56 protein-coding genes and 2 tRNA genes (2 of these 58 only partly in view) are annotated in these 54,882 nt (G+C 70.3%); 24 read left to right on the top strand and 34 right to left on the bottom strand.

The window, feature by feature from the left end:
- The 3 genes from LRX76_RS05715 to LRX76_RS05725 form a co-directional block, all read left to right on the top strand.
- On the top strand, positions 1-176 hold the 3' portion of the coding sequence (locus tag LRX76_RS05715; protein WP_231802978.1) for an MFS transporter. The gene continues 1,714 nt to the left of window position 1, outside the view; 176 of the gene's 1,890 nt are visible here — the last part of the coding sequence; the start codon falls outside the window, past its left edge; the stop codon is at positions 174-176.
- A gap of 223 nt (positions 177-399) precedes the next feature.
- Positions 400-756, top strand: coding sequence for a CD225/dispanin family protein (locus tag LRX76_RS05720; RefSeq protein WP_231802980.1), 357 nt, complete (start codon positions 400-402; stop codon positions 754-756).
- Positions 757-758: 2 nt separating this feature from the next.
- Complete coding sequence (locus LRX76_RS05725; protein ID WP_231802982.1) at positions 759-1,184, top strand: DUF2752 domain-containing protein; 426 nt, start codon at positions 759-761, stop codon at positions 1,182-1,184.
- A 259-nt stretch (positions 1,185-1,443) separates the two neighbouring features.
- Here LRX76_RS05725 and ampE read toward each other — a convergent pair whose 3' ends face one another.
- From ampE to LRX76_RS05750, 5 genes are all read right to left on the bottom strand, one after another.
- Positions 1,444-2,337, bottom strand: a complete 894-nt coding sequence (gene ampE, locus LRX76_RS05730; protein ID WP_231802984.1) for a regulatory signaling modulator protein AmpE — start codon at positions 2,335-2,337, stop codon at positions 1,444-1,446.
- 113 nt (positions 2,338-2,450) lie between these two features.
- The gene (gene nudC, locus LRX76_RS05735; RefSeq protein WP_231802986.1) at positions 2,451-3,347 is read right to left on the bottom strand and encodes an NAD(+) diphosphatase; all 897 of its coding nucleotides are present in this window, start codon (positions 3,345-3,347) and stop codon (positions 2,451-2,453) included.
- A gap of 175 nt (positions 3,348-3,522) precedes the next feature.
- The gene (gene erpA / locus LRX76_RS05740) at positions 3,523-3,906 is read right to left on the bottom strand and encodes an iron-sulfur cluster insertion protein ErpA (RefSeq protein WP_231802988.1); all 384 of its coding nucleotides are present in this window, start codon (positions 3,904-3,906) and stop codon (positions 3,523-3,525) included.
- Positions 3,907-3,937: 31 nt separating this feature from the next.
- Positions 3,938-4,372 (bottom strand): polymer-forming cytoskeletal protein, encoded by a 435-nt coding sequence (locus LRX76_RS05745; RefSeq protein WP_231802990.1) that lies wholly within the window; start codon positions 4,370-4,372, stop codon positions 3,938-3,940.
- Between the two features lie 11 nt (positions 4,373-4,383).
- Positions 4,384-5,118, bottom strand: coding sequence for a DUF6776 family protein (locus LRX76_RS05750; RefSeq protein ID WP_231802992.1), 735 nt, complete (start codon positions 5,116-5,118; stop codon positions 4,384-4,386).
- Between the two features lie 374 nt (positions 5,119-5,492).
- Here LRX76_RS05750 and LRX76_RS05755 point away from each other — a divergent pair, with 374 nt between their 5' ends.
- From LRX76_RS05755 to LRX76_RS05765, 3 genes are read left to right on the top strand one after another with little or no spacing between them, the layout of a single operon-like run.
- Positions 5,493-6,113: a DUF4126 domain-containing protein gene (locus LRX76_RS05755; protein WP_231802994.1), complete on the top strand. Its 621-nt coding sequence runs from the start codon at positions 5,493-5,495 to the stop codon at positions 6,111-6,113.
- A 48-nt stretch (positions 6,114-6,161) separates the two neighbouring features.
- Complete coding sequence (locus LRX76_RS05760) at positions 6,162-8,030, top strand: EAL domain-containing protein (protein WP_231802996.1); 1,869 nt, start codon at positions 6,162-6,164, stop codon at positions 8,028-8,030.
- A complete protein-coding gene (locus LRX76_RS05765; RefSeq protein ID WP_331716752.1) occupies positions 8,030-10,489 on the top strand; it encodes an ATP-binding protein in 2,460 nt (819 codons plus the stop codon). Before LRX76_RS05760 ends, LRX76_RS05765 begins: the two co-directional genes overlap by 1 nt.
- A gap of 1 nt (position 10,490) precedes the next feature.
- Here the strand turns inward: LRX76_RS05765 and bfr are convergent, their stop codons facing one another.
- The 3 genes from bfr to LRX76_RS05780 form a co-directional block, all read right to left on the bottom strand.
- Positions 10,491-10,961, bottom strand: coding sequence for a bacterioferritin (bfr, locus tag LRX76_RS05770; RefSeq protein ID WP_231802998.1), 471 nt, complete (start codon positions 10,959-10,961; stop codon positions 10,491-10,493).
- Positions 10,962-11,080: 119 nt separating this feature from the next.
- A complete protein-coding gene (locus tag LRX76_RS05775) occupies positions 11,081-11,290 on the bottom strand; it encodes a (2Fe-2S)-binding protein (protein ID WP_231803363.1) in 210 nt (69 codons plus the stop codon).
- Positions 11,291-11,365: 75 nt separating this feature from the next.
- Entirely contained in the window at positions 11,366-11,980 is a 615-nt protein-coding gene (locus tag LRX76_RS05780) for an RNA pyrophosphohydrolase (RefSeq protein WP_231803000.1), read from the bottom strand.
- A 119-nt stretch (positions 11,981-12,099) separates the two neighbouring features.
- Between LRX76_RS05780 and LRX76_RS05785 the strand changes: the two genes are divergently transcribed.
- Together LRX76_RS05785 and LRX76_RS05790 are read left to right on the top strand one after the other, a co-directional pair.
- Positions 12,100-12,176, top strand: a tRNA-Met gene (locus tag LRX76_RS05785).
- 48 nt (positions 12,177-12,224) lie between these two features.
- Positions 12,225-12,299 (top strand) — tRNA-Gln (locus LRX76_RS05790).
- Positions 12,300-12,570: 271 nt separating this feature from the next.
- Here the strand turns inward: LRX76_RS05790 and rpsI are convergent.
- Both rpsI and rplM read right to left on the bottom strand, forming a co-directional pair.
- A complete protein-coding gene (gene rpsI, locus LRX76_RS05795; RefSeq protein WP_231803001.1) occupies positions 12,571-12,963 on the bottom strand; it encodes a 30S ribosomal protein S9 in 393 nt (130 codons plus the stop codon).
- A gap of 3 nt (positions 12,964-12,966) precedes the next feature.
- On the bottom strand, positions 12,967-13,395 hold the full coding sequence (gene rplM / locus LRX76_RS05800) for a 50S ribosomal protein L13 (RefSeq protein ID WP_231803003.1): 429 nt from the start codon (positions 13,393-13,395) through the stop codon (positions 12,967-12,969).
- A 217-nt stretch (positions 13,396-13,612) separates the two neighbouring features.
- On the opposite strand from rplM, the gene coq7 reads away from it, so the two are divergent.
- Positions 13,613-14,257, top strand: a complete 645-nt coding sequence (coq7, locus tag LRX76_RS05805; protein ID WP_231803005.1) for a 2-polyprenyl-3-methyl-6-methoxy-1,4-benzoquinone monooxygenase — start codon at positions 13,613-13,615, stop codon at positions 14,255-14,257.
- A gap of 165 nt (positions 14,258-14,422) precedes the next feature.
- Here coq7 and sugE read toward each other — a convergent pair whose 3' ends face one another.
- Together sugE and speD are read right to left on the bottom strand one after the other, a co-directional pair.
- Positions 14,423-14,740, bottom strand: a complete 318-nt coding sequence (gene sugE / locus LRX76_RS05810) for a quaternary ammonium compound efflux SMR transporter SugE (protein ID WP_231803007.1) — start codon at positions 14,738-14,740, stop codon at positions 14,423-14,425.
- 143 nt (positions 14,741-14,883) lie between these two features.
- Positions 14,884-15,678, bottom strand: a complete 795-nt coding sequence (gene speD, locus LRX76_RS05815; protein ID WP_231803009.1) for an adenosylmethionine decarboxylase — start codon at positions 15,676-15,678, stop codon at positions 14,884-14,886.
- A 136-nt stretch (positions 15,679-15,814) separates the two neighbouring features.
- Here speD and crp point away from each other — a divergent pair, with 136 nt between their 5' ends.
- Positions 15,815-16,504 (top strand): cAMP-activated global transcriptional regulator CRP, encoded by a 690-nt coding sequence (gene crp / locus LRX76_RS05820; protein WP_231803011.1) that lies wholly within the window; start codon positions 15,815-15,817, stop codon positions 16,502-16,504.
- A 136-nt stretch (positions 16,505-16,640) separates the two neighbouring features.
- Here crp and LRX76_RS05825 read toward each other — a convergent pair whose 3' ends face one another.
- From LRX76_RS05825 to LRX76_RS05880, 12 genes are all read right to left on the bottom strand, one after another.
- Positions 16,641-17,393, bottom strand: a complete 753-nt coding sequence (locus LRX76_RS05825; protein ID WP_231803013.1) for a haloacid dehalogenase-like hydrolase — start codon at positions 17,391-17,393, stop codon at positions 16,641-16,643.
- Entirely contained in the window at positions 17,390-18,184 is a 795-nt protein-coding gene (gene trpC / locus LRX76_RS05830; protein WP_231803015.1) for an indole-3-glycerol phosphate synthase TrpC, read from the bottom strand. Before trpC ends, LRX76_RS05825 begins: the two co-directional genes overlap by 4 nt.
- 216 nt (positions 18,185-18,400) lie before the next feature.
- Entirely contained in the window at positions 18,401-19,426 is a 1,026-nt protein-coding gene (trpD, locus tag LRX76_RS05835) for an anthranilate phosphoribosyltransferase (RefSeq protein WP_231803017.1), read from the bottom strand.
- A gap of 17 nt (positions 19,427-19,443) precedes the next feature.
- Entirely contained in the window at positions 19,444-19,938 is a 495-nt protein-coding gene (locus tag LRX76_RS05840) for a DUF1543 domain-containing protein (RefSeq protein WP_231803019.1), read from the bottom strand.
- A gap of 1 nt (position 19,939) precedes the next feature.
- Positions 19,940-20,518: an aminodeoxychorismate/anthranilate synthase component II gene (locus LRX76_RS05845; RefSeq protein ID WP_231803021.1), complete on the bottom strand. Its 579-nt coding sequence runs from the start codon at positions 20,516-20,518 to the stop codon at positions 19,940-19,942.
- Position 20,519: 1 nt separating this feature from the next.
- Positions 20,520-21,641, bottom strand: coding sequence for an aminotransferase class I/II-fold pyridoxal phosphate-dependent enzyme (locus LRX76_RS05850; RefSeq protein WP_231803365.1), 1,122 nt, complete (start codon positions 21,639-21,641; stop codon positions 20,520-20,522).
- Positions 21,642-21,658: 17 nt separating this feature from the next.
- A complete protein-coding gene (trpE, locus tag LRX76_RS05855) occupies positions 21,659-23,149 on the bottom strand; it encodes an anthranilate synthase component I (RefSeq protein WP_231803023.1) in 1,491 nt (496 codons plus the stop codon).
- 314 nt (positions 23,150-23,463) lie between these two features.
- The gene (yegS, locus tag LRX76_RS05860; protein WP_231803025.1) at positions 23,464-24,393 is read right to left on the bottom strand and encodes a lipid kinase YegS; all 930 of its coding nucleotides are present in this window, start codon (positions 24,391-24,393) and stop codon (positions 23,464-23,466) included.
- A 217-nt stretch (positions 24,394-24,610) separates the two neighbouring features.
- Positions 24,611-25,762: a lactonase family protein gene (locus LRX76_RS05865; protein WP_231803029.1), complete on the bottom strand. Its 1,152-nt coding sequence runs from the start codon at positions 25,760-25,762 to the stop codon at positions 24,611-24,613.
- Positions 25,763-26,056: 294 nt separating this feature from the next.
- On the bottom strand, positions 26,057-26,542 hold the full coding sequence (locus LRX76_RS05870; protein WP_231803032.1) for a GNAT family N-acetyltransferase: 486 nt from the start codon (positions 26,540-26,542) through the stop codon (positions 26,057-26,059).
- Positions 26,539-27,222 (bottom strand): ribulose-phosphate 3-epimerase, encoded by a 684-nt coding sequence (rpe, locus tag LRX76_RS05875; protein WP_231803034.1) that lies wholly within the window; start codon positions 27,220-27,222, stop codon positions 26,539-26,541. Before rpe ends, LRX76_RS05870 begins: the two co-directional genes overlap by 4 nt.
- Before the next feature lie 22 nt (positions 27,223-27,244).
- Entirely contained in the window at positions 27,245-27,574 is a 330-nt protein-coding gene (locus LRX76_RS05880) for a DnaJ domain-containing protein (RefSeq protein WP_231803036.1), read from the bottom strand.
- A 207-nt stretch (positions 27,575-27,781) separates the two neighbouring features.
- On the opposite strand from LRX76_RS05880, the gene LRX76_RS05885 reads away from it, so the two are divergent.
- Complete coding sequence (locus LRX76_RS05885) at positions 27,782-28,708, top strand: phosphoribosylaminoimidazolesuccinocarboxamide synthase (RefSeq protein WP_231803038.1); 927 nt, start codon at positions 27,782-27,784, stop codon at positions 28,706-28,708.
- Between the two features lie 190 nt (positions 28,709-28,898).
- Positions 28,899-29,381, top strand: a complete 483-nt coding sequence (locus tag LRX76_RS05890) for an Mpo1-like protein (protein ID WP_231803040.1) — start codon at positions 28,899-28,901, stop codon at positions 29,379-29,381.
- An 84-nt stretch (positions 29,382-29,465) separates the two neighbouring features.
- Here LRX76_RS05890 and LRX76_RS05895 read toward each other — a convergent pair whose 3' ends face one another.
- The gene (locus tag LRX76_RS05895) at positions 29,466-30,092 is read right to left on the bottom strand and encodes a cytochrome b (protein WP_231803042.1); all 627 of its coding nucleotides are present in this window, start codon (positions 30,090-30,092) and stop codon (positions 29,466-29,468) included.
- 71 nt (positions 30,093-30,163) lie between these two features.
- Positions 30,164-31,078 (bottom strand): SDR family oxidoreductase, encoded by a 915-nt coding sequence (locus LRX76_RS05900; protein ID WP_231803044.1) that lies wholly within the window; start codon positions 31,076-31,078, stop codon positions 30,164-30,166.
- Positions 31,079-31,276: 198 nt separating this feature from the next.
- Here LRX76_RS05900 and LRX76_RS05905 point away from each other — a divergent pair, with 198 nt between their 5' ends.
- The 10 genes from LRX76_RS05905 (at position 31,277) to LRX76_RS05950 (ending at position 41,981) form a co-directional block, all read left to right on the top strand.
- Positions 31,277-34,102, top strand: coding sequence for a monovalent cation/H+ antiporter subunit A (locus tag LRX76_RS05905; RefSeq protein ID WP_231803046.1), 2,826 nt, complete (start codon positions 31,277-31,279; stop codon positions 34,100-34,102).
- A gap of 267 nt (positions 34,103-34,369) precedes the next feature.
- Positions 34,370-34,744: a Na+/H+ antiporter subunit C gene (locus LRX76_RS05910; RefSeq protein WP_231803048.1), complete on the top strand. Its 375-nt coding sequence runs from the start codon at positions 34,370-34,372 to the stop codon at positions 34,742-34,744.
- A complete protein-coding gene (locus tag LRX76_RS05915) occupies positions 34,741-36,285 on the top strand; it encodes a monovalent cation/H+ antiporter subunit D (RefSeq protein WP_231803050.1) in 1,545 nt (514 codons plus the stop codon). The genes LRX76_RS05910 and LRX76_RS05915 overlap by 4 nt, the downstream gene beginning before the upstream one ends.
- Positions 36,282-36,791 carry a Na+/H+ antiporter subunit E gene (locus tag LRX76_RS05920; RefSeq protein ID WP_231803052.1) on the top strand — a complete coding sequence of 170 codons (510 nt, stop codon included), beginning with the start codon at positions 36,282-36,284 and terminating at the stop codon, positions 36,789-36,791. The genes LRX76_RS05915 and LRX76_RS05920 overlap by 4 nt, the downstream gene beginning before the upstream one ends.
- A gap of 13 nt (positions 36,792-36,804) precedes the next feature.
- Positions 36,805-37,089, top strand: coding sequence for a K+/H+ antiporter subunit F (locus LRX76_RS05925; RefSeq protein ID WP_231803054.1), 285 nt, complete (start codon positions 36,805-36,807; stop codon positions 37,087-37,089).
- The gene (locus tag LRX76_RS05930; protein ID WP_231803056.1) at positions 37,086-37,487 is read left to right on the top strand and encodes a Na+/H+ antiporter subunit G; all 402 of its coding nucleotides are present in this window, start codon (positions 37,086-37,088) and stop codon (positions 37,485-37,487) included. Before LRX76_RS05925 ends, LRX76_RS05930 begins: the two co-directional genes overlap by 4 nt.
- Positions 37,488-37,654: 167 nt before the next feature.
- Complete coding sequence (locus LRX76_RS05935) at positions 37,655-38,044, top strand: BlaI/MecI/CopY family transcriptional regulator (RefSeq protein WP_231803058.1); 390 nt, start codon at positions 37,655-37,657, stop codon at positions 38,042-38,044.
- Positions 38,041-39,534: a M23/M56 family metallopeptidase gene (locus LRX76_RS05940; RefSeq protein WP_231803060.1), complete on the top strand. Its 1,494-nt coding sequence runs from the start codon at positions 38,041-38,043 to the stop codon at positions 39,532-39,534. Before LRX76_RS05935 ends, LRX76_RS05940 begins: the two co-directional genes overlap by 4 nt.
- Positions 39,535-39,752: 218 nt before the next feature.
- The gene (locus LRX76_RS05945) at positions 39,753-40,634 is read left to right on the top strand and encodes an alpha/beta hydrolase-fold protein (RefSeq protein ID WP_231803367.1); all 882 of its coding nucleotides are present in this window, start codon (positions 39,753-39,755) and stop codon (positions 40,632-40,634) included.
- 9 nt (positions 40,635-40,643) lie between these two features.
- Positions 40,644-41,981 (top strand): M1 family aminopeptidase, encoded by a 1,338-nt coding sequence (locus LRX76_RS05950; protein ID WP_231803062.1) that lies wholly within the window; start codon positions 40,644-40,646, stop codon positions 41,979-41,981.
- A 235-nt stretch (positions 41,982-42,216) separates the two neighbouring features.
- Here the strand turns inward: LRX76_RS05950 and LRX76_RS05955 are convergent, their stop codons facing one another.
- The 5 genes from LRX76_RS05955 to hppD form a co-directional block, all read right to left on the bottom strand.
- Positions 42,217-43,167: a calcium/sodium antiporter gene (locus tag LRX76_RS05955; protein ID WP_231803064.1), complete on the bottom strand. Its 951-nt coding sequence runs from the start codon at positions 43,165-43,167 to the stop codon at positions 42,217-42,219.
- 51 nt (positions 43,168-43,218) lie between these two features.
- Complete coding sequence (locus LRX76_RS05960) at positions 43,219-43,830, bottom strand: lectin (protein ID WP_231803066.1); 612 nt, start codon at positions 43,828-43,830, stop codon at positions 43,219-43,221.
- Between the two features lie 162 nt (positions 43,831-43,992).
- Positions 43,993-45,306 carry a homogentisate 1,2-dioxygenase gene (gene hmgA / locus LRX76_RS05965; protein ID WP_231803068.1) on the bottom strand — a complete coding sequence of 438 codons (1,314 nt, stop codon included), beginning with the start codon at positions 45,304-45,306 and terminating at the stop codon, positions 43,993-43,995.
- 13 nt (positions 45,307-45,319) lie between these two features.
- Positions 45,320-45,712: a DUF559 domain-containing protein gene (locus LRX76_RS05970; protein WP_231803070.1), complete on the bottom strand. Its 393-nt coding sequence runs from the start codon at positions 45,710-45,712 to the stop codon at positions 45,320-45,322.
- A gap of 58 nt (positions 45,713-45,770) precedes the next feature.
- Positions 45,771-46,886: a 4-hydroxyphenylpyruvate dioxygenase gene (hppD, locus tag LRX76_RS05975; RefSeq protein WP_231803072.1), complete on the bottom strand. Its 1,116-nt coding sequence runs from the start codon at positions 46,884-46,886 to the stop codon at positions 45,771-45,773.
- A gap of 133 nt (positions 46,887-47,019) precedes the next feature.
- On the opposite strand from hppD, the gene LRX76_RS05980 reads away from it, so the two are divergent.
- On the top strand, positions 47,020-47,508 hold the full coding sequence (locus LRX76_RS05980; protein WP_231803074.1) for a MarR family winged helix-turn-helix transcriptional regulator: 489 nt from the start codon (positions 47,020-47,022) through the stop codon (positions 47,506-47,508).
- A 695-nt stretch (positions 47,509-48,203) separates the two neighbouring features.
- Here the strand turns inward: LRX76_RS05980 and LRX76_RS05985 are convergent.
- From LRX76_RS05985 to LRX76_RS05995, 3 genes are all read right to left on the bottom strand, one after another.
- The gene (locus LRX76_RS05985; protein ID WP_231803076.1) at positions 48,204-48,809 is read right to left on the bottom strand and encodes a thioredoxin family protein; all 606 of its coding nucleotides are present in this window, start codon (positions 48,807-48,809) and stop codon (positions 48,204-48,206) included.
- Positions 48,809-50,341, bottom strand: coding sequence for a peptide MFS transporter (locus tag LRX76_RS05990; protein ID WP_231803078.1), 1,533 nt, complete (start codon positions 50,339-50,341; stop codon positions 48,809-48,811). The genes LRX76_RS05985 and LRX76_RS05990 overlap by 1 nt, the downstream gene beginning before the upstream one ends.
- Positions 50,342-50,481: 140 nt before the next feature.
- Positions 50,482-51,354, bottom strand: a complete 873-nt coding sequence (locus LRX76_RS05995; protein ID WP_231803080.1) for a tryptophan 2,3-dioxygenase family protein — start codon at positions 51,352-51,354, stop codon at positions 50,482-50,484.
- A gap of 165 nt (positions 51,355-51,519) precedes the next feature.
- Here LRX76_RS05995 and LRX76_RS06000 point away from each other — a divergent pair, with 165 nt between their 5' ends.
- Positions 51,520-54,882, top strand: partial view of a lamin tail domain-containing protein gene (locus tag LRX76_RS06000; RefSeq protein WP_231803082.1) — the 5' portion only. The gene runs 228 nt beyond the window's last position; only the first 3,363 of its 3,591 coding nucleotides appear in the window; its start codon is at positions 51,520-51,522; its stop codon lies off the right edge, out of view.

The raw sequence follows: 54,882 nt of genomic DNA on the forward strand, positions 1-54,882 counted from the left end.
GCGGCATGTGGTCGAGCATGTGGAGCCGGCGCGACTCGCGGCTGCACCGCATGCGCGTGCCGCGGCGCTTCCGCGCCCGCGTCGAGGTGGTCGCCGGGGCGCCGCTGGACGGGGCCTGCGCCAGCGCCGCCGCGCTGGAGCAGCAGGTCGCCGCGCTGCGCGGCGACGATGCCTGATCGCGGCGACGGCCGCTGATACCAAGCGGGTTTTGCGCCGCCTCCCCGCCGCGGCTACGATGGGCGCCGGATCTCCGCCATGGAGATCCGCCCCGGCGCCGGGGAACGCAAGGGACAGGGAAACCAGAGGCTGCGACGCCGGACGTCGCGCCGCAGCCATGTCCGCATGCGCTCGTCCTCGGCACGCCGATGGACCACCCACCCGTTCCTCCATGGAGATGTCATGAGCGCAGTTCCTCCCGTCCCCCCGGTGAATCCGCCGCCGGTATCGCAGAACGTCCCGCAGCCGGTACCGAACTACCTGGCCTGGGCGATCATTTCCACCGTCCTCGGGTTCTGCCTGTGCTGCCCGGCCCTGATCACCGGCATCGTCGCCATCGTGTTCTCGACCAAGGTCAACACCCTGCTCAACCAGGGCGACCTGGAAGGCGCCCGCCGCGCCTCCAACACCACCAAGACCTGGTGCTGGGTCACTACCGCGCTGGCCATCGTCGGCCTGATCATCAACATCGTGATGCTGGCCACGGGCGGGATGCAGGCCTACCTGGAGTCCATCCAGCAGCTGCAGCAAGTCGGCTGAACATGCGCGCCGGGACGCTGCGACCGCGGACGTACTGGCCCTGGATCGCACTGGCGGCCACGCCCGTGGCCGCCGTCGGGGCCGGGCTGCTGTACCGGTTCGATCCCAGCCAGCCCGGCTCGCCGTTCATGCCCTGCATGTTCCATGCCGCAACCGGCCTGTACTGTCCCGGTTGCGGCATGACCCGCGCGCTCCACGCCCTGCTCCATGGCGACCTCGCGCAGGCATTCGCGTTCAATCCCGCCGCCATGCTCGGCCTGGCGCTCGTTCCCGGCCTGCTGGCGTGGAAGGCCGGCTGGCGGGCACGCTGGTTCGCGCCGGTGGCCGCCGCGGTGGCCGAACCCAGGTTCTGGCTGTGGGCGTTGCCGGGCTACTGGGTGGCGCGCAACCTGCCGTGGTTTCCCTTCACCCTGCTCGCGCCGGGCTGATCCCCACCGTCGCAACCAGGTCGTCCAGCAGCGGGATAAAACGTGGCCCGGCACGCCCGAAGGCCGCACCCGGGATGACGATCGCGGCAAGCCGTCCCTGTCGCGGGTGCGCTTCGCTTACCCGGGCTCTACTGCCCGACATCCTTGCCGTCCGTCCGCACCGGTTTAGTTCTTCTCGGGAGGGGCACAGGCCCCCAGGCTCTCCAGCGCGGCCGCGTCGGGACTCGCGCCCCGGACCGGGCGCCGGCGATCCCTTGCGCTACCCGACCCAGCCGGCGATCACGAACAGCGCCAGCACCGCCAGCCACAGCAGCAGCATGCGCCAGGCCAGGCTCATCATGTCGCGCAGTTCGGGCAGGCTGCGGTACACCGGCACCAGGCCGGCGGCGGCCTCCTCGGCGGCCTCGTCGCCGAGCTCGGCATTGACGCTGGCCCGCGCCACCGCGCCGAGGAAGGCGTGGTCGGTGGTCCAGCGGTTGCCGCCCGCCTCGCGCCAGATCCGGAACACCGCGTCGAAATTGCCGGCCAGCGCCATCGACAGCGCCAGCAGCCGCGCCACCGGCCATTCCAGCGCCGCCAGCAGCCAGCGCACGCCGCTGCGATTGTCCAGCGGCAACAGCGCCGCGGCCTGGCCGCGCGCCAGCAGCACGACCAGCCGGTAGCCCAGCGCGCCGCACGGCCCCAGCAGCAGGAACCAGAACAGCACCGCGAACCAGCGCCGCAGCGCCCCCACCGCGACCGCTTCCACCAGCGAGGCGGCATCGCTTGCCGGCGGCACGTCGCCATGAGCCAGCCGCGAGACGGCCTGCGCGCGCGCGGCGGGATCCTCGGCATCGAGGACCGCCTCCACGTCCACGTCCAGGTCGCGCGGGCCCCAGCTGTAGAGCAGCAGCAGCACTGCGAACAGCAGCGCCGCGAACCCCAGCCACGGGCCCCGCAGCAGCCACTGCACCAGCGCCACCGCCAGCAACGGCGGCACCAGCACCAGTGCCGCACCGTAGCGCCCGCGCCAGAAGCCCGGCCCCTGGGCGCGCCCGTCCACCCAGCGCACCAGGTCCTCGAACCAACCGAAGCGGCGCAGCGACGCCACCGCGCCCGGGGCGACATGGCCGATCACCAGCACGGCGATCACGGCAAGCAAGGTGGTGAACATGGAAGCCTCCTGGGAAGGACCCGGGTGCCCGGATTTCGTCCGGCCCGACACCCGATTCTAGCCGAGCATGCACCGCCGGGACCGGCGCGGGCGGGCGTCGTCGCGCCGATCGCTCAGGCGGCGCCGTGCCGGTGCCAGTGCTCGATCAGCGAACGCGCGATCGACAACGGCGGCGGCAGGTGGAAACCGGCTTGCCCGTCCTCGCGCAGGGCGGCGGCCACGTCCTCGCGGCCGAACCAGCGCGCGTCCTCCAGCTCGCCGTCCACCTGCGGTGGATCGGGGAGGGCCACGGCGCTGAAGCCCAGCATCAGCGCACCGGGGAACGGCCACGGCTGCGCCGCCAGGTAGCGGCATGCGGTCACGCGCACCCGCGTCTCCTCGAAGACCTCGCGCACCACGGTCTGCTCCAGCGCCTCGCCGGGTTCGACGAAGCCGGCGATCACCGAGTAGCGCCGCGGCGCCCAGCCCGGCTGCCGGCCCAGCAGCAGCCGCTCGCCGTCGCCGACGGCGGCGATGACCGCCGGATCGACCCGCGGATAGTGCTCGTTGCCGCAGCCGCCGCAATGGCCGACGAAGCCGGCGCGGCGGAACTCGATCGTGCCGCCGCAGATGCCGCAGTAGCGCGTGCGCGCATGCCAGTACGACATGCCGCGCGCATAGGCGAACAGGCTCGCCAGCGGCGCCGGCCATTCGCTGGCCGAGCGCCGCAGGTCCATCCGCTGCGGCGCCCGCACCGGCACCGAGGCGGCATCGACGCAGAACCAGGCGCGGCCCTCCTGCAGCCCGAGGAAGATGGCCGCGCCCGGGCCGCCGCCCAGCTGCGCGCCGGTCAGCGGCAGCAGGCCGCCGCCGGCATCGGCCAGGGCGTTGCCGTCGGCATCGAGCACCAGCACGCCGGCCCCGGGCCACAGCCGGGCCAGCGCATCGGCGTCGTCGCGCAGGGCATCGGCACGGTCCAGCGGGTTGGCGGCGAACGCGAACCCGGAAAGTTCGGAAACGGGGTGATTCATCCCTCTAGCCTGAGCCCAACCCCGCCCGCGCCGCAAGCTCGCAACCTCCTGTAGGAACGACTTCAGTCGCGATGAGGCTTGCCCGGTAGACCCCCATCGCGACTGAAGTCGCTCCTACGGGGTCGCTGTGCCGCGGCGATCGATTGGCAGGCCCTTCCGCACGCCGCGGCGCGCCCTACACGCTGAAACTGCTGCCGCAGCCGCAGGTGGTCTTGGCATTGGGATTGCGGATGACGAACTGCGCGCCGGTCAGGCCCTCGCTGTAGTCCACCTCGGCGCCCATCAGGTACTGCAGGCTCAGCGGATCCACCAGCAGGGTCACGCCGCCGGTATCCACCGCCAGGTCGTCCTCGGCCCGGTTCTCGTCGAACTCGAAGCCGTACTGGAAACCGGAACAGCCGCCGCCCTGGATGTACACGCGCAGGGCCAGCGCGGCGTTGCCCTCTTCCTGGATCAGCTCGCGCACCTTGGCGGCGGCGGCCTGGGTGAAGTTCAGCGGCCGCTCCAGCGACTGGTAGTCGGGCACGACGGCGGTGGGCAGGGAGACGAGCGTACTCATGTGCCCAGCATGGGGTCGCCGCGGCGCCGAATCAAGCGCCGACGGCCGCCTCCTGCGTCGCCTCCACGTCCTCGGCAGTCCCGGGCGAGGGCAGCGCCGCACGCGTGCCCTGGTGGATCAGGCGTCCGGTGAGCTGGGCGCCGGCGCTCATCTCCACCACCTGGTAGTACACGTTGCCCTGCACCCGCGCATTGGGCGCCAGCTCGACCCGCTCGCCGGCATGCACGTCGCCGTCCAGGCGGCCGTCGATCACCACCACCGGCACCCGCACCTCGCCCTCGATGCTGCCCTGCTCGGACAGCGTCAGCGTCGCCGCCGCGCCATCCTCGGCCACCACCTTGCCGACGATGCGCCCTTCCACGTACAGGCCGCCGCTGAACACCAGGTCGCCCTGGAGCACCACCTGCGCCCCGATCAGGGTGTCGACCACGGTCTGCCCGCCGCGGCCCGATTTGCTGCCGAACATAGCTGTTCCCCTTATTCCCCTCTGCTGCCGTTGCCGGCCAGTTTCCACTCGAACGTCTGATTCACCGGCGTCCCCCCGGCAAGAGAGACTCGCACACGTTGCGGGGTGAAATCCTTGGGCAGGATCACGCTGCCGTCCAATTGCTGGAAATAGCGGAACGAATAGGCCTGCCCCGGCACTCCCGTGCGCTGGTGCAGCTCGTCCCAGCTCACCGTCGTCAGCCGCCCGGCATGCACCCCTTCCACGGTGAAGCGCATCTGCCCCTCGCTGACCGCGCCGCGGTTGAGGTTCTGGGTCAGCACCACGGAGTAGTGCCAGGTGCCGCCGGCCTCGGGCGAGAACTCGGCCGAATGCACGTTCAGGCCCTTGCGCTGGCCGGTGGCCCCCACCAGCCGCTCGTAGAAGGCCACGTCGGCGCGCAGGCTGGCGATCTCCTCCTCGCGCTCGGCCAGCGAGGCCTGCACCTCGCTGTTGGCGGCGCGGCTGATCCGGTCCGACAGCGCCAGGTTCACCTGCTGCTGCTTGAGTTCGGCCACCTGCTGCTGCAGCCCGGCCACCTGGCCCTGCGCCTGCGCCAGTTGCTGCTGGGTGGCGGCCAGGCGCGGCGCGGCCAGGCGGCTGGCGCCGATCCACGTCGCCAGCAGCGACAGCAGCCAGGCGCCGGCAAGGGCCCAGGGCAGCCAGCGGCCGCCGCGGCGCAGGTTCTGCGGCACGATCCGGTAGCGCGAAGGAGGCGGCGTGTTCATGGTCGGGTACTGGGGCAGTGCAAGGGGCTCTCCTGTCGAACCGGCACGAGGTCTGGACGCGGCTTTGCGCGATCCGGCCGGCGGCGAGCGTCAGCAGACCAGCCCCATCTCCCGCCGGGAAAGGGGGCTGGAGGGTACGGGCGAAGCCTCGTCGTCGATTCCACTACACGAGGCCTCGCCCGTACCCTCATCCGCCCCTGGGGGCACCGTCTCCCGAAGGGAGAAGGAAACTGACGCTCGCCGCCGATCGGGTCGCGCACTGCCCGGCCGCGGTCGCTCCGGGCAGCGCGATAGTATGCCAAGCCACCGCTGGCGCCCGCCCGCGCCATCGCCGATAGTGATGCGGTTCACCCTGCGCATCGGAAGCTCGCCTCATGAACGAAGCCCATCTTTTCGTGATCGGCATCCTGCTGGCCTGGCTGGCCGGGATCCGCGTGTACCTGACGGTGTTCGGGGTGGGCCTGGCCGGGCTGCTGGGTTGGGTGGACCTGCCGCCGGCGCTGCAGCCCACCGAGTCGTGGTGGGTGCTGGGCACCTCCGGCGCGCTGGCCGTGGCCGAGTTCTTCGCCGACAAGATCCCCGGCGTGGACTCGGCCTGGGACCTGCTGCAGACGCTGGCGCGGGTCCCGGCCGGCGCGTTCCTGGCCGCGGCCACGCTCTCGCCCGACGGCGATCTCGGCACCGGGGCACTGGCGGCCGGTGCCGGCGTGGCGCTGACCAGCCACGTGCTCAAGGCCGGCTCGCGCGCCCTGCTCAACACCTCGCCGGAGCCGGCCAGCAACTGGATCGCCTCCACCGCCGAGGACACCGTGGTGATCTCCGCACTGGCGCTGGCACTGGCGCATCCGTGGCTGGCGCTGGCGGTGGTGATAGGCGCCAGCGTGATCGGCGCGGTGCTGGTGTGGTGGGTGTGGCGCGTGCTGTGGCGCGGCATGAAACGACTGCTGGCACCGGGCCCGCGCCACGAGCCGCCGGCGCCATCCGTGCCGCGCTGAAGCGCGCCCTGCTTGCGCGCATAATGTCCCCGCTACTGGGGATCGACGATGACCGCTGCCAACCTGGCCTCCGGCCCTGTGCGCGACGACGGCGCACCACGTATTCGCAACCCGCAGACGGAAACGCCGCCCCCGGGCTATTGGCGCCGCTGGAGCGGCACCGAAGCGCCCGCCACGGCCGGCCTTGCGGCGATGCCGAGCCAGCCAGCCGGCACGATCGCGGCCGGCGACGGCGACGCCACCGGAACGGGCCCCACCGCCGCGCCGGCACCGGCCGACGATTCCCCCTACCGCGTGCTGATCGTCGAGGACGACCGCTCGCAGGCCCTGTTCGCGCAGAGCGTGCTGCACGGCGCCGGCATGCAGGCGATGGTGCTGACCCGGGCCGACGGCGTGCTGCCGGCCATCGCCGCATATCGCCCCGACCTGGTGCTGATGGACCTGCACCTGCCGGAGACCGACGGCATGCGCCTGACCGCGATGATCCGGCAGAACCGGCAGTGGCAGCGGCTGCCGATCGTGTTCCTCACGGGCGACCGGGACCCCGAGCGCCAGTACGAGGTGCTCGACAGCGGCGCCGACGACTTCCTGGTCAAGCCGATCCGCCCGCGCCACCTGATCGCCGCGGTGGCCAACCGCATCCGCCGCAGCCGCCAGCAGGACCAGCCGCCGCCCGGCCCCGGGGCATTGCCGCGCGCCCCGGAGCCCCCCGGCCTGGCCAGCCGCGGCCACCTCGACCGCCAGCTCGACGCGGCGCTGGCCGCCGGGGCCGCCGGCGGGCTGTTCTTCATCGAGATCGCCGGCGCCCTCGGCCTGCGCGAGCGCTACGGCTACGCCGCCTTCGAGCGGCTGATGCTGCAGGCCGGCCTGCGCCTGTCCGAAGCGGCCGGCGACGACCTGCTGGCGCGACTGGGCGACAACAGCTTCCTGCTGCTGTCCCGCGGCGCGGAGGCCGACCTGGCCGCGCGCGCGCGCGAACTGGCCCGGCGACTCTCCGCGCAGCCGTGCCTGGCGCGCGACGACGAGCCGGTCCATCTGCGCAGCACGATCGGCCATGCGCCGCTGGACGCCGGCTTCGGCGATGCCGGCAGCGCCCTGGAGGCGGTCGAACGCGCCGCACTGCAGGCGCGGCTGCAGCGCGACGGCGTCCACGGCTTCAGCGCCGCCGAGGCCGAGGCCGACACCCTGGCGATGGTCGAAGGCCAGCTGGAGCCGGCCTACCAGCCGATCGTCGCCGTCGCCGGCAGCGACTGCGCGCAGTACCAGGTGCTGCTGCGCCTGCGCCGCGCCGACGGCACGCTGCTGTCGGCCGGCCAGGTGGTGCCGGCCGCCGAGGCCGCCGGGCGCATCGCCGACCTCGACCAGCAGGTGCTCGAGCACGCGCTGGAGCTGCTGGACCGCTACCGCCACGCCACCCCGCCGCTGCGCCTGTTCGTCTCGCAGTCGCCGCGCACGCTGGCGCGGCAGCCGTTCGCCGACTGGCTGCTGGCCAACCTGGAGCGCCGCCGCCTCGCCGGCGCGGCGCTGGTCATCGACCTGCGCCTGGACGATGCGCTGATCCACACCCTCGCTGTGCAGCGCTTCTGCGAGCAGCTGGCGCCGGCCGGCGTGCAGTTCTGCCTGAGCCGGTTCGAGCCCGGCCCCGAGGCCGAAGCCCTGCCCGGCCTGCTGCCGCTGCGCTACCTGCGCGTGGCCGGCCGCTTCGCCGCCAGCCATGGCGACGAGGCTCTGCGCGAGGAACTGCGCGCGCTGATCGACGGCGCCCACCGCGCCGGCCTGCAGGTGATCGGCCAGCAGATCGAGGACGCGCAGGCCGCCGCGGCGATGTGGGGGGGCGGCGTCGATTTCATCCAGGGCAACCTGGTGCAGTCGGTGAGCCGGGACCTCGATTTCGACTTCAAGAACGCGATCGTCTAGTGGCGCGACGGCATTCCAATGCCGCTCATGCGCGCGGCCAGCGGCCTGCAACGCAAGGCGATGTTGGTCGCGAGCACGTGCAGGCCCGGCATTCGAGCGCCGGCGGCACCGGCCCGGCCACGCGCCGCATCGGCCATGCCGCCCCCTGGATCGCCGCCGTCGCGGCACTGGCCGCGATGGCGGCGCTGGCCCCGCTCCTGGCCTCGCAGCCGGGCGCCGGCATCGCGCTCGCCTGCGCGGGCCTGGCCCTGGTCGCAAGCGTGGTCGCCGCGCGCAGCGCCGGCCGCGACCGTGGCGAGCTTGCATCGCTGCACGCCCGTGCCGACGGCCTGCTGGCCGAGCGCGAGCGCCTGCAGCAGGCGCTGCGGCAGCACGACGAACTGGAGCGGCAGCTGCTGCAGGCCAAGCAGGTGGCCGAGGCGGCAGCGATGGCCAAGGGTGAGTTCCTGGCCACGATGAGCCACGAGATCCGCACCCCGCTCAACGGCATCGTGCCGATGCTGGAACTGGTCTCGCGCGGCACCCTGGGCGCGGACCAGCGCGAGATGATGCGCATGGCCAGCGACAGCTCGCTGCAGCTGCTGCGCATCGTCGACGACATCCTCGACTATTCAAAGCTCGAGGCCGACAAGGTCGAGCTGGAGATCACCAGCTTCAACCTGCGCGAACTGCTCGAAGGCATGCTGCAGCTGATGCGCCGCAGCGCCCAGGAAAAGGGCCTGCGCCTGGCCCTGGAGATCGATCCGGCGGTGCGGCTGGCGGTGCGCGGCGATCCGGTACGGCTGCGGCAGGTGCTGGGCAACCTGATCTCCAACGCGATCAAGTTCACCGCGCAGGGCGCCGTCGAGGTGAAGGTGCGGCGGCTGGGCGGGAACGGCAACAGCCACCAGCTGCGCTTCGAGGTCAGCGACACCGGCATCGGCATCGACGAGCCGCAGCAGGCGCGCCTGTTCCAGGCCTTCACCCAGGCCGACGCGTCCACCACCCGCCTGTACGGCGGCACCGGGCTGGGGCTGGCGATCTGCAAGCGCATCGTCGACCTGATGCACGGCCGCATCGGCCTGCAGTCGCGTCCCGGCCACGGCGCCACGTTCTGGATCGAGATCCCGCTGTTCAAGGTCGCCGGCGACCTGCAGGCGGCCGCGGCGGACGCCCCGCGCCACGTCCTGCTGGTCTGCGCCGACACGCAGCTGCGCCAGCGCCTGGAGCTGCTGGCCCGGCACTGGCCGGTCGAACTGGAAGCGGTCGCCGGCCACCACGAGGCGCTGACGCGGCTGCGCGCGGCCAACGGCGCGGACGCCGATCGCCCCTTCGACGCCATCGTCGCCTACCTCGACGAGTTGCACGCCAACGCGGCGGCACTGCAGCGGGTACTGGCCAAGACCCCGGCCTACCGGCACATCCAGCTGATCTGGCTGCACGGCACGGTCGACCTTCCCGCCGAACTGCTCGGCGGCGGCGTCGAGCTACTGCCCAGGCACGCCGACAGCGCCCTGCGGCAGCTGCTGCTGCCCGCCGCGCCGGCCGCGGCCGAAGCGACCGGTCCGGATGCCGGCGAGATGCCCGAGCCGGCCCCCGCCCGCCAACCGCATCGCCTGCTGCTGGTGGAGGACAACCCGGTCAACCTGGCCGTGGCCACGCGCCTGCTGGACTCGCTCGGCTACGACGCCGACAGCGCCGGCGACGGCGAACAGGCGCTGGCCCGCATGGCCGGGCACGACTACGACCTGGTGCTGATGGACTGCCGGATGCCGGTACTGGACGGCTACGCCGCCAGCCGCAGGTGGCGCGAGCGCGAGGCCGCCGAAGCCGGACGCCGGCGCCTGCCGATCGTGGCGATGACCGCCAACGCCATGGCCGAGGACCGCGGCCGCTGCCTGCAGGCCGGCATGGACGACTACCTGTCCAAGCCGCTCTCGCGCCGGCGCCTGCACGACTGCCTGCAACGCTGGCTGGACCACGCCGAGGCCGCAACGCAGGCACCGCGAGCCCCGCAGGCGGCAACGACAACGGTGCCGGCCGCACTGGCGCCTCCGCCAGCGGTGCCGCCGCCTGCCGACGGACACGGCGGCCTTTCCGCGCCGTCCCACCTGCCCGTGCTCGACGGCGAGGTGCTGGACGAACTGCGCCGGTTCGCCGGCGACGACGTGCAGGCGATCCTCGGCCTGTTCCTGAGCGATGCGCCGCTGCTCATGGGCGAGCTGCAGCAGGGCGCCGCCAGCGGCGACATGGCGCGCATGGCCGATGCGGCGCATACGCTCAAGTCGTCCAGCGCCAACGTCGGCGCATCGTCGCTGTCGGCCGTGGCCGCGCGCATCGAGGCCGGCGCGCGCGACGGCTCGCTGCGGTTGCCGGCCGTGGCCGTGGCCCTGGTCATCGCCGAGTTCGCCCGCACCCGGGTGGCGCTGGCGGGCTACCGCGCGCAGTTGCGCAGCGGCGAGGACGCGCTGGCGCAGTGAATCAGTCTTCCAGCTTCGTGAGCAGGTAGTTCGGCTCGCCGATGCGCTCGATCAGGTCCAGCTGGGTCTCCAGCCAGTCGATGTGTTCCTCTTCCGAATCGAGGATGGACACCAGCAGCTGGCGGCTGACGTAGTCGTTGACCGAGTCCGCGTAGGCCACCGCCTCGCGCAGCAGCGCCACGCCCTCGTGCTCCAGCGCCAGGTCGCAGCGCAGCATCTCGCGCGGGTTCTCGCCGATGCGCAGCTTGCCCAGCGCCTGGAAGTTAGGCAGCCCCTCGAGGAACAGGATACGGTCGGCCAGCCGGTCCGCATGCTTCATCTCCTCGATCGATTCCTTGTACTCGTGCTCGGCCAGCTCCTTCAGCCCCCAGTTCTTGAGCATCTTGGCGTGCAGGAAGTACTGGTTGATGGAGGTCAGCTCGTTGTAGAGCGCCCGGTTGAGGTATTCGATGACCTTGGTGTCGCCCTTCATCGCCGTGTTTCCGGTGGGGTGAAAGGCGCAAATCTAGCCGTTCCCGGCCCAGCGTGAAGGAACGCGAATCGTATGCATCGAAGTCCGCCGCGGGCGCGGCCGGCATCGCGGGCCCGGCGTCAGGCGGCGGTGGCCAGGCCCAGCACCGGCAGCGGCAGTTCGCGCGTGGCCCGCGCCCGCTCCAGCAACCCCGCCGCCATGTCCAGGCACGAGCCGCAGTTGGAGCCGCAGCCGGTGCGCATCGTCAGCTCGGCAACGCTCTGGCAGCCGTTCATGGCGGCATCTTCGATGTGCTGGTCGGTGACCCCGTTGCAGATGCAGACGTACAAGGCGATATGGCGGGTATCGGCCCGAATCGGGCCGGACGCCATTCAATCTCAACTGAGAATGGTTGTCAAACTCAGTCAATCGCTGCCGTTGCGGAAGGAGCGACCGCCCGGGTGCCGCCGCGGGCGCTTGCGCGGTCGGTCGTGGCCGGCCCCGCCGTTGCCCGGCAGCCACGCCTGCTGCGCCGGCAGCGGCATCGCCTGGATCCCGGCCCCGGCGATGCTGCGCGCCAGCGGCGCCAGGTGGCGCAGGGCCCTGGCATAGACGCCGCGCTTGAACACCACCACGTGCTCCACCGGGTACCAGAAATCGACCCAGCGCCAGTGATCGAACTCCGGCGTATCGGTCCGGTCCAGCTGGACATGCGACTCGTCGCCCACCAGCCGCAGCAGGAACCAGACCTGCTTCTGGCCGATGCAGACCTGGCGCTCGTTGCGGCGGATGGCGCGGCTCGGCAGGCGATAGCGCAGCCAGCCCGGCGTGGCGCCGAGCACTTCGACGTGCTCGGGCAGCAGCCCGGTCTCTTCCTGCAGCTCGCGGTACATGGCCTCGACCGGGGTTTCGTCGGTATTCATGCCGCCCTGCGGGAACTGCCAACCGTCCCGGCGCACACGGCGCGCCCAGAACACTTGGCCGTCCGGTCGCATCAGCACGATGCCTACATTCGGTCGGTAGCCGTCCGGATCGATCACGATGCGGACTCCTGAAAATTCTACTGGCACCGACTCTGCCATGGCCTGGCCTGGGTCACAAGCTCCGCAGAAAATCGTTGACAGGGCAAGCCGAGATCGTGAGAATTGGCGGTTCCCTAGGCTATGTAGCTCAGCCGGTTAGAGCACAGCACTCATAATGCTGGGGTCGGTGGTTCGAGTCCACCCATAGCCACCATGGCGTTTCGCACGAACTCCATGCGATAATTGCAGTCCGCTACAGCATTGCCCCGTCGCCAAGTGGTAAGGCACCTGACTCTGACTCAGGCATTCGGTGGTTCGAATCCATCCGGGGCAGCCAAACACAAAGAAAAGGCCCGATCGAAAGATCGGGCCTTTTCTTTGTGGCTTGTGTTCGTCGCTGTGGGCAATGCCGCTCTTTCTCCCTGTAGGAGCGACTTCAGTCGCGATGGGGCTCTACCGGCAAGGCCCTCGCGACTGAAGTCGCTCCTACAGGAATACTCCAGAAGCCACATCGCGCGTCCGGAACGACGAGAGCCCGGCCAAGGCCGGGCTCTCGTGTTTCCAGTCCATCCGGGCGATGCCTCGCCCGGGACCAGGACGCCGATGGATCAGCGCTTGGAGAACTGGGTCGCGCGGCGGGCCTTGTGCAGGCCGACCTTCTTGCGCTCGACCTCGCGGGCGTCGCGGGTCATGAAGCCGGCCTTGCGCAGCTCGGTCTTCAGCGTCTCGTCGTACTCGACCAGGGCGCGGGCGATGCCCAGGCGGATCGCACCGGCCTGGCCGGTGGTGCCGCCGCCGGCGGCGGTGACCTTGATGTCGAAGCTCTCGGTGTTGTTGGTCAGCTCCAGCGGCTGGCGCACGATCATGCGCGCGGTCTCACGGCCGAAGAACTCGTCCAGCGGACGGTCGTTGACGGTGATGCTGCCGGTGCCCTTGCGCAGGAACACGCGGGCGGTGGAGGACTTGCGACGGCCGGTGCCGTAGTTTTGTGTGATGGCCATGATTTAGATATCCAGGACTTGCGGCTGCTGGGCGGCGTGCGGGTGCTCGGCACCCTTGTAGACCTTGAGCTTGCGGTACATGGCGCGGCCCAGCGGGCCCTTCGGCAGCATGCCCTTGACCGCGATCTCGATGACGCGCTCCGGGTGGCGCTCCAGCGCCTGGGCCAGGGACTCGGTCTTGAGGTTGCCGATGTAGCCGGTGAAGCGGTGGTACTTCTTGTCGGCCAGCTTGTTGCCGGTCACCGCGATCTTCTCGGCGTTGATGACCACCAGGTAATCACCGGTGTCGACGTGGGGGGTGTAGACCGGCTTGTGCTTGCCGCGCAGGCGGCGGGCCAGTTCGCTGGAGAGGCGGCCGAGCGTCTTGCCGGCGGCGTCGACGAGGTACCAGTCGCGCTGGACGGTCTCGGACTTGGCAGTAAAGGTAGTCATCTTATGGCTCTGGATGGTCGGGCGGATTCCGCAGGACACCCTGGCGGAACTTTGCCACGCGTTGTGAAATGAAACAAAGAAGCGGGATTGTAACGGCCTGGCGCGGCGGTTGCAAACCGCCCCCTGACCAGGGGCGCCTGGCCCCGGCCCGCCCGGCTTGGCAGCGCGGCGGCGGCGCGACAGAATCCGGGCACCGACGATGACTTGCGAACCCGCCATGGCCCTGCCGCGACAGAACACCCCGCTCGACCAGCTGCTGGTCGAGGCCCAGCGCGCGCTGGACACGGTATTCGGCAACCCGCCGGCCGAGCGCGCCTACCCGGCCGACGGCACGCCCGAGGTGGAACTGGAGGCGGGCGAGCGCCGCCACGCCGCCGGGCTGATGCGCATCAACCATGTCGGCGAGGTCTGCGCGCAAGGACTGTACTTCGGCCAGGCATCGGTGGCGCGCGACCCCGGCACCCGGCGGCACCTGCTGGAGGCGGCCCAGGAGGAAACCGACCACCTGGCCTGGTGCGCCGAGCGCCTGCGCGAGCTGGACAGCCGGCCCAGCCTGTTCAACCCGCTCTGGTATGCCGGCAGCTATGCGCTGGGCACCCTGGCCGGGCTGCGCGGCGACGGCTGGAACCTGGGCTTCGTGGTGGAGACCGAGCGCCAGGTGGAAGCGCACCTGGACGAGCACCTGCAGACCCTGCCCGCCGCCGACCTGCGCAGCCGCCGGATCCTGACCGTCATGAAGGCCGACGAGGCGCGGCACGCGAACCACGCCGAGCAGGCCGGCGCACGCATCCTGCCGCCGCCGATCCCGTCGGCGATGGCACTGGCCTCGAAGCTGATGAAGACGATCGCCTACCGGCTCTGAGCGATCCCCGGCACTTCGTAGGAGCGATTTCGTAGGAGCGACTTCGGTCGCGATGGGGCTTTGCAAGTAAGGCCCGTCGGGACCGAAGCACCTCCACAGGGCCGGCCGGTACATCGGGAAAGCCCCATCGCGACCGAAGCCGCCCCTACGGAAAGCAGCGGCGCGTCAGGCCGAGACCAGCTTCAGGCCGATCACGCCGGCGACGATCAGGCCGATGCACAGCAGCCGCGCCGGCGAGGCGCTGTCGCCGAACAGCACGATGCCGGCCAGCGCCACGCCCAGCGCGCCGATGCCGGTCCAGATCGCGTAGCCGGTGCCCACCGGGATGGCCTTGAGCGCCTGCGTCAGCAGCCACAGGCTGACACCGGCCAGCGCCACCGTGAGCACGCTCGGCCACAGCCGGGTGAAGCCTTCGCTGTACTTGAGCCCCAGCGCGAAGCCGATCTCGAACAGGCCGGCGAGCAACAGAAATATCCAGTGCATGGCACTCCTCCTCATTGGCGGATGAAAAAAAGACGGCCCGGTGTCTGCACACCGGGCCGCCGTCGGCTTTCGTCCACGGCTTGCGCCGCGTGGCGGGCCGTCCCGCCTCTGTCTGTCATGCCGTCCGCGCGGACGGCCAGCCTCTACTCGGAGAGGTTGCGCCCGTGGAACAGCTCCTCGATCTCGCGCTTGAGCAGCGCCTCGATCTTCATGCGTTCCTTGAAGGACAGGTTCTTGGCCTTCTCCTCGAACAGGTACTGGTCCAGGTCGAAGTCCTTCAGGTGCATCTTCGTGTGGAAGATGTTCTCCTGGTAGACGTTGACGTCGAACATCTCGTAGCGCGACTTGATGTTCTTGGCCAGGAAGTTCTGGATCGAGTTGATCTTGTGGTCGATGAAGTGCTTCTTGCCCTTCACGTCGCGGGTGAAGCCGCGCACGCGGTAGTCCATGATCACGATGTCCGACTCGAGACTCTCGATCAGGTAGTTCAGCGCCTTCAGCGGCGAGATCACGCCGCAGGTGGCCACGTCGATGTCCGCGCGGAAGGTGGCGATGCCCTCCTGCGGATGGGTCTCCGGATAGGTATGGACGGTGATGTGGCTCTTGTCCATGTGCGCGACCACGGCGTCGGAGATCAGCTCCTTGCCGGCCTGCTTCTTGTCGATCACCGGTTCCTCGGAGATCAGGATCGTCACCGACGCGCCCTGCGGGTCGTAGTCCTGGCGCGCGATGTTGAGGATGTTGGCGCCGATGATCTCGGCCACATCCGTCAGGATCTGGGTCAACCGGTCCGCGTCGTACTGCTCATCGATATACTCGATGTAGCGTTGGCGCTCCTCTTCGGTGCGCGCGTAACAGACGTCGTAGATGTTGAAGCTCAGCGCCTTGGTGAGGTTGTTGAAACCCTGCAACCTCAGGCGAGGCAAAGGCTTGACCACGGCGGTCTGTCCTCTGGGGGAGATGGGAAATGAGCAATTATGGGGCATGCCGGGCACTACGCATAGCTGCCACGGCGTCAATTTGCCGACACTGGACACTCTCGTTAAGCTTCGCCAATTCGGTCGTGAAATCGCCATGATTCCAGCAACCAACAAAATCGTATCCATCGCGCGTGCGCCCGACGGCTCGCTGGCATTGGACGCAGCGACCATCGACCGTTTCCTTCTTCACAGCCATCGCCGCCGCTATCCGGCACGCGCGGACGTATTCAGGCCGGGCGATGCGGCCGGAACCCTGTACTACGTGGTCAGCGGCTCGGTCAGCATCATCGCCGAGGAGGACGAGGATCGCGAGCTGGTGCTGGGCTACTACGGCAACGGCGAGTTCGTCGGCGAGATGGGGCTTTTCATCGAATCCAGCCACCGCGAGGTGATCCTGCGCACGCGCACGCCCTGCGAACTGGCCGAAATCAGCTACGAGCGGTTGCAGCAGCTGTTCCTGGGCCCGCTGTCGCCGGATGCGCCCAAGGTGCTGTACGCGCTGGGCGTGCAGCTGTCCAAGCGCCTGCTGACCACCAGCCGCAAGGCCAGCCGGCTGGCCTTCCTCGACGTCACCGACCGCATCGTGCGCACGCTGCACGACCTGGCGCGCGAGCCCGAGGCGATGAGCCATCCGCAGGGCACCCAGCTGCGGGTGTCGCGCCAGGAACTGGCGCGGCTGGTCGGCTGCTCGCGCGAGATGGCCGGCCGCGTGCTGAAGAAGCTGCAGGCCGACGGCCTGCTGCATGCGCGCGGCAAGACCGTGGTGCTGTACGGGACTCGGTAGAGCCGGGAATCGGGAATCGGGAATGGAGAATCGGTAGAGCGTCCCCGACTCCGGCCGAGACCCATGAGCCCGGGTAAGCGCAGCACATCCATGGCGGTCCCTGCCGCTATGGCCGATGTACCGGAACAGGCCTCGCCTATTCCCGATTCCCGATTCCCGATTCCCGGCCCGCCCCCACCGGCTCGCCGGCGCGGTCGCGGCAGCCCCAGTTGAGGATCTGCGTCCCTGGCGGCAGCACCCGCTGGAAGAATGGCACCCGCGACGGCTTGGGGTTGACCACCACCGGTACCCTGGCCGCCTTCAGCAGCGGCAGGTCGGCGCTGCTGTCCGAGTACGCCACCGCGATGTCGCCATAGCCGCGCTCGCGCAGCATGCGCATCTTCTCCTCGTTGTGGCAGTGGCGCCTGGCGACCACCGCGCCCAGGCGCGAGCCGACCTGGCTGCCGATCACCGGCACGTCCTGCTCGGCGACGAAGGCCAGGATCGCGCGTGCCAGTTCCGGCGGCGCACCGGTGGCCACGACCACCCGGTCGCCGGCGGCGCGGTGGCGCTTGAACACCTCCAGCGCCACCGGCAGCAGCCGGCCGCGGATCTGCTGTTCGTGCCGGAGCACGTAGCGATCGATCGAGCGGTTGAACTCGCGCGCACGATGCATGCCGAAGGTGGCGATCCAGACGTAGCCGGAAATGCCGCGGCGGCGGGTGGGCAGCATCGCCACCAACGGCCCCAGCAGCGGCGTGGCCAGCAGCGCGGCCAGCAGGCGCAGCGGGTTGCGGCGGATCAGCCAGGCGAACAGGTGGCTGCCGGAGTCGCCGTCGTACAGGGTGTGGTCGAAATCGAACACCACCAGCGGCGCGTCGTCGCCGGGCTTGGGATAGCGGTCGCTCATGCGGCGAAGAATAGCTGACGCAGCGCCTCGCCCGGCTCCTCGGCACGCATGAAGGTCTCCCCGACCAGGAAGGCGTTGACCCCGGCCGCGCGCATGCGCGCCACGTCCTCCGGCACCAGGATGCCGCTCTCGGTGACCAGCAGCCGGTCGCGCGGCACCGCGTCCTTCATCGCCAGGGTGGTGTCCAGCGAGACCTCGAAGGTACGCAGGTTGCGGTTGTTGATGCCGACCAGCGGCACCGGCACCTGCAGCGCGCGCTCCAGCTCGTCGATGTCGTGCACTTCCACCAGCACGTCCAGCCCCAGCTGCATTGCCAGCCCGGACAGGTCGGCCAGATGCTGGTCGTCGAGCGCGGCGACGATCAGCAGGATGCAGTCGGCGCCGAGCGCGCGCGCCTCGTACACCTGGTACGGGTCGATCACGAAGTCCTTGCGCAGCACCGGCAGCGTGCAGGCCTCGCGTGCCTGCTGCAGGTAGGCGTCGGCGCCCTGGAAGAAGTCCACGTCGGTCAGCACCGACAGGCAGGACGCGCCGCCGAACTCGTAGCTGACGGCGATGTCGGCCGGGTGGAAATCCGCGCGGATCACGCCCTTGGACGGGCTGGCCTTCTTGACCTCGGCGATCACCGCCGGCTCGCCGGCGGCGATCGACGCCTTGAGCGCGTCGGCGAATCCGCGCACCGGCGCGGCGTCGCCGGCGCGCGCGACGAGCTCGTCCAGCGGCACGCGCGCGCAACGCTCGGCGATCTCTTCGGTCTTGCGGGCGAGGATGGTGTTGAGGATGTCGCTCATCGGGTCGGATCCTGCGGGCCTGGCATTATCGGCCATGGGGCGCGGAATCGCGAAAAACGGCGTTTCTCCCTTTATCCCGCTGCATCCGTATCTGTCGATGCAGGACGACGTAGGAGCGACTTCAGTCGCGATGGGGCCTTACCGGTAGAGCTCCATCGCGACTGAAGTCGCTCCTACGCCGCTCCTGCACGCCGCGCCCTGGGCGCGGCGGGGGACTCAGAGCGAGCGCGTGAACGCCACGTACTCGTCGAGCTTGCGCCGCGCGCTGCCATCGCCGATCACCGCGCGGGCGCGCTCGATGCCCTCGGCGATGCCGGCGGCCACGCCGGCCGTGTACAGCGCCGCGCCGGCATTGAGGGCGACGATGTCCAGCGCCGGGCCGGGACGGTTGTCGAGCACGTCCAGCAGCATCGCCCTGGACTGCCCGGCGTCGGCGACCTTGAGGTTGCGGCTGGCCGACATGGCGATGCCGAAGTCCTCCGGGTGCACCTCGTACTCGCGCACCTGGCCGTCGCGCAGCTCGCCGACCAGCGTGGACGCGCCCAGCGACAGCTCGTCCATGCCGTCGCGTCCCCAAACCACCAGCGCGCGCTCGGCGCCGAGCTGCTGCAGCACGCGCGCCTGGATGCCGACCAGGTCGGGATGGAACACGCCCATCAGGATGCTGGGCGCGTCGGCCGGGTTGGTCAGCGGCCCGAGGATGTTGAACAGGGTGCGCACGCCCATCTCGCGGCGCACCGGCGCCACCGCCTTCATCGCCGGGTGGTGCACCGGCGCGAACATGAAGCCGATGCCGGTGCGCGCGATCGCCTGCGCCACCTGCCCGGGCTGCAGTTCGATCACCGCGCCCAATGCCTCCACCGCGTCGGCGCTGCCGGACTTGGAGGAGACGCTGCGGTTGCCGTGCTTGGCCACCTTGGCGCCCGCCGCGGCGGCGACGAACATCGCGCAGGTGGAGATGTTGAAGGTGTGCGAGCCGTCGCCGCCGGTGCCGACGATGTCGACCATGTGGCTGCGGTCGGCCACCTCGACCTTGCGCGAGAACTCGCGCATCACCTCGGCCGCGCCGGCGATCTCGCCGATGGTCTCCTTCTTCACCCGCAGGCCGGTGAGGATCGCCGCGGTCATCACCGGCGAGACCTCGCCGCGCATGATCTGGCGCATCAGCGCGACCATCTCGTCGTGGAAGATCTCGCGATGCTCGATGGTGCGTTGCAGGGCTTCTTGCGGCGTGATGGGCATGGGGGCTCCAGGGATGTTCAAGGCAGCACGAGGTAGTCGCTGTGGCCGGCGATGCCGCGGTGCGGCGCTTCCACGAGGTGGACGTAGCGGCCCTGCACCGAATCGATCGGCAGGCAGTCGTCGACGTCGTACAGCGCATCGGTATGCGGCTTGTCCCAGCCTGCGCCGGCCTGCTGCTTGCCCTTGCGCTTGGCCTCGGCGGCATCGTGCGCGACCACCAGCCGGTAGCGGTGGGCCTCGCCGAACACGCCGGGCTCGTAGCCGCCGAGGTTGATGAAGAACAGCCGCGGCGAACCGGCCGCAGGCGCGGCATCGGACAGCTGCACGCGCCAGCCTTCCACGCCGTCCACCTCCAGCCAGGAATCGACGTGGGCGCCGTGCGGCTGGCCGAACCATTGCCGCTTCAGCTGCGGGTAGACCGCCTGCAGGTTGTCGCCGCTGGCGAACACCACGTCGTGGACCTCGATCTTGGCGGCTGGATGCTTGCCGCCGAGCATGACCACGAACAGCATCTCATTGCTCCAGGAAGTTCTTCAGCAGCGCGTGGCCGTGCTCGGTCAGGATCGACTCGGGATGGAACTGCACGCCCTGCACCGGGTACTGGCGGTGGCGCAGGCCCATGATCTCCTCGATCGAGCCGTCCGGGTTCTCGGTCCAGGCGGTGACCTCCAGCGCATCGGGCAGCGTGGTCTTGTCCACCACCAGCGAGTGGTAGCGGGTGGCCGTGTAGCCGTCGGGCAGTCCGGCGAACACGCCCTTGCCCCGGTGACGGATCGGCGAGGTCTTGCCGTGCATGATGTTGCCGGCGCGGATCACGTCGCCGCCATAGACCTGGCCGATGCTCTGGTGGCCCAGGCACACGCCGAGGATCGGCGTGGTCGGGCCGAGCCGCTCGATCAGCTGCAGCGAGACGCCGGCCTCGTTGGGCGTGCACGGGCCGGGCGAGACGACGATGCGCTCGGGTGCCAGCGCCGCGATCTCGTCCACGCTCATGGCGTCGTTGCGCACCACCTCGACCTCGGCGCCCAGCGCCTGCAGGTACTGCACGAGGTTGTAGGTGAACGAATCGTAGTTGTCGAGCATCAGCAGCATGTCAGTGCTCCATCGCAGCGGTGGCGTCCGCGCGCGGCGCGGGCGCGGCAATGGCGGCCAATGCCTGCGCATCGGCGAGGAAGCCGTCCACCGCCGCCTGCGGCGTGGCCCAGGAGGTCACCAGGCGGATCGCGACGCGGCCGTCCGGCAGCGCCTGCCAGCGCTCGAACGCGTACAGCGCCTCGAGCCTCTCGACCACTGCGGCCGGCAGCAGCGGGAAGATCTGGTTGCTCGGCGAGTCGACCAGGAAGCCGACGCCCAGCCGCGCCAGGCCCTCGCGCAGGCGTGCGGCCATGAGGTTGGCATGGCGGGCCAGCTCGAAGAACAGGCCGTCCTCGAACAGTGCTGTGAACTGCGTGCCCAGCACCATGCCCTTGGCCAGCATCGCCCCGCGCTGCTTGACCAGGTAGCGCATGTCGGCCTTGAGCGCATCGTCGACGATGACCAGCGCCTCGCCGACCAGCGCGCCGTTCTTGGTGCCGCCGATGTAGAAGGCGTCGGTCAGCGTGGCGATGTCGGCCAGGGTGAGGTCGTTGCCGGTGGCGGTCAGCGCCGAGCCGATGCGGGCGCCGTCCAGGTACAGCAGCAGGCCGCGCTGGCGGCAGTACTGCGACAGCGCCTGCAGTTCGGCGCGGGTGTAGATCGTGCCCAGCTCGGTGCTGTCGGACACGTACACCAGCCGCGGCTGCACCATGTGCTCGCTGCCGTGCCCGTCGAGCAGGGGGGCGATCGCGGCGGGAGTGAGCTTGCCGTCGTCCGTCGGCACCGTCAGCACCTTGTGCCCGGTCGCCTCGATGGCGCCGGTCTCGTGGGTGGCGATGTGGCCGCTGCCGGCGGCGATGGCGGCCTGGTGCGGGCGCAGGAACGCGGCCAGCGCCACCAGGTTGGTCTGGGTGCCGCCGACCAGCAGGTGCACGTCGACGTCGTCGCGGCAGACGTGGGCGCGGATCAGCTCGGCGGCGCGGCGGCTGTGCCGGTCCAGCCCGTAGCCGCGGTTCTGCTGCGTGCTGGCCTGCGCCAGGGCCTGCAGCAGGCGCGGATGCGCGCCCTCGCTGTAGTCGTTGCGGAAGCCGTGGCGGTACTGCCGCGGCTCGCTGTCGCCGGCCGTGCCTTCGGCGGGCATGCTGTCGTCGTACATGGTCAAAGCCCCTTGGCGGCCTGCGCGACCGCGCGGAACAGCGCGCGGCCCTTGTTCATGGTTTCCTGCCATTCCAGGTCCGGGTCGGAGTCGTAGACCACGCCGCCGCCGGCCTGCACGTACAGGTAGCCGTCCTGGATGACCGCGGTGCGGATGGCGATGGCGGTGTCGGCATCGCCGTGCCAGCCGATGTAGCCGACCGCGCCGGAATAGACGTTGCGGCGCACCGGTTCCAGCTCGCGGATGATCTCCAGCGCGCGGATCTTCGGCGCGCCGCTGACGGTGCCGGCGGGGAAGGTGGCGCGCAGCACGTCGGCATAGCTCAGGCCGTCCTTGAGCCGGCCGGTGACCTCGCTGACGATGTGCATGACGTGGCTGTAGCGCTCGATCACGAACGAGGCGGTGACCTCGACCGTGCCCGGCTCGGCGACGCGGCCGACGTCGTTGCGGCCCAGGTCGATCAGCATCACGTGCTCGGCGCGCTCCTTGGGATCGGCCAGCAGCTCGGCCTCCAGCGCGGCGTCCTCCTCGGGCGTGGCGCCGCGGCGGCGGGTGCCGGCGATCGGGCGCACGGTGACCACCCCGCCCTGCAGCCGCGCCAGGATCTCCGGCGAGGAGCCGACCACCTGGGTGGCGCCGACGTCGATGAAGTACATGTACGGCGACGGGTTGAGCGCGCGCAGGGCGCGGTACACGTCCACCGGGCGGGCGCGGAACGGCACCCGCAGGCGCTGGCTGGGCACCACCTGGAAGATGTCGCCGGCGCGCACGTACTCCTGCGCGCGGCGTACCACGTCGTGGTACTGCTCGCGGGTGAAGGATGAGCGGAAGTCGTCCTCGTCGATGGCGTCGGAGACCTGCGACTGCGGGTAGCCGGCGCCGGCCTGGCGCAGCCGGTGCGCCAGTTCGTCCAGGCGGCGGTTGGCGCGCGCCCAGGCCTGCGGCTGGCGCGGATCGGCGTGCACGATCAGGTACAGCCGGCCCTTGAGGTTGTCGAACACCGCCAGTTCCTCGGACTGCATCAGCAGGATGTCCGGGGTGCCCAGCTCGTCGGGCTTGTCGCCGGCGGCCAGGCGCGGCTCGATGTAGCCGATGCACTCGAAGCCGAACCAGCCCACCAGCCCGCCGGTGAAGCCCGGCAGGCCCTCGATCTTCGGCACCGAGCAGGCCGCGCGCAGGCGCTCGACCTCGGCCAGCGGATCGGCGACGTGGCGCGTTTCCACCACCTCGCCGTACTCGCTCGTCTCCAGCGTGTGGCCGCGGAAGCTGTACACGCGCCGCGCCGGCAGGCCGATGATCGAGTAGCGGCCGAAGCGCTCGCCGCCCTCGACCGACTCGAACAGGTAGGTGTAGGGGCCGTCGGCGAGCTTGAGGTAGACCGAAAGCGGCGTGTCCAGGTCGGACAGCACCTCGCGGACGACGGGGACGAGACGGCAGGTGCCGGGGGCGTCGGCCTCAGTGGCCTGCTGCTGGAACTGCTCGAACGTGGTCAAGACGACTTTCCTTCCGGGAACTTTCCATCCGGGCATGGCCGGCTTGGAACAAGGTGGCGGGGCGGACGACGGCTACGGGCCACCATCGCCACGCACGGCGAGCGGAAGGAAGGGGACGTGGGGTCGTCAGGCTGGGCACGACGCTACTTTACCGCAACTGCCGCGTCCGCGGCCAAGGCCCGGGGGCACTGCCGGCGCCCGCGCAGTGCCGGGCTTGCGATGCAGGAGCGACTTCAGTCGCGATGGGGCTCTACCGGTAGAGCCTCATCGCGACTGAAGTCGCTCCTACGGGCGTTGCGGCGGCAGCCCGCGCGTCAGCGCGACAACAGCGCGCAGCCGGCCGGCAGGTGCATGCGCAGCCGCTGCGCCACGCACTGGATGCGGAAACGCCGCGCCGACTCCGGCTCGCCGTCCAGGTTCAGGGTCAGCGGGCGCTCGGACTCGATCTGCAGCCACGGCAGCCGCGCCTGCACCGCCACCCGGTCCAGCGCCGCGTCCTTGCCGGCGGACAGCAGGGTGCGCAGCGTTCCGGCCACCTCGCCGGTGAGGTCGGGAATGACGGTCAGCTCCAGCAGGCCGTCGTCGAGCAGGGCGTCCGGGCACAGCACCTGGCCGCCGCCGGCCTGGCGGCCGTTGCCGACGCCCAGCGCGATGAAGTCGCCCTGCCAGGCGAAGTCCGGCCCCTCGAAGCGCGCGCGGATCGGCTCGATGCGTCCCAGCCTGGCCATGCCGGTGATCAGGTAGGCCAGGCCGCCCAGCATCTTCTTCAGGCCTTCGTTGGTCTCCACCGTGACCTGGGTGCCGAAGCCGCCGCTGGCCATGTTGGCGCACCAGTGCACGCCGTCCCCGGCCTCGACCCGCAGCAGGTCGATGGCGACCGGCGCCTGCGCGGCGACCAGTGCCAGCGCCGCGCGCGGCTGCTGCGGCACTCCCGCCGCGACGGCGAAATCGTTCGCCGTGCCCATCGGCACCAGGCCCAGCGCGGGCAGCTCGGCGGCCGGTTCCGTGCGCCCGGCCAGGGCGGCGGCGATCTCGCTCAGGGTGCCGTCGCCGCCGGCCGCGATCACGCTGTCCACGCCGGCGGCGACCGCCTCGTGCGCGTAGCGCGCCGCGTCGCCCTCCTCCCAGGTCACGCGCACGGCCAGTTCCACGCCCTGCGCGCGCAACTCGGCCACCGCGCCGCGAAGCGCATCGTCGCTTGCGGACTTGCCGTTGAGGATCAGGCACCAGCGCAGTCGTGGCATTGCATTCATCCGGGGAAAAGGTGCGGCGAAACTACCAGCCGATGCCATCGGATTTCGTGAACCGGCCTGTCATCACGATGTCATCCGATACCCGGAACATGGGAGTCCATAGCAAGGACGACGGGCGGAGGCAGGATCAGCCTCCATAATTTCCGATGCCGTGCCGGACCCTCCCCCGGCGCGGCATCTTTTTTGCGCGGCTCCCGGCACCCCTCGCTCAGGGCAGGAACTTCAGGTCCGAAGGCGCGGCCACCTCGACCTGCTGCACGCTGCGGCCGAGCAGGCCGGTCCGGTCGTCGCGCTCGATCACGGTGATGCGGTCGTCGCCCTGCGCGGCCACCAGCACGAAGCGGCCGCCGGGCGCGATGGCGAACTCGCGCGGCTGGCGCCCCCCGGCGGCGCGGCGCTGCAGCTGCCGCAGGCCGCCGTCGTGCGGATCGACGGCGAACACCACGATGTGGTTGTCGCTGCCGCGGTTGACCGCGTACAGGAAGCGGCCGTCGGCGGAGAGATGGATCGCACCGGCACCGTTGTCGCCGGAGAATCCCGGGGCGAACAGGTCCAGCACCTCGCGCACGGCCAGCCGGCCGTCGGCGTAGTCCAGGACGGCGACCTGGCCGCTCATCTCCAGCGTCAGGTAGGCATGGCGGCCGGTGGCGTCGAACACCAGGTGGCGCGGGCCGCTGCCCGGCGGCAGCGCCACGAACGGTTCAGGCGCCGGCCGCAGCGGACGCTCGGCGCTGGCCTGCGGGTCGTAGCGATAGGCGTAGACGCGGTCGCCGCCGAGATCGGCCACCAGCAGGTGGCGCCCGTCCGGTGCCATCGTCGCCGAGTGGACGTGCGCCGAGGCCTGGCGCTCGCGGTCCACTCCGCTGGCCTGGTAGCTGCTCAGCTGGGTCGGCGGCCGCAGGCTGCCGTCGGCGGCCACCGGCACCACCGCCAGCGTGCCGCCGGGATCGGCATTGACCGCGTAGTTGGCGACGAACAGGTAGCGGCCATCCGGACTGAGCGAGGCGTGGGTGGGCTCGTCGCCGAGGCTGGGCACCTGGCCGTCGAGTTCCAGCCGGTGGGTCGCCGGGTCCAGTCGCAGCCGGCTGACCCGGCCGACGGGGTCGGGCTGTTCCGGGCCGTTCTCGTTGACCGCATACACGTGCCGGCGATCCGGCGCGAGCACCAGCCACGACGGATTGTGCAGCTGCACGGTCTGCCACGGCCGCTGCTCCAGCCGGCCGCTGGCCGGGTCGAAGCGGAACACGTAGATGCCGGGACCGCCATCGCCGGTGTAGGAGCCGACCAGCAGGTCCAGCGGCGCGGACGTGGCGACGGACGGCGGCGCGACCATCGTGGCCATCAGCAGGAAACGGAACATGGGGCGTGCCTCCCGGGCTGAGCCGGTGGATGAAAGGTTCGATTATCCCCCTGGCCCGGAGGATGCCGCACCCTCGTCGGCATCGTGCGGGCCCACTCCCTTCTCCCGTTTGCGGGGCTGGGCAGCCTCGGGGTGGAAGGTGCCCGAAGGGCGGATGGGGGCTGTCTGGAGCATCGAGAAGCCACAGCAAAAGCACCCTCATCCGGCGCTGCGCGCCACCTTCCCCCGCAAGCGGGAGAAGGGAGCACGGCGTGCCGGGTCGGATTCGCGACGGACGACGACCAGGCCCGCCGCTCAACCGGCGGCGAAGTCCCGCAGCGCCTGGCCGTCGAGGCGGTACACGGTCCACTCGTCCATCGCCACGGCGCCGGCGGCCTTGTAGAAGTCGATCGCCGGCCGGTTCCAGTCCAGCACCGACCATTCGAAGCGGCCGCAGCCCTCGGCCACCGCCTTGCGCGCCAGGTGGCGCAGCAGCGCCTGCCCGGCACCCTTGCCGCGGTGCTGCTCGCGCACGAACAAGTCTTCCAGGTAGATGCCGTTGCGGCCGTGCCAGGTCGAGTAGTTGTAGAAGTACACGGCGAAGCCCAGCGCCTCGCCGTCCTGCTCGCAGACCAGCGCGTGGGCGGTGGCGCCGTCGCCGAACAGGGTGCGGCGCAGGTCGTCCTCGCTGGCCTTGGCGGCGTGCTCGGCGCGTTCGTAGATCGCCAGTTCGCGGATCAGCTGGCGGATCAGCGGCACGTCGTCCGGCGTCGCCTGGCGGATGCTCGGCACCGCGCTCACCGCGCCGCGGCCACTTCGGCGCGCATGCGCGCGATGGTCTGCGCGTAGGCATCGCGGGTGCGCGGCTCGCGGAAGATCGCCGAGCCGGCGACGAAGGCATCGGCGCCGGCGGCGGCGATCGCGGCGATGTTGTCGGCCTTGACCCCGCCATCCACCTCCAGGCGGATGTCGCGGCCGCTGGCGTCGATGCGCGCGCGCACCGCGCGCAGCTTGTCCAGCGTGGAAGGGATGAAGGCCTGGCCGCCGAAGCCGGGGTTGACCGACATCAGCAGCACCACGTCCAGTTCCTCCAGCACCCAGTCCAGCACCTCGACCGGCGTGGCCGGGTTGAGCACCAGGCCGGCCTTGCAGCCCTGCGCCTTGATCAGCTGGACGGTGCGGTGGACATGGCGGCTGGCCTCGGGGTGGAAGCTGATGATGCTGGCGCCGGCCTCGGCGAAGTCCGGCACGATGCGGTCCACCGGCTCGACCATCAGGTGCACGTCGATCGGCGCGGTGACGCCGTGCTTGCGCAGCGCCTGGCACACCAGCGGGCCGATGGTCAGGTTGGGGACGTAGTGGTTGTCCATCACGTCGAAGTGCACCCAGTCGGCGCCGGCGGCGAGCACGTTGTCCACTTCCTCGCCCAGGCGGGCGAAGTCGGCGGAGAGGATGGACGGGGCGATGATGCAGTCGGACATGGGGGGGTCTCGTGGCGGCGGGTCAGCGCTTGCGCAGCGCCTTGATGCGGTCGTAGGCGGCGTTGAGCGCGCGCGCCTTCTTCTCGGCCTGTTCGCGCAGCTCCGGCGCGGCGCCGGTCAGCTTGTCCGGGTGGTACTGCGACATCAGCCGGCGGTAGGCCAGGTCGACCTCGGCATCGGTGGCCTCGGCGGTCAGGCCCAGCTCGCGGTAGGGGTTGTCCTTGCCGAGCCTGAACCAGTCGGCATCGAAGGCATGGCCGATCAGCAGGCCGACGGCGGCGCCGAACAGCGGATTGGGCCGGAACAGCAGCGCGCCGGCGATGAAACCGAGCAGTTTTCCGTACCAGCGCATGGGGATTCCGGCAGAGGTGGCGGTGGGACCGGCATTCTAGCGGACCCGGCCCGGCGCCGGCCCGCAGCGGTCGCCGCCGCCGGCCCGGCGACGCCACTGGATCGTCGCTGCAGTGCGGCGTGGACCGCCGTACACTACGCGGCCCGCTGTCGTTTCCGCGGGACCGCCGGTCCCGGGGACAGCGCCATTGCGAAGTTAGGAGTGCCTGTGTCGACCACGCTGTTGCAATCCGATCTGCCCGGCCTGCCGTTGCGTCACCGCGGCAAGGTCCGCGATGTCTTCGATCTCCCGCGCGAACGCCTGCCCGCCAACGTCCCGCCCGGCGACTACCTGCTGATGGTGGCCACCGACCGGCTTTCCGCCTTCGACGTGGTGCTTCCCGACCCGATCCCCGGCAAGGGCGAGATGCTGTGCCAGATCTCCAACTTCTGGTTCGGCAAGACCGCGCACCTGATGCCGAACCACCTGACCGGCATCGACGTGGCCAGCGTGCTGCCCGACGGCGTGGACCCGGCGCTGTACGCCAGGCGCAGCGTGGTGACCAAGAAGCTCAAGCCGGTGCCGGTGGAGGCGATCGCGCGCGGCTACCTGATCGGCAGCGGCTGGAAGGACTACCGCCGCACCGGCAAGATCAGCGGCATCGTGCTGCCCGACGGGCTGCAGCAGGCCCAGCAGCTGGCCGAGCCGATCTTCACCCCGTCCACCAAGGCCGCCGTCGGCGACCACGACGAGAACATCGACTTCGACGCGATGGTGCGCCAGGTCGGCGCCGACCTGGCCGAGCGCGTGCGCGACGCCACCTTGCGCATCTACCGCTACGCCGCCGGCTACGCCGCCGAGCACGGCATCCTGCTGGCCGACACCAAGTTCGAGTTCGGCACCGATGCCGACGGCCGCCTGTACCTGATGGACGAGGTGCTCACGCCGGACTCCTCGCGCTACTGGCCGGCCGACGAGTACCAGCTCGGCACCAGCCCGCCCAGCTACGACAAGCAGTTCGTGCGCGACTACCTGGAGACGCTGGACTGGGACAAGACCGCGCCCGGACCGAAGCTGCCGGCCGAGGTGATCGAGCGCACCCGCGCCAAGTACGCCGAGGCGCTGCAGCGGCTGGCGGGGATCTCGGTGGATTGAGCCGCCCGGCCCGGGCGATGGGAACGCCGCTGCGGCGGGGTTTTCCATGCTGGTCGCAGCAGTGTGCCGGTCCGATCGTGCGCATGCCGCCGGAGGCAACGCCCCCCGCACCCCGCCCCGCGACGGTTGCCGGGCCACGCTGCAGGAGGGTTGGCGCTATGCTGGCCGACCGATTCCTGGGAGGGAAACGATGAATGCCAGTCCCGCCACCCGGCCCCTCGACCGCTACTTCGCCAGCTACTCCGACGACCACCGCAACGCGGTGAACCAGCGCATCCACGTGGTCGCGGTGCCGGCGATCCTGTGGTCGGTGGTGGCGATCCTGTGGTGCCTGCCGCCGCTGATCACCTGGTTCCAGCAGGGCATCTGGGCGGCGCTGGCGATGTTCGCGGCGTGGGCGTACTACAACCGGCTGTCGCGGCCGCTGGGCCTGGGCATGCTGGCGGTGTTCTTCTTCTGCGGCTGCCTGTGCCGGCTGCTGGAGGCGCGGCTGGGCCTGCCGGGGCTGCTGTGGACGGGGATCGGGGTGTTCGTGGTCGCGTGGATCGCGCAGTTCGTCGGCCACAGGTTCGAGGGCCGCAGGCCGAGCTTCCTCACCGACCTGACCTACCTGCTGATCGGCCCGGCCTGGGTGCTGGCCAAGGTCTACCGGCAGATGGGATGGGACTACTGACCGCCGGGCGCCCGCGGGCCTGCGCGCGACTGCCATGGCGGCCGCGCTGCCCGCGAGGCAGGCGAGCGACCGGCGGCGGCCGTCTCAGGCCGGCATTTCGTCAGCCGACGCGGCGGGCCTGCGCGCACGGGCGCGGCCGCCCCACATCCTGGCGAGCACGCCGTCGCGCCACCAGAAGCGGTGCAGCAGTGCCATCGCCACGTGGCCGGCGATCAGCGCCAGCATGACCCAGGCGAGTTCGCCGTGCAGCAGTTCGGCCGGCAGTTCCGTCCACTCGAGCTTGCGCTCGCTCGGCGCGATCAGTTCGATGCCGTAGGGGCGGAAGCCGCGCCCGGACCCGTACAGCCGCAGCAGCGCCAGCGTCGGCACCAGCAGCATCAGCAGGTACAGCGCGCCATGCCCGGCCAGCGCCAGCCGTCCCAGCAGGTCCCTGCGCTGCCGCGGCCGGCGCCGCGCGTTGGCCAGCCCCCAGCCGATCCGCAGCACGCACAGCACCAGCAGCAGCACGCCCAGCGGCGCGTGGTTGGAGACGAAGAACGAGGTCAGCGGGGTGCGCCCCACGGCCAGCTTCAGGCCCATGCCGAGGAACTGCAGCGCCAGCAGCACGGCCATGCCCCAGTGCAGGCCGCGGCTGACGATGCCGTAGCGTTCGCTCGTGTCGCGCCATTGCAGTGCCATCGTGGTTTCCTCGCCGCCGGGAAGGGGCGGCATGCCCGGATTCGACACGATTCGTGCGCTCAAGTACAGCCGGCCGGCACGATCCCGGCCTGCGCCCGGTCGCGTCAGCGGGCCGTCGAAGCTGGGCCTGCGGGCGGCGCGGCGATCGCGTCCTGCGGCCGGAACTCGCGCGGCCCATAGCCGAAGTCGCGCCGCGCCGGCTCGATGTCGAACACCAGGTCCTCGCGCATGCGCCGCAGCGCGGCGCGGTTGAGCCCGCGCAGCCGGCCCAGCGCATGCGCGCCGGACAGCAACAGCGAGAACGCCGCCGCCGGCACCGTCAGCAGGCGTGCCGGCGGATGCAGCGAGGCCAGCACGCGCGCGACCATGTCGCGGTAGTCGAGCACCTCGCCGCCGCCGAGGGCGTAGCGCTGGCCGAAGCTGGCCGGGGCGTCCAGCGCCGCCAGCGCGGCGTCGGCCAGGTCCTGCACGTGCACCGGCTGGCGCCGCCCGCGGGCATCGCGCGGCAGCACGAAGAAGCCGGTGCGCCGGGCCAGCGCCGCGATCGCCGCCAGCGTGCGGTCCTGCCCGGCGCCGTAGACCAGGGTCGGGCGCAGCAGCGTGGCCGCGGCGTCCCTGCCGGCGGCGGCGGCGAACAGTTGCTCCTCGCCCCGGTGCAGCCGCGCCGCCAGGTCGCGCTCGTACGGATCGGCCGAGTCGCGCTTGACCTCGACGCTGGTGGAACCGAAGGCGAGCACGCGCGGCGCATCCGCGCCGGCCTGTGCGTACCAGCGTGCGAAATGATCCAGCGGGCCGCAGCTGAGGATGGCGTCGTAGCGGCCGGGCAGCGGCGCCAGCGTGGCCAGCTCGCCGGCCAGCCAGTGCAGGCCGGGGCGCGGCGGCCGCGGCTGCCGCGACAGCGCCTGCACCTGCCATCCGCGCAGCAGCAGGCCGTCGATGACGCGGGCACCGATCTGCCCGCTGCCGCCGAACAGCAACGCGCGCCGGGGTGGAGGGGTGGTCGTGGCAGGCGTGGGCATCGCGCAAGCATAGCCAAGTGCGCGGGCGCATCGGATCGCGGCGGCGCGCCGCCGTTCGCGCCCGCCGAGCGGACACCGGGAAGGCCGCGCGAGCCAGCCGCGGTACTTTTGCAACGCAGATCCGCGCACATGACGACGGGATCGTCGCAATCCGGCTGCTAGACTGCTTACCCTGCTCGCGAATCACGCATTCCCTGCATGCCTTATCTCGAACTCCTGTTGGCACTGCCATTCCTGATGGCCGTGGCCGTTGCCGCAGTGCGCGGCACCTCCCGCAACACCTGTGCCTGGCTGGCCGCCAGCGCTCCCCTGCTGGGCCTGCTGGTGCTGGCATGGCTGGCACCCGCGGTGCTGGACGGGCGGCTGGTGCGCAGCGAACACGCCTGGCTGCCGCAGATCGGCCTGATGTTCACCCTGCGCCTGGACGGGCTGGCGTGGATGTTCGCCGGGCTGGTGCTGGCGATCGGCGCGCTGGTGGTGATGTACGCGCGCTACTACCTCAGCGAGCGCGACTCGATGCCGCGCTTCTACGCGTTCCTGCTGCTGTTCATGGGCGCGATGCTGGGCATGGTGCTGTCGGGCAACCTGCTGTTGCTGGTGGTGTTCTGGGAGCTGACCAGCCTCAGCTCGTTCCTGCTGATCGGCTTCTGGACCCACCGCCGCGACGCCCGCGAGGGCGCGCGCATGGCGCTGGTGATCACCGGCGCCGGCGGCCTGGCGCTGCTCGGCGGGGTGCTGCTGATCGGCCGCATCGTCGGCAGCTACGACCTGGACGCGGTGCTGGCCGCCGGCGAGCAGATCCGCGCCAGCGCGCTGTACCCGTATGCGCTGATGCTGGTGCTGGCCGGCATCTTCACCAAGAGCGCGCAGTTCCCGTTCCATTTCTGGCTGCCGCACGCGATGGCGGCGCCGACGCCGGTGTCGGCGTACCTGCACTCGGCGACGATGGTGAAGGCCGGCGTGTTCCTGCTGGCGCGGCTGCACCCGGCGCTGGCCGGCAGCGAGCTGTTCTTCTACACGGTCACCGGCATCGGCGCGGTGACGCTGCTGATCGGCGCCTGGAACGCGATCTTCCAGCAGGACCTCAAGGGCCTGCTGGCGTACTCGACGATCTCGCACCTGGGCCTGATCACCATGCTGTTCGGCCTGTCCACGCCGATGGCGGTGGTGGCCGGCGTGTTCCACATCCTCAACCACGCCGTGTTCAAGTGCTCGCTGTTCATGGCCGCCGGCATCATCGACCACGAGACCGGCACCCGCGACATCCGCCGGCTGGGCGGCCTGCGCCGGCTGATGCCCTATACCAGCACGCTGGCGATCATCGCCTCGCTGGCGATGGCCGGCATCCCGCTGCTCAACGGCTTCCTGTCCAAGGAGATGTTCTTCGCGGTGGCGCTGGAGACGCCCTCGCCCGAGCCGATGCGCATCGCCACCGCCGTGGCCGCGCTGGTGGCCGGCGCGCTGGCGGTCGCCTACAGCCTGCGCTTCGTCTACGAGACCTTCTTCGGCAAGGGCCCGCGCGAGCTGGACCGCACCCCGCACGAGCCGCCGCGCTGGATGAAGATCCCGGTGGAGATCCTGGTGCTGGTGTGCGTGGCGGTGGGCGTGGCCCCGGCCTGGACCATCGCCCCGGTGCTGCACGTGGCCGCCAGCTCGATCCTGGGCGATGCCATGCCCGAGTACAGCCTGGCGGTCTGGCACGGCTTCAACGGCCCGCTGGCGATGAGCCTGGTGGGCGTGGCCGCCGGCGTGGCGCTGTACCTGGGCCTGCGCCGCTGGCTGGACCTGCATGCGGTGAACAACGTCTCGCAGGGCAAGGGGCTGTTCGACCGCCTGCTCGATGCCGCGTTCGGGTTCTCGGCCGGGTTCACCGCGAAGGTGGCCAACGGCAGCCTGCAGCGCATGCTGCTGATGCTGGTGCTCACCGCCATGGTCGTGGCCGCGGCGCCCTTCGTGGGCGCGCCGGCCGGACCGGGCTGGCCGGCGCCGCAGCCGATCCCGCTGCTGGGCTGGGCGCTGTGGCTGCTGATGCTGGCCTGCGCGCTGGGCGCGCTGTTCCTGCACCGGCAGCGGCTGCTGGCGGTGATCGTGCTCGGCGGCACCGGGCTGGCGGTGAGCCTGGTGTTCGTGTTCCTGTCGGCGCCGGACCTGGCGCTGACCCAGCTGCTGGTGGAGATGGTCACGCTGGTGCTGATGCTGCTGGCGATGAACTACCTGCCCAAGTCCTCGCCGCCCGGCCGCTCGCGGCTGCGGCGCTGGCGCGACGCCACGGTGGCGGTGGTGGCCGGCGCGGGCCTGGCGGCGCTGGCGTACTCGGTGATGACCCGTCCCAGCCAGACCATGGCCGGCGAGCTGCTGTCGCGCTCGCTGCCCGAGGCCTACGGCCGCAACGTGGTCAACGTGATCCTGGTGGACTTCCGCGGCTTCGATACCTTCGGCGAGATCACCGTGTTCGCCATCGCCGGGCTGATCGTGCATGCGCTGCTGCGGCGCGCGCGGATCGCGCCGGAGAAGGCGATGCCGGGCGCGCCAATCAAGCTGCCGGTGCCGGCCGACCTGGCGCAGCTGATGTTCCCGCTCACGCTCACGGTGTCGATCTTCCTGTTCCTGCGCGGCCACAACGCGCCCGGCGGCGGCTTCATCGCCGGGCTGGTGCTGGCGGTGCCGCTGCTGATGCAGTACGTGATCCAGGGCGCGGCCTCGGTGCAGTCGCGCTTCGGCTTCGACTACATCCGCCTGGTCGGCATCGGCCTGCTGCTGGCGCTGGTCAGCGGCGCGGCGTCGATGCTGTTCGGGGTGCCGTTCCTCACCAGCGGGCACCTGGAACTGCAGCTGCCGGTGCTGGGCAAGACCGAACTGGCCAGCGCGCTGGGCTTCGATACCGGCGTCTACCTGGTGGTGTTCGGCACGGCGATGCTGGTGCTGACGATGATGGGCACGATCAAGCCCTCGCGCACGCGCAGCTCGCAGCGCGGCACGATCGACCCGGCACGACGTTCGCCGCTGACCGGGGAGATGCACTAGGGTGTGTCTCCGGTTGCCGAACAGGTCGCGTTGGGTCTGCCTGGCCGCCAGCCGGTGTTGCGTGGCGCAGCGCCTGACTGGCCGTCAGGCCAAGCCGCGCGGCGCCGGCTGGCGGCCAGGCAGGCCCAACCCGAAGGGCCGTTCTTGCGCGTCCCCGGATGCGGCGTCATCGCTCGGGCGTGGACTCATGTCCACTTCCTCCCTCTTCCTTGCCCCGGAGGCGCGCAAGAACGGCGCGGCCTGTCCGGCAACCGGAGACACACCCTAATGGAACTGGCACTGGCAAGCGCCATCGGCGTACTGGCCGCGATCGGCATCTACCTGATGCTGCGCGCGCGCAGCTTCGACGTGATCCTCGGCCTGACCTTCCTGTCCTACGCCACCAACCTGCTGATCTTCGCCGGCGGCCGCCTGCGCGAAGGCATGCCGCCGGTGCTCGAGGACGGCGTGGCCGCCGACCTGGCGCACCACACCGACCCGCTGCCGCAGGCGCTGGTGCTGACCGCGATCGTGATCGCCTTCGCGATGACCGCGGTGAGCCTGGTGCTGGCGATGCGCTCGCGCGCGGACAACCGCAGCGACCACGTCGACGCGCACGAGACCGTGGAAGAAGAGGCGCCGGCGCCGGAGGATCGCGCGTGAACCACCTGTTGATCCTGCCGATCCTGATCCCGCTGCTGGGCGCGTCGCTGTCGCTGTTCGTCGAGCACCGCCGCTACGGCCACCGGGTGCGCCGCACCGTGGCCTGGCTGTCGATGGCCGCGCTGGCGGCGGCGGTGGCGGCCTTGTTCGCGCGCGCCAGCGGCGGCCAGGTGCTGGTGTACCTGCTCGGCGACTGGCCGTCGCGGCTGGGCATCGCGCTGATGGCCGACCGGCTGTCGGCGTGGATGCTGCTGACCGTGCTGCTGCTGGCCATCCCCTGCCTGCTGCACGCCTGCGCCGGCTGGGACCGGCGCGCGCCGCACTTCCACGCGCTGTTCCAGTTCCAGCTGATGGGCCTGAACGGCGCGTTCCTGACCGGCGACATCTTCAACCTGTTCGTGTTCTTCGAGGTGATGCTGATCGCCTCCTACGGCCTGCTGCTGTCGGGCGGGCGCGGGCTGCGCATGCGCATCGGCCTGCACTACGTGATCTTCAACGTCGCCGCCTCGACGCTGTTCCTGGTCGCGCTGGGCCTGCTGTACGCGCTGCTGGGATCGCTCAACATGGCCGAGCTGTCGCAGCGCGTGGCCGGCGTGCCGGCCGCCAACCTGCCGCTGGTCAAGGCCGCGCTGGGGCTGCTGCTGGTGGTGTTCTGCGCCAAGGCGGCGCTGATGCCGATGTACCTGTGGCTGCCGGAGGCCTACTCGCGCGCGCCGGCGGCGATCGCGGCACTGTTCGTGATCATGACCAAGGTCGGCCTGTACGCGGTGCTGCGCACCACCTCGCTGTGGTTCGGCGACGGCGCCGGGGCGATGGCCGGCTTCGCCCGCGACGCGCTGCTGTGGGCCGGCATCGCCACGCTGGTGCTGGCCGCGCTGGGGGTGATGGCCGCCACCCGGCTGCGGGTGCTGGTGTCGTACCTGGTGGTGTTCTCGGCGGCGACGCTGTTCATCGCCTTCTCCATGGACAGCGCCGGGGCGGTCGCCGCCGGCCTGTACTACCTGCCGCACAGCTGCTTCGTCGCCGCCGCGCTGTTCATGGTCGCCGAGCTGATGCGCCGCCGCCGCGGCAGCATGGCCAGCGACAGCGTCCACATCGTCGCGCCGCTGCCCGGCCGGGCGCTGCCGGGTGCGATGTTCATGGTCGCCGCCATCGGCGTGGCCGGGCTGCCGCCGCTGTCCGGCTTCCTGGCCAAGGCCGGCATCCTGGCCGCCACGCCGGCCGCGCTCACGCTGCCGGTGTGGACCGCGATGCTGGCCAGCAGCCTGCTGGTGGTGGTGGGCCTGACCCGCGCCGGCATCCGCCTGTTCTGGCGCGTGCCCGAGCACAGCAGCGAGGAGGCGCCGCCGCCGGTGCGCAGCGCCGGCGCACGCCGCACCGAGACCGTGGCCACCGGCGTGCTGATCGGCTACGTGGTGGCGATGACGCTGTTCGCCGCGCCGCTGATGCGCTACACCGGGCAGGCCGCGCAGCAGCTGGGCGATCCGGCCCGCTATGTCGAACAGTTGCAGGACACTCAACCGCAGACGAGGCAGCCATGACCCCGAACAAGCCGCCCCTTTTCAAGCGCCTGATGCCGTCCTGGCCGCTGAGCCTGACCGTGTTCGTGTTCTGGGTGCTGCTGAGCGACAGCATCGGCGCCTCGGTGTGGGTGATGGGCGCGGCGATGGCACTGGTGGTGCCGCTGTTCGCCGCGCGGCTGGACCGCGAGTTCGCCCGCATCGGCTCGCTGCGGCCGATCCCGAAGATGCTGTGCGTGACCGCCTGGGACATCGTGCGCTCCAACGTCAAGGTCGCCCTGCAGGTGCTGGGGCCGCAGTCGCGCATCCATCCCGGCTTCATCTGGCTGCCGCTGGACATCGCCAACATCCACGGCATCGCCGCGCTCACCAGCATGATCACCCTGACCCCGGGCACGGTGTCGGCGGCGCTGTCGGACGACCGCAAGTACCTGCTGGTGCACGTGCTGCACCTGGACGACCCGGATACCCTGATCCGCGACATCAAGAAGCGCTACGAGGCGCCCCTGATGGAGGTATTCCCATGAACGGAGCACACCCATGAACGGCTACATCTTCATCGAGACCACCATCGTCGTGTGCATGCACGTGGTCGGGCTGGCGATGATGCTGGCGCTGTGGCGGCTGCTGCGCGGGCCGTCCGTGCCCGACCGCATCCTGGCGCTGGACACGCTCTCGGTCACCGCCATCGCCGAGCTGATGCTGTTCGGCATGCACCTGGATTCGCCGGTGTACTTCGAGGCGGCGCTGGTGATCGCCATGCTCGGCTTCGGCAGCACCGTGGTGCTGAGCAAGTACGTCATCCGCCGGGACATCATCGAATGATCGACTTCACCGAATACCTGCTGGGCATCCTGCTGATCATCGGCTGCTTCTTCATCCTGGTCGGCGCCTTCGGCCTGGTGAAGCTGGACGACTTCTTCAAGCGCCTGCACGCCCCGACCAAGGCCAGCACGCTGGGCGTGGGCTGCGTGCTGCTGGGCTCGGTCGGCTACCACATCTTCCTCGGCGAGGACCCCCAGCCGCGCGAGCTGCTGATCACCGCGTTCCTGTTCATCACCGCGCCGATCAGCGCGCACATGATGGCCAAGGCTTCGCTGTCGCTGTTCATGGAGCAGCGCCCGGCGCTGCCGCCGGGCGAGAGCGCCCAGGAGGAAGGGCTGCCGCCGCCGGACATCGCCGAGAAGCTGGCCGGGCGCGACGGCGAGGCAGATCGGTCCTAGAGCCGGGCACAGAGCTCGCAACGGCCCGGTGCCCCGCGTGGGCGGCACCGACGGACACCTTGGGCACCACAGTCGCATCTGCGTTCGCGAGTCGGCATGGCGGGCCGGTTTGACAGTGATGCGACATATGTCGCACGATGACGACATCGGTCGAATGAGCCTCGATGATGCGCCCTCTTCCCGCTCCCTCCAACGCAGAACTGGAACTGCTCAAATGCCTATGGCGGCATGGCACGTGCAGCGCCCGCGAACTGCATAACGCGGTCTCGCCCACACTGGAATGGTCGTACTCATCCACGCGCAAGACGCTGGAGCGGATGGTCGACAAGGGCTTGGTCGCCGAAGGTTCCGAACACGGGCTCAATGTCTATCGGGCCAAGGTGAGCAAGGTGGCGACAGTGGCCACGCTGAGCGCGGACTTCGCCAAGCGCGTCCTCGAAATCGACGGCCCACTGCCTGCGCAGGCCTTCGCGGACAGCCGCTTGTTGAGCGAAAGCGAACTCGAGCAGCTTGAATCGCTGCTACGCGATGGCACTGCCGAGGGGAATCGCGAATGAGCTTGCCGTCGCCCACCTTCTGGATCGTGCATGCCGCCTCCAGCCTGGTCGTGACCGGGCTGGCGCTCGGCGTTGGCAAGCGTCTGCATGCGCGCCTGCGGTTGTCGCATGCCGCACGCGGCTACTGGACCGGCATCTGGCTGCTGGCAACGCTGCCCCCGTTGTTGGTCGCGATCCTGCAGGCCTGCTTGCCCGGTGCCGCTGGCACGCTGCCGCTTGCGTTACCGCTGCCGATCGCCATCGACCAGGGTTTGGCCACACCCGGCGTCGCAACCATGTTGCCGATTCAAGTACAGCCCTCGCTCCCCCTGGCTGCCATGCTTGCCTGTGTCTATGCCACCGGGCTGGGCATCGTGCTGTTGCGCTGGCTGCGCAGCAGTGCAGTCATCGCGAACGTCGTCCGGAGCGCTCGCCCCATCGATCCTGCCGCGTGGCCGGGCATGGCGTCCGCAGCGGAAGCCGCCCGGCTGGCGCAGTCCGGCGTCTCCATGCGTGCCACCACGAGATCGATAACCCCCTTCGCGGTGCGCTGGCCGCGTCCGACCATCGTCCTGCCCATCGATACCCTGGCGCAGATGGGCGATGCCGGACTGCGGCTGGTCATCCGCCACGAAGCCGCGCACCTGATGTTGCGCGACCCGCAACGTAGCCTGCTGATGTCGGCAATCGGAGCGCTGCTCTGGTTCAACCCATTCGTGCGCCGCATTGCCGCGCGGGTGCAGATGGCCTCGGAACTGTGCTGCGATGCGCATGCGATCAATGGCGACGCGGCGGCACGGCGAGCACTCGCCGACGCTTACCTGCATACGCTTAGGAAACATGCGTCCATGACCGTACTGGCCACCGTGTTGAACCCGCGAGGCGTCGCCGGTCATTCGCTGCGGATCAGACACATGCTGCACGGCGATGCAAACCGCATGTTGTCTCGCGCGTCAGGCATGAGCTTGACGGGCCTGGGAGCGGCAGCCATCGGACTGATGTCGCTGCTGCAGCTGGGCTTGGCCGCGCCAGCGACGGCCGCACATTCCGATCCGGCCACGTCTTCTCGATCTTCTCGCGACGAAGTACTCGCGGCCGCGCCACCTGCGGAGGCGACATCCTTCCGTCTCGATCCCCCTCTGGCGCAGCCCAGGATCACCGGTCGTTTCGGCGACACCGGCAGCATACGGGCGCGGCCGCATCGTGGCACCGACTTCGGCACGCGTGTCGGCACGCCGGTGTTCGCGCCGGCCGCGGGCATCGTGGTGGCGGCCACCACGCAGTATCCGGACGGACCGGACTACGGCACCGTCGTGGTACTGGACCACGGCAATGGCTGGCAGACGTTGTACGCACACCTGGACGGCTTCGACGTCCGCGTCGGCCAGCACGTCGAGGCAGGCGAACGGATCGCTCAAAGCGGGCGCAGCGGACGCGTGACCGGCCCGCACCTGCACTTGGAAGCACTGCGCGACGGACAGCGCGTGGATCCCGAGCGCTTGTTGCAGTGAGCGGATAGCGCCAGCCCCCGCCTACCCGCCATTCGCTGCAACAGCTTTCCCCCCGCAGGAAGGGCCCCGGCTGCCCGGGGGCCTTCCTGCCTGCAACCCTTTACAAGATCTGACTGGAGGAGAAAGTGCATAGATCGTTGTCGGCAGGTCTGGTCGTGTTGCTTCTTGCTGCTTGTGTCGACAAGCCCGCGGAACCGGCTCTCAAGTCCTCGGAGGAAATGCCTGCGCAAGCTCCAATCGCCCCGGCGGCGGCGTCGGTGCTCGGGGGACAACGAGGCAAGGGAATGCCCTATGAAATCGTCGGCAGCGAGGTATGGGACGTGCCCGATCCCGTGTCCGGCCGCGGCTACCAGGTATTCGTCGCCGTTCCGCACTCCTATGCCGACAATCCCGAGCGTCGCTATCCGGTTCTCTACGCCACCGATGCGGACTACGCCTTTCCGCTGATCCGACAGATCGGCCGCCGATTGAACCTGGATGACCAGCAGATCGACGACTTCATCCTGGTCGGACTTTCTTACGCTGCCGGGGAAACAGGGGCATCCAGCCGCCGGCGCGACTACACCCCGACACCGAACGGTCCCAAAAGCGCGCCACCAGATGCGGTTCACGGCAAAGCGAGTGCCTACTCGGCCTATCTCCGCGACCAGGTTCTGCCATTCGTGGCGCAGCATTACCGAACCGACGAGGGACGGCGTCTGTTCCTGGGTCATTCCTACGGATCGTTGCTTGGCACGCAGATCCTGTTGACCGAGCCGACCATGTTCTCCGGCTACATCCTGGGGAGCCCTTCCTACTGGTACGACCACCACGCCATGGAAGGCATGGAATCGGCCTATGCCGCCGATCACCGGGACTTGCCCGCTCGCGTCTACATGTACATAGGGCAATACGAGGAAACCAGGCCTGGGGATCCCCGTTACGCCAAGGAGCAAAACATGGTGTCCGATGCTCGAAGGATGGAAAAGCGCCTGCGCCAACGGAACTACCCGTCTTTACGCGTCGATCTGGAGGTGCTCGACGACGAGGATCATCTGAGCATCGCCCCACGCGGATTCACGCTTGGCCTGAAGCACCTGCTTGCCGCCAAGACACGCTGAGGAATCTGGATGACCTTGATGGCGGGATGCCGGGCAGCGGTTGCCGTGGCCACGCTCCTGGCTGCTCGGGCCGCGGCGGCGCAGGCCTCGGCTCCGGTAGCAGGTGACGGCTTCGAGGTCGAGCACTACGAGGTGGCCCTACGCCCAGACCTGGCGACCACGGCGCTGTCGGGAACCGAAACCATCGTACTGAAAAGCACGCGAAACGGCCTGGACCGGCTGGTGTTCTCGCCGAATGCGTTACGGCTCCGGGACGCGACGCTCGACGGCCAGCCGGTGGCCGTCGCCAGCACCTTCGATGGCATTGCATTCTCGCCCGCCCACGCACTAGGCAAGGGCGACAGAGCCACACTGAGGTTCCAGATGAGCGGTGTACCCGCCCAAGGGATCGTCCGGACCGGCAATGGTCTCTACACCAGCTACTTCGCCTGCGACTGGATGGTCTGCCTGCAGGATCGCCCCGGCAACAAGGCGCATTTCTCGCTCGATCTATACCTCCCGGCCGGGATTGCATCGCTGGGCATAGGGCGGGCGTTGCCTCTCCTGCCGTTCTCCGACGGACTGGTCCTCCATCGCTGGCGCTCGACACGGGCCTACTCCGCGTACCTTTTCGGATTCGCCGCGGGAATCTTCGCGCAGGAAGCGGTCGGGACCAGCGTGGGGGAACTCGTGTATCTCGATGGCACCGGCAGGGAAAGGAATCTTGCCGAGACCTTCTCGCAAACCCGCTCCATCGCGCAGTTCCTCGCTGACAAGGCGGGAATGGGTCTTCCCGATCGCCGTTATACGCAGCTACTGGTTCCGAAGCGGGAAGCGCAGGAGGCCGCAACCTTCTCCCTCATCGGCGAGGAAGAACTGGACCGCGAGCGGCAGCAGCCAAGCAACGCCTGGATCATTGCCCACGAAATGGCCCACCAATGGTGGGGAAACCTCGTAACCTGTGCGTCGTGGCAGGATTTCTGGTTGAACGAGGGCATCGCAACATTCATGGTTGCGGCCTGGAAAGAGCGCGCCTTCGGCCCAAGCGCCTATCAGGAGGAGTTGGAAGGCGCGCAACGTCGACTGGAACGCGCACGCGCTTCGGGGTTCGACAAGCCGCTGGCCTGGTCGGGCGCATATCCGTCTCTAGGAATCCGTCGCGCGATCCAATACAGCAAAGGGGCGTTGTTCGTGGATCACTTACGGAACGTGCTCGGCGAAGAAGCCTTCTGGAATGGCATACGCAGGTTCACTCGCGAGCATGCCGGAAAGACGGCGACAAGCCAAGATTTCCAGGTTGCAATGGAGAAGGCCAGCGGAAGCGACCTGTCGTCCCTGTTCCGGGAATGGGTTTACGGCGATTCGTAGCCGCGTTCGACGCTCGCTCCAGGACCGAAACTCCCATGCACCGAGGTTTATGTTCGTGTTGCCACAGGCAATGCCTCCTGCAGCGGAACTCTGCGACCTTTATCCCGCGCCGATCGGTGTCGACCACAGGCCTGGATTGCGGTGGGGGTGGGGTGGCTCGCCCTGGTTGGCAGTTCCTGCACGCCCTCGCGCACAGCGATGACGATGCCGCCCTCTGCATCACCGGCGGGCGCTCCTAGCCCAGCAGCGCGATCTCCAGCGCCACCCAGCCCGCGAACGCGGCCAGCAGCACCGCGCCCTCGCCGCGGCTGAGCCGCAGGTCGCCGTGCAGCATCGGGTACAGCACCGCGGCGAAGGCGATCGCCGCCGGCAGTTCCAGCCGCACGAACGAGGCCGGCAGCGGCAGCGGCCGCAGCACCGCCATGCCGCCGATGATCACCAGCAGGTTGAACAGGCTCGAACCGATCACGTGGCCGACCACCATGTCGCCCTGCCCGCGCCGCGCCGCCATCACCGCCGCGGCCACTTCCGGCAATGCGGTGCCGATCGCCACCGGCAGCAGGCCGGTCAGCAGCGGCGACAGTCCCCAGCCGGCGCCCAGCAGGGGCGCGGCCTGCACCACCCAGCGCGCGCCGTAGTACAGCAGCACGATGGCGATCGCCAGCCGCAGCAGGTTCAGGCCCAGCGCGGTGCGGGTCTGCGCGTACTGCGCCAGCGTTTCCTGCACCTGCGCGTCCTCGCGGCGCGCACGCCGCAGCAGCAGCGCCAGCACCGCGGCGAAGCCGGCCAGCATGACGATGCCGTCGACGCGGCCGATCACCCCGTCCATGCCGAAGCCGATGACCGCCAGCGTGGCCACGGCCAGCACCGGCAGCAGCGGCGCCAGCGCGCGGGCGCGCACCAGCAGCGGCGTGGCCAGCGCCGCCAGCCCCAGGGTCAGGCCCAGGTTGACGATGTTGCTGCCGACCGCGTTGCCCAGCGCCAGGTCCTGGCTGCCGACCGCGAAGGCGCGGGCGTTGACCGCCAGCTCCGGCAGCGAGGTGCCGAAGGCCACCAGCAGCAGGCCGGCGACGAACGGCGAGGTGCCAAGGCGCTGCGCCAGCCCGGAGGCGGCCTTGACGATCGAGTCGCCGCCCAGCGCCAGCAGCAGCAATCCCAGCAGGAACCATCCCGTCGCAACCAGCATGTCGTCATCCCCGCGTCGTGTGCAGACGATTCTATGCGCTGGCGCGCAGGCTCAGGAGCAGCCTTCGACGTAGTCGACCTGCGGCGCCAGGCCCACGCGCCACGCGCTGACGGTGCCGTCGGCGCCGATCTCGAAGTTGAGCACGCCCTGGCCGGGCTGCAGCGGCACCACGCGCAGGTTGGCGCCGCCATCCACGTACTTGTGCGGCAGGCGCTCGGCGCCCTCGCGGTACAGCGACTGCAGCCGTGCCAGGCCCATGCCCACCCTGCCGCCGCCGGGCGCGGCCAGCGCATCGGTCCCCACGTCGTAGCGCACGAAGCGGTCGCGCTCGATCATGAAGGCCAGATCGCGCGGCGCCGCGGCATCGCGCGGGAACAGGTAGTAGCAGTCGCTGCCCTCGGCCGGCTTGCCGTCCAGTTCGCCATGCCAGGCTTGCCGCAGTTCGTCGGCGCTGATGCCCAGCACCAGGTCGCCGTAGCCATCCAGGCGCGCCGGCGCGCGCTCCTGCCCGGCGGCGGCGGAAGGAGCGGTCGCCGCCGGTTGCGCCGCGGCGTCATCGCCGGCGGGGGTTGCAGCCGTCGGCGGCGGCGTGTCGGGCTGCCGGGCGCAGGCGGCCAGCAGGGCGAGCAGCGCCAGCGGCAGGATGCGGGTGCTTGCAATCATCGTCGCACTCCCTTCGGACCGGCTGCCTACCCTAACGCGCACCGGGTAAAGCGGGCGAGAAGCCCCCGGCGCTGCCGACGGCGGCCATGCGCGCATGCCACCGTGCATGAGCGCACGTCGGCAGCGCCTCTTCCGTTGCACGGGCAAGGAAGCGAACCGCCCTCAGCGGGCGGCATCCGGTCCCCCGTCGAAGCGCCTGCGCAGGCCTTCCCAGCACCTGCGGTAGTCGTCCTGGCGATGCGGTGCCTGCAGCGCCTGCATGGTCGGGCGCAGCACCGCGCGGGTCTCGAACATGAAGGCCATGGTGCCGGCGATCACGTCCGGCCGCGACAGGTCGGCATGCGAGGCCTTCTCGAACGTCGCCGCGTCCGGCCCGTGTCCGCTAATGGCGTTGTGCAGCGAGATCCCGCCGGGCACGAACCCCTCGGCCTTGGCATCGTAGGCGCCATGCACCAGGCCCATGAGCTCGCTGGCGACGTTGCGGTGGAACCAGGGCGGCCTGAACGTGTGCTGGGCCACCAGCCAGCGCGGCGGGAAGATGGCGAAGTCCACGTTGGCCGTGCCCGGGGTGTCGCTGGGCGAGGTCAGCACGGTGAAGATCGATGGATCGGGGTGGTCGAAGCTGATCGAGCCGATCGCGTTGAAGTGGCGCAGGTCGTAGCGGTACGGCGCGCAGTTGCCGTGCCAGGCGACCACGTCCAGCGGGCTGTGGTCGATCGGCGCGCGCCACAGGTGGCCCTGGAACTTGGCCACCAGCTCGAAGTCGCCCTCCAGGTCCTCGAACGCGGCCACCGGCGCCTGGAAGTCGCGCGGGTTGGCCAGCCCGTTGGCGCCGATCGCGCCGAGATCGGGCAGCCGCAGCAGCGCGCCGAAGTTCTCCAGCACGTAGCCGCGCGACGGCCCGTCCGGCAGTTCGACGCGGAAGCGGATGCCGCGCGGGATCACCGCGACCTGCTGCGGCTCGATCTCCAGCACGCCCAGCTCGGTGGCGACGCGCAGGCGGCCCAGTTGCGGCACCAGCAGCAGCTCGCCATCGGCATCGTGGAACCAGCGGCCGCGCATGTCGCGGTCGGCGGCATAGACGTGGACGCCCACGCCCTGCTGGGCCTGCGGCGAACCGTTGCCCGCCATGGTGTACATGCCCTCGACGAAATCCGCCGGCGCGGCGGGCAGCGGCAGCGGGTCCCAGCGCAGCTGTTCCGGCGTGACCGGGCCGTGGCCGAAGTCGTTGTGGAAGCGCGGCGCGCCGGCGAACGGCTCGAAGCGCCCGTGCACCGCCGCCGGGCGGATGCGGTACAGCCAGCTGCGGCGGTTGTGCCCGCGCGGCGCGGTGAACGCGGTGGCGGACAGCTGCTCGGCATACAGCCCGTGCGCCACCCGCTGCGGCGAGTTCTGCCCGACCGGCAGCGTGCCGGCGATGGCCTCGGTGGCGAACTCGTTGCCGAAACCGCTCATGTAGTGGCGTGCATTGTCCATGGAAGCCTCGCTGCTAAGCCCCTCTCCCACCGGGAGAGGGGTTGGGGTGAGGGTACGGCGCCACCAGCGCCTGCCGGATCGCCTCGATCACGCTTTCCGTCGCCGACAAGACATCATGGCTCCAGAAACGGACAACCCTCCAACCTTGGATTTCGAGAAACCGCGTCCGTGCGGCATCGACGGATTCACTGTGCCGGGAGCCGTCCAGTTCGATGATCAGTCTCGCCTCTTCGCAGCAGAAGTCCGCGACGTAGGGAGGAACAGGATGCTGGCGGCGGAACTTGAATCCTTCGAGCTGCCTGCCCCGGAGACATTGCCAAAGCCTGCGTTCCGCATCGGTCATTTCATGCCGCAGGGTGCGTGCGTTCTTGAGCGTGGTCGAGGGCAAGGGAGGTTTGATCTTCATGATTCCACCGTACCCTCACCCCGCCCCCTCTCACGTAGGGAGAGGGGCTATAACGCCGTCAGAGCACGCCGCGCTTGATCTGGTCGCGCTCGATGCTCTCGAACAGCGCCTGGAAGTTGCCTTCGCCGAAGCCCTCGTTGCCCTTGCGCTGGATGATCTCGAAGAAGATCGGGCCGATGCAGTTCTCGGTGAAGATCTGCAGCAGCTTGCGCTTCTTCGTGTCCGGGTCGGCGTCGATCAGGATGCGGTTGCGGCGCAGCCGCTCCACGTCCTCGCCATGGTCGGGGATGCGCTGGTCGATCACGTCGAAGTAGGCGTCCGGCGTGTCCAGGAACGCCACCCCGGCCGCGCGCATGCTCTCCACCGTGTCGTGGATGTTCTCGGTGAAGCAGGCGATGTGCTGGATGCCTTCGCCGTGGTAGGCGTCCAGGTACTCGTTGATCTGGCTCTTGGGGTCGGAGGACTCGTTGAGCGGGATGCGCACGATGCCGTCCGGCGCGGTCATCGCCTTGGACACCAGCCCGGTCCTGGCGCCCTTGATGTCGAAGTAGCGGATCTCGCGGAAGTTGAACAGCCGCTCGTAGTAGTCCGACCACTGCTGCATGTGGCCGAAGTACAGGTTGTGCGTGAGGTGGTCGATGAACGTCAGGCCGAAGCCGCGCGGGTTCTGCTCGGCGCCGGGTACCGGCACGTAGTCGCCGTCGTAGATGCTGCCGGCCTGGCCGTAGCGGTCCACCAGGTACAGCATGCAGTCGCCGATGCCCTTGACCACCGGCGCGTCCACCGCGCGCGTGTCGGCGCGCTCGGCCACCGCCTCGCCGCCGTTGCCGAGCACCGTGGCGAAGACCTCGGCGGCCGGCTTGCGGAAGCGGATGGCGAAGCCGCAGGCGCACGGTCCGTGCGCGGCGGCGAATGCGGCGGCGAACGAGTCCGGGTCCTGGTTGACCAGGAAGTTCACCCCGCCCTGGCGGTACACCGTGATCGGGCGCGTGCGATGCCGCAGCACCGCGCTGAATCCCAGGCGCCGGAACAGCGTGTGCAGCGCCGCGCCCTCGCCGGGCGGCGCGGCGAACTCGACGAACTCGAAACCGTCGATCCCCATCGGGTTGTCGAACGTGGTCACCTGCATGCCCGGGTCGGGCCTGAAGGCGGTAGCTTGCGGCTGGGCACTCATCGGTTTTTCCTCCACGCAAGGCCGCCCGGAAAAAAAGACTATGCGGGCCGGCGAAAGACCCGCGAGAATGGAGCGGGCCTAGACGAGCCTCCTTGTAGTTTCATATGAAACAGCCATCAAGACGCAGCGCAGCATGAGCACATCCGATCCGACGCCTCCGCCGTCCCGCCACGAGGTCCTGCTGGACCTGGAGCGATTCCTGCCCTATCGCATCAGCGTGCTGTCCAACCGCGTCAGCGGCAACATCGCCCGCGTGTATGGCGAGCGCTACGGCATGGCGATCCCGGAATGGCGGGTGATCACCATCCTGGCCCTGTATCCCGGCTCGTCGGCCAGCCAGGTCTCCGAGCGCACGGCGATGGACAAGGTGGCGGTGAGCCGGGCGGTGGCGCGGCTGCTGGAGCGCGGCTTCATCAGGCGCGAGACCCACGGCGACGACCGCCGCCGCTCGATGCTGGCGCTGTCGGCCGCCGGGCGCGAGGTCTACGAGACCGTGGCGCCGCTGGTCAACGAGATGGAGCGGCGGCTGATGTCGGTGCTGAGCGAGCAGGAACAGCAGACGCTGGAACACCTGATCGACCGGCTGGCGACCGCCGGGCTGCCGCGGATGGCCCAGGACTGAAGGCGGCCCCGCCGCATCGGCCGGCGACGCCGCCGGCCTGCCCGCGATCCGGGCGGTGTCCGCCCTCGTAGCGGGGATGCGGGCGCAAGCACCGGCGCAGGCAACGAAGGCGGTCGTCGTCGCCGCGGCTCCCACGACCGAAGCGCTTCTCCGCAGCCGGAGTGCTCGCAACGCCGGAACGCTTCATCGGGGCGGAAAGACGGGCCACGGCCGGTCGTGGCGGGTCAACCTGGAGAAGCCGCGATCGTCGCTCCCGCGAAGGCGGGAGCCCGGGGACGTTGCGGCGACCGGCGCGGACGCCCTCGCGACCTGTCCACGATCTCCCGTAGGAGCGACTTCAGTCGCGATGGGGCTTTACCGGTGGAGCCCCGTCGCGACTGAAGTCGCTCCTACGGGCAGCCGGCTCTCCTGCTCGTCGTTCCTGAGCCACGGCGACCGCTCGGCACCTGCTGCGCCCATGCGGGGATCGTGCACGGGCTCCTGGACGATCAGCCGCCAGCCTGCTCCCCGCCTGCGCGGGGATGGCCGGACGCAAGCTCCGGCGCGCAGGCCCCGATCCGGATTCCGATACCGCCGAGCACGCCGGCAGCCCCGTCCCGGCCGTTCGACGCTGCAGTCGCCTGGCCCGGCAAGCGCAGCGCAACCGGGACCGGCCGGGGGCAGCGATCGCCGCACCCGGCCACCGCCCGCATCGATCAGGGCGTGTCGCCCTGGTTCTCCGGCGGCGCCCACTGCTTGAGGAAGTCGAAGAACTTGCCGCGGTCGTAGCCCTTGCCCTTCTCCAGCTCGCCGGTGAACTGCGAATGCAGCAGCTTGCCGTCGTTGTCGAGCACGAACAGGTGCGGATAGCCCTTGATCTCGGGGAACTGCGACAGGAACGCCTGGTTCTCGTTCTCCTCGCTGTAGTTCACCTTGACCCAGACGTAGTTGGCGTCGCGGAAGCGGCGGATCTCGCTGTCGCCGGCGATGAAGTCGTCGAGGATGTGGCACCACGAGCACCACTCCCCGCCCACGTCCAGCAGGATGCGCTTGCCGCCGCGCTTGGCCTCGACCTTGGCGGTCTCCAGGTCGGCGACCGGGTCGCGCGCCGGGTCGAAGCTGGCGCTGAGCGCGGCGATGGCGGCGATGTCGGCGGCGGCCGGGGTGTTGCCCGAGGCCACCGGCTGGCTGGGATCGGCCACCGGCGGCTTCTGCTCGGTGGTGTCCAGCGCGCGCGCCGGTTCCGGTTCCGGCACCTTCTGGCAGGCCGCCACGGCCATGGCCAGCGCCAGCAGCAGGGACAACTTGGGCAGCATCGGCATCACTTCACCCCGTGCATCAGTTTGTTGATCAGCGGCGCGAGCAGGAACAGCAGCACGCCCGCGCCGATCAGCGACCAGAAGCCGAAGGTATACCCGGTCAGCGCTGAATCCACGGTCATCCCGCTCTCGCCGCTGACGATGCCGGCGAAGATGCCCGACAGGTTGTTGCCGATCGCGGTGGCCAGGAACCAGCCGCCCATCGCCAGGCCGACCAGCCGCACCGGCGCCAGCTTGGTCACCATCGACAGGCCGATCGGCGACAGGCACAGCTCGCCCACCGTCTGCACCAGGTACACCGCCACCAGCGTCCACAGCGGGATGCGGCCGCTGCCGTCCACCAGCGCCGATAGCGCGAACATCAGCAGCGCGAACGCCAGGCCGTTGAAGATCAGGCCCAGGCCGAACTTGCGCGGGATCGACGGCTCCAGCCGGCGCTTGTCCAGGAACGCCCACACCAGCGTGACCAGCGGCGCGAACAGGATGATGCCCACCGGGTTGACCGACTGGAACCAGCCGACCGGGAACTCCCAGCCGCCGATGCCGCGGTCGACGATGTTCTGCGCCAGGAAGTTGAACGAGCTGCCGGCCTGCTCGAAGAACATGAAGAACATCACGTTGAACAGGAAGATGATCAGCATCGCGATCACCCGGTGCGTCTGCACCACGCCGGTGCGCACGGCCTCCATCAACAGCATCACCGCCAGGCCGATGAACAGCAGGCCCAGCAGCCACGCCAGCGGGGTGGCGCCGAGCTTGGCCAGCAGCAGGTACACCAGCGGGATGGCGAGGATGCAGCCGATCGCCACCCACAGCACCCGCAGCAGGCTCTCGCCGCCGGCCGGCGGCAGGCCGATGCCCTTGAGCTGGCGCTTGCCCAGCCAGAACCACACCAGGCTGATCAGCATGCCGAAGCCCGAGGCCACGAACACCGCCTTGTAGTTCTGCGTCATCGGCGTGCCGAACACCTGCTCGGCCAGCCAGCCGGTCAGCAGCGGCGAGAAGAACGAGCCGGCGTTGATGCCCATGTAGAACAGGGTGAAGCCGCGGTCGCGGCGGGCATCGCCCGGCGCGTACAGCTGGCCGACCATGGAGGAGATGTTGGGCTTGAACAGGCCGTTGCCGACGATGATCGTGGACAGGCCGAACTCGAACAGCAGCTGGCTGGGCAGGGCGATCATGAACAGGCCCACCGCCATCACCACCGCGCCGAGCAGGATCGAGCGCTGGTAGCCGATGATACGGTCGGCGACGTAGCCGCCGAAGATCGCGCTGGCGTACACCAGCGCCAGGTAGGCGCCGTAGGTGCGGTTGGCATCGCCTTCGCCGGTTGAACTTCCGCCTGCGAACTGCGCCACGATGTACAGCGTCAGCGCCCAGCGGATGCCGTAGAAGGCGAAGCGCTCCCAGAACTCGGCCATGAACAGCATCCACAGCGGCTTGGGATGGCCGAGCAGGGTGTCGAACTGCGGCGGTTGCGTTGGCGGCTGCGGCGGAATGGAGGCAGGTTTCGGCGCGAGGTCGTCAACGCTCATGCTGGGAGTCCCTTGCTGGTTCGATCGATGGCGGTGCCCGGCCGCGGCCGGGTGGACGCGGCAGGATCACCGACAGGCGCGGTTCACGTCAAATGAACGGGCGCGATGGGCAGCGGGCGCAGGCGCACCGGTATGCGCTCCTACGGTGCCGGCGGCGCCGGCAGGCCCACCGAGGTGCGCACCTCGAACAGCTCCGGGAAGAAGGTCAGCTCCAGCGCCTGGCGCAGGAAGCCGACGCCGCTGGAACCGCCGGTGCCGCGCTTGAAGCCGATCACCCGCATCACCGTGCGCATGTGGCGGAAGCGCCACAGCTGGAACTGCGTCTCCAGGTCCACCAGGTCCTCGGCCAGCGAGTACTCGCGCCAGTAGCGGTCGGTGTTCTCGTAGATGCGCTCGAACACCGGCCGCAGCGCCGGGTCGGACACGTGCGGGGCCGACCAGTCGCGCTGCAGGTGGGTTTCCGGCACGGCGTGGCCCCAGCGCGCCAGGTAGCGCAGGAATTCCGCGTACAGGCTCGGCGCCTGCAGCACGCGCTCCAGGTCGGCCTGGCCCCGGGGGTCGTAGGCGAACACCTTGAGCATCTGCGCGTTCTTGTTGCCGAGCAGGAACTCGATGTAGCGGTACTGCAGCGACTGGAAGCCCGAGGCCGGGCCCAGGGTGTCGCGGAAGCCCATGTACTCCGAGGGGGTGAGCGTCTCCAGCACCGACCACTGCTCGGTGAGCTGGCGCAGCACCTGCTTGCTGCGCGCCAGCACCTTGCGGCACTGCCAGACCTCGTCGCGCTGCAGGTGCGCCAGCGCGGCGTGCAGCTCGTGCGCCAGCAGCTTGAGCCACAGCTCGGAGGTCTGGTGCTGGATGATGAACATCATCTCGTCGTGGTGCGGCGGGTCCGACAGCGGCTGCTGGGCCGACAGCAGCCGGTCCAGGCGCAGGTAGCCGCCATAGGTCAGCCGTCCTTCCAGGTCGGTATGGATGCCGGCTTCGAGCGGGCGCTGGTTCTTCTCGACGGGCATGGGCGGCGGCGTCCGGGGCGGGGGCCAAGCGTACCGCAGCGGCCGGCTGTCACATCGCCGTCAGCACCGGGCCGCAGACTCGGGCAGAATCGACGGGCGCGGACCGTCTGCGACGGACGGCCGCAGGGGCGCTCACACCATGACTCTACGGACGGGGATCTTCCGATGCGATCGATGCAGTTTCGTGCCGCACTGCTTGCCTGCGTGCTTTCACCCTGCGTGCTGGCCCTCGCCGGCCAGGCGCAGGCCCAGGTGGTCATCAGCCAGGTGTACGGCGGCGGCGGCAACAGCGGGGCCACCTACCGCAGCGACTTCGTCGAGCTGCACAACAACGGCACCCAGGCGGTGGACCTGTCGGGCTGGTCGCTGCAGTACGCCTCGGCCGCCGGCAGCAGCTGGCAGGTGACGCCGCTGGCCGGCAGCATCGCCGCCGGCGGCTACTACCTGGTCAAGCAGGCCGACGGCAGCGGCGGCAGCGCCGACCTGCCCGCCGCGGACGCCACCGGCACCATCGCCATGAGCGCCACCGCCGGCAAGGTGGCGCTGAGCAGTTCCGCCGCCGCGCTCAGCGGCACCTGCCCCACCGGCAACGTCGATTTCGTCGGCTTCGGCAGCACCGCCAGCTGCGCCGAGGGCAGCAGCCGCGCGCCGGCGCCGAGCAACGCCCTGGCGATCGCGCGCGGCGAAGGCGGCTGCAGCGACAGCGACGACAACGCCGCCGACTTCGCCACCGCCAGCCCCGAGCCGCGCAACGGCGCCGCCACGCCCAGGCTGTGCGCCGGCGGCGGCGCCATCATCGCCACCCTGGGCGACGTGCGCCGCGCCGAGGGCGATGCCGGCACCACCGATTTCGTGTTCACCCTGGCGCTGAGCGAGCCGGCCCCGGAAGGCGGCATCGGCTTCAACGTCGCCACCGCCGACGGCAGCGCCAGCGCCGGCAGCGACTACGACGCGCTGGCCACCACCGCGATGACCATCGCTGCCGGCCAGAGCAGCGCCTCGATCGTGGTCAAGGTCCACGGGGATACCGTGGCCGAGCCCGACGAGACCTTCGCGCTGCGGGTCAGCGACATCGCCGGCGCGCTGCCGGCCAGCCTGGAAGCCACCGCCACCATCGTCAACGACGACTTCCAGCTGCTGCCGATCCACGCCATCCAGGGCAGCGGCGCACGCTCGCCGCTGGAAGGCCAGGTGGTCGCCGCCAGCGGCATCGTCACCGCGCGCCGCGGCAACGGCTTCTTCATGCAGGCGCCCGACGCCGAGGCCGACGCCGATCCGCTGACCTCCGAGGGCATCTTCGTCTACCTCGGCAGCGCGCCGCCGGAGGACGCGGCGGTCGGCAACCGGGTCAAGGTGCAGGGCACGGTGCTCGAATACGTGCCAAGCGCCGATCCGGCGCAGCCGCCGCTGACCGAGATCGGCGGCGCGCCGACGGTGATCCTGCAGTCCACCGGCCACGCCCTGCCCGCGCCGGTGGCGCTGACCGCGCAGTTCCCCGACGCGGACGGTGCCTACGACCAGCTCGAGCGCCTGGAAGGCATGCGCGTCACCGCCGCCAGCCTGACCGTCAACACGCCCACCGCCGGCAACGTCAGCGAGGCCACCGCCACGGCCACCAGCAACGGCGTGTTCCACGCCGTGGTCACCGGCGTGCCGCGCGCCTGGCGCGGCCCCGGCGTGCAGCAGCCCGACCCGCTGCCGGCCGGCTCGCCGGCCGGGGTGCCGCGCTGGAACACCAACCCGCAGGTGATCGCGGTGGCCAGCGCCGGCCTCGGCGGCGAGCGCCTGGACCTGGCCGCCGGCTGCGTGGTCACCGGCGTCACCGGCCCGCTGGACTACAGCTACCGCCGCTACACCCTGTACCCGGAGACCACCCCGGCGTTCAGCTGCGCCGAGGCCACCCGGCCGCGGCCGGCGCCGCAGCCGCAGGCCGACGACGTCAGCGTGGCCAGCTACAACCTGGAGCGCTTCTTCGACGACCAGAACGACCCGGCCATCGGCGAGCCGGTGCTGTCCCCGGCCGCCTACCAGGGCCGCCTCAACAAGGCCTCGCTGGCGGTGCGCGACTTCCTGCACCTGCCCGACATCCTCGGCGTGGCCGAGGTCGAGAACCTGCAGGTGCTGCAGACCCTGGCCGCGCGCATCGGCACCGACGCGGTGGCCGCCGGCCAGCCGGACCCGGGCTACGCCGCCTACCTGCTGGAAGGCAACGACGTCGGCGGCATCGATGTCGGCTTCCTGGTCAGGACCGCCGAGGTCGGCGCCGGGCTGGCGCGGGTGCAGGTGGAGGAGGTCGAGCAGATCGGCAAGGACACCACCTGGACCGAGCCGGCCGGCGGCGTCAGCCTGCTCAACGACCGCCCGCCGCTGCTGCTCAAGGCCAAGGTCAACTTCGCCGACGGCCGCCAGCTGCCGCTGACCGTCGTCGCCGTGCACCAGCGCTCGCTCAACGGCGCCGAGACCGACGACGCCTCCGGCCAGCGCATCCGCGCCAAGCGCCAGGCCCAGGCCGAGTTCCTGGCCAACCTGCTGCAGGCGCGCCAGGCCGCCGACCCGGCCGAGCAGGTGCTGGTGCTGGGCGACTTCAACGCCTTCGAGTTCAACGACGGCTATGTCGACGCGATGGGCACGGTGACCGGGCGCCCCTCGCCCGACGCGCAGACCGTGGTCGCCGGCGACGGCGCCGACCTGGTCGATCCGGACTACACCGACCTGACCTGGATGCTGCCGCCGGACCAGAGCTACTCCTACGCCTACGACGGCAACGTGCAGTCGCTGGACCACATCGTCGCCAGCCAGGCGCTGCTGGAGTCGCCGCAGCTGGCGACGCTGGTCTACGGCCATGCGCGCATCAACGCCGACCAGCCGGAGATCGCGCGCAACGACGCCGGCTCGGCCGCGCGCCTGTCCGACCACGACCCGGCGCTGGTGCTGCTGCGGCTGAAGCTGCAGCGCTTCGCCGACCTCGGCCTGGCCGCCAACGCCGACCGCGCGCAGGTCGCCGCCGGCGGCACCATCGGCTACACCGTGGACGTGGACAACCACGGCCCGGATGCGGCCGAGCACGCCGCCGTGGCGTTCGTGTTCGACGCCGCGGTGCAGCCGCAGGTGGGGGCGCCGGAAGGCTGGAGCTGCAGCGAGCCGGGCGGTACCACCACCGTTACCTGCACCATCGCCCGGCTGGGCAGCGGCGCGGCGCAGCGCTTCGTGCTGCAGGTGCCCACCGACAGCGCGCTGGCCGGGCGCTCGCTGTCGATGGCGGCCTCGGTCAAGTCGCAGACGCCGGACCCGCAGGCCGGCAACGACAACGCCGCGGTCGGCGTCGAGGTCGAGGCCGACCGCGCGGGCAACCTGTCGCTGCGCATCGACGGGCCGCGGCAGCTGCCGTGGTACGCGCTGCGCGCCGACTACCGCCTGGTGCTGTCCAACCTCGGCGAGCGCGGCGCCGAGGGCGCGCAGCTGCGCATCGACGGCAGCACCCTGGCCGGGCTGGCCTCGGTGCAGGCGCCGGCCGGCTGGCGATGCGTC

It is taken from the genome of Stenotrophomonas sp. MMGLT7 (assembly GCF_021168555.1).
Classification (GTDB): Bacteria; Pseudomonadota; Gammaproteobacteria; order Xanthomonadales; family Xanthomonadaceae; genus MMGLT7.

Excerpts from the sequence above, each read along its gene's own strand:
- LRX76_RS05890 (WP_231803040.1), top strand. The coding sequence starts at position 28,899 with ATGAATGCCAGTCCCGCCACCCGGCCCCTCGACCGCTACTTCGCCAGC.
- LRX76_RS05995 (WP_231803080.1), bottom strand. The coding sequence starts at position 51,354 with ATGCCCGTCGAGAAGAACCAGCGCCCGCTCGAAGCCGGCATCCATACC.
- LRX76_RS05840 (WP_231803019.1), bottom strand. The coding sequence starts at position 19,938 with ATGCTGTTCGTGGTCATGCTCGGCGGCAAGCATCCAGCCGCCAAGATC.
- LRX76_RS05850 (WP_231803365.1), bottom strand. The coding sequence starts at position 21,641 with ATGCCCGCCGAAGGCACGGCCGGCGACAGCGAGCCGCGGCAGTACCGC.
- LRX76_RS05990 (WP_231803078.1), bottom strand. The coding sequence starts at position 50,341 with ATGAGCGTTGACGACCTCGCGCCGAAACCTGCCTCCATTCCGCCGCAG.
- trpD (WP_231803017.1), bottom strand. The coding sequence starts at position 19,426 with ATGCCCATCACGCCGCAAGAAGCCCTGCAACGCACCATCGAGCATCGC.
- bfr (WP_231802998.1), bottom strand. The coding sequence starts at position 10,961 with ATGAAGGGCGACACCAAGGTCATCGAATACCTCAACCGGGCGCTCTAC.
- LRX76_RS05925 (WP_231803054.1), top strand. The coding sequence starts at position 36,805 with ATGAACGGCTACATCTTCATCGAGACCACCATCGTCGTGTGCATGCAC.
- crp (WP_231803011.1), top strand. The coding sequence starts at position 15,815 with ATGATTCCAGCAACCAACAAAATCGTATCCATCGCGCGTGCGCCCGAC.
- coq7 (WP_231803005.1), top strand. The coding sequence starts at position 13,613 with ATGGCCCTGCCGCGACAGAACACCCCGCTCGACCAGCTGCTGGTCGAG.
- LRX76_RS05910 (WP_231803048.1), top strand. The coding sequence starts at position 34,370 with ATGGAACTGGCACTGGCAAGCGCCATCGGCGTACTGGCCGCGATCGGC.
- LRX76_RS05905 (WP_231803046.1), top strand. The coding sequence starts at position 31,277 with ATGCCTTATCTCGAACTCCTGTTGGCACTGCCATTCCTGATGGCCGTG.
- hppD (WP_231803072.1), bottom strand. The coding sequence starts at position 46,886 with ATGAGTGCCCAGCCGCAAGCTACCGCCTTCAGGCCCGACCCGGGCATG.
- LRX76_RS05760 (WP_231802996.1), top strand. The coding sequence starts at position 6,162 with ATGACCGCTGCCAACCTGGCCTCCGGCCCTGTGCGCGACGACGGCGCA.
- sugE (WP_231803007.1), bottom strand. The coding sequence starts at position 14,740 with ATGCACTGGATATTTCTGTTGCTCGCCGGCCTGTTCGAGATCGGCTTC.
- rplM (WP_231803003.1), bottom strand. The coding sequence starts at position 13,395 with ATGACTACCTTTACTGCCAAGTCCGAGACCGTCCAGCGCGACTGGTAC.
- LRX76_RS05960 (WP_231803066.1), bottom strand. The coding sequence starts at position 43,830 with ATGATTGCAAGCACCCGCATCCTGCCGCTGGCGCTGCTCGCCCTGCTG.
- LRX76_RS05750 (WP_231802992.1), bottom strand. The coding sequence starts at position 5,118 with ATGAACACGCCGCCTCCTTCGCGCTACCGGATCGTGCCGCAGAACCTG.
- LRX76_RS05720 (WP_231802980.1), top strand. The coding sequence starts at position 400 with ATGAGCGCAGTTCCTCCCGTCCCCCCGGTGAATCCGCCGCCGGTATCG.
- LRX76_RS05880 (WP_231803036.1), bottom strand. The coding sequence starts at position 27,574 with ATGCGCTGGTACGGAAAACTGCTCGGTTTCATCGCCGGCGCGCTGCTG.
- yegS (WP_231803025.1), bottom strand. The coding sequence starts at position 24,393 with ATGCCACGACTGCGCTGGTGCCTGATCCTCAACGGCAAGTCCGCAAGC.
- rpsI (WP_231803001.1), bottom strand. The coding sequence starts at position 12,963 with ATGGCCATCACACAAAACTACGGCACCGGCCGTCGCAAGTCCTCCACC.
- LRX76_RS05895 (WP_231803042.1), bottom strand. The coding sequence starts at position 30,092 with ATGCCGCCCCTTCCCGGCGGCGAGGAAACCACGATGGCACTGCAATGG.
- LRX76_RS05950 (WP_231803062.1), top strand. The coding sequence starts at position 40,644 with ATGACCTTGATGGCGGGATGCCGGGCAGCGGTTGCCGTGGCCACGCTC.
- LRX76_RS05900 (WP_231803044.1), bottom strand. The coding sequence starts at position 31,078 with ATGCCCACGCCTGCCACGACCACCCCTCCACCCCGGCGCGCGTTGCTG.
- LRX76_RS05755 (WP_231802994.1), top strand. The coding sequence starts at position 5,493 with ATGAACGAAGCCCATCTTTTCGTGATCGGCATCCTGCTGGCCTGGCTG.
- LRX76_RS05940 (WP_231803060.1), top strand. The coding sequence starts at position 38,041 with ATGAGCTTGCCGTCGCCCACCTTCTGGATCGTGCATGCCGCCTCCAGC.
- ampE (WP_231802984.1), bottom strand. The coding sequence starts at position 2,337 with ATGTTCACCACCTTGCTTGCCGTGATCGCCGTGCTGGTGATCGGCCAT.
- LRX76_RS05825 (WP_231803013.1), bottom strand. The coding sequence starts at position 17,393 with ATGAGCGACCGCTATCCCAAGCCCGGCGACGACGCGCCGCTGGTGGTG.
- LRX76_RS05745 (WP_231802990.1), bottom strand. The coding sequence starts at position 4,372 with ATGTTCGGCAGCAAATCGGGCCGCGGCGGGCAGACCGTGGTCGACACC.
- LRX76_RS05985 (WP_231803076.1), bottom strand. The coding sequence starts at position 48,809 with ATGCCGATGCTGCCCAAGTTGTCCCTGCTGCTGGCGCTGGCCATGGCC.
- LRX76_RS05935 (WP_231803058.1), top strand. The coding sequence starts at position 37,655 with ATGCGCCCTCTTCCCGCTCCCTCCAACGCAGAACTGGAACTGCTCAAA.
- LRX76_RS05970 (WP_231803070.1), bottom strand. The coding sequence starts at position 45,712 with ATGAAGATCAAACCTCCCTTGCCCTCGACCACGCTCAAGAACGCACGC.
- LRX76_RS05930 (WP_231803056.1), top strand. The coding sequence starts at position 37,086 with ATGATCGACTTCACCGAATACCTGCTGGGCATCCTGCTGATCATCGGC.
- LRX76_RS05920 (WP_231803052.1), top strand. The coding sequence starts at position 36,282 with ATGACCCCGAACAAGCCGCCCCTTTTCAAGCGCCTGATGCCGTCCTGG.
- trpC (WP_231803015.1), bottom strand. The coding sequence starts at position 18,184 with ATGAGCGACATCCTCAACACCATCCTCGCCCGCAAGACCGAAGAGATC.
- erpA (WP_231802988.1), bottom strand. The coding sequence starts at position 3,906 with ATGAGTACGCTCGTCTCCCTGCCCACCGCCGTCGTGCCCGACTACCAG.
- LRX76_RS05725 (WP_231802982.1), top strand. The coding sequence starts at position 759 with ATGCGCGCCGGGACGCTGCGACCGCGGACGTACTGGCCCTGGATCGCA.
- LRX76_RS05955 (WP_231803064.1), bottom strand. The coding sequence starts at position 43,167 with ATGCTGGTTGCGACGGGATGGTTCCTGCTGGGATTGCTGCTGCTGGCG.
- hmgA (WP_231803068.1), bottom strand. The coding sequence starts at position 45,306 with ATGGACAATGCACGCCACTACATGAGCGGTTTCGGCAACGAGTTCGCC.
- LRX76_RS05845 (WP_231803021.1), bottom strand. The coding sequence starts at position 20,518 with ATGCTGCTGATGCTCGACAACTACGATTCGTTCACCTACAACCTCGTG.
- rpe (WP_231803034.1), bottom strand. The coding sequence starts at position 27,222 with ATGTCCGACTGCATCATCGCCCCGTCCATCCTCTCCGCCGACTTCGCC.
- LRX76_RS05945 (WP_231803367.1), top strand. The coding sequence starts at position 39,753 with ATGCCTGCGCAAGCTCCAATCGCCCCGGCGGCGGCGTCGGTGCTCGGG.
- LRX76_RS05865 (WP_231803029.1), bottom strand. The coding sequence starts at position 25,762 with ATGTTCCGTTTCCTGCTGATGGCCACGATGGTCGCGCCGCCGTCCGTC.
- LRX76_RS05980 (WP_231803074.1), top strand. The coding sequence starts at position 47,020 with ATGAGCACATCCGATCCGACGCCTCCGCCGTCCCGCCACGAGGTCCTG.
- nudC (WP_231802986.1), bottom strand. The coding sequence starts at position 3,347 with ATGAATCACCCCGTTTCCGAACTTTCCGGGTTCGCGTTCGCCGCCAAC.